Here is a 56,267-nt window from a genome sequence, read left to right on the forward strand (position 1 = left end):
ATGTCCGAGCACGAACTTCCAGATGTCCCCGTCTGGAGCGCTGTGCTCGACGTGCTGGCGAAAGACGACCGCGTCACGCCGCAGTTGCAGGGCTTCGTGAGCCTCGCCGTGGCGCAGGGTGTGATGAGCGGGACTCTCTACCTCGATGTGCCCAACGACCTCACCGCCGGGCAGTTCAACAAGCGGCTCCGCGGCCCCATCATGGAGGCCCTCGCCCAGGTCGACGCCGAGCCGGCGGCGAGCACTTTCCGCGTCGTGGTGAATCCCGAGCTCGGTGACGCCCACCTCACCGCGCCGGTGCCCGTGCAGTCCGCACTGTCCCCGACCTCGTCGGCACCGAGCCGCCCGGGCGCTGACGACTACGCCGAGCAGGCGGCTCCGGCATCCCGCAACGACACCCGACTGAACCCGAAGTACACCTTCGATAGCTTCGTCATCGGTCAGTCCAACCGGTTCGCGCACGCCGCCGCCGTCGCCGTGGCCGAAGCACCGGCAAAGGCCTACAACCCGCTCTTCATCTACGGCGACTCCGGATTGGGCAAGACCCACCTCCTGCACGCCATCGGCGATTATGCGATCAACCTCTACACCGGGATCAAGGTCCGCTACGTCTCGAGTGAGGAGTTCACGAACGACTTCATCAACTCGATCGTGAACAACCGCGCATCTGCATTCCAGGCTCGATACCGCGACGTCGACATCCTCCTCATCGACGACATCCAGTTCCTGCAGGGTCGCGCCGAGACGCAGGAAGCCTTCTTCCATACGTTCAATCAGCTGCACGACCACGACAAGCAGGTCGTGATCACGAGCGATGTGCCGCCTCGTCACCTCACCGGATTCGAAGACCGGATGCGGAGCCGCTTCGAGTGGGGCCTCATCACCGACGTGCAGGCCCCCGACCTCGAGACGCGCATCGCGATCCTCCGCAAGAAGGCGCAGTCCGAGCGTCTGCAGGTTCCCGACGAGGTGCTCGAGTACATCGCCACGAAGGTGTCGAGCAACATCCGCGAGCTGGAGGGCGCGCTCATCCGGGTGTCCGCTTTCGCGAGCCTCAACCGGTCGAACCTCGATATCTCGTTGGCGCAGACGGTTCTTCGCGACATCGTCGACCAGGACGACGCGAACGTGATCTCACCGACGGACATCATCTCGGCGACCGCCCAGTACTTCCGACTGACGATGGACGACCTGTACGGCTCGAGCCGTTCGCAGTCCGTCGCGACCGCCCGACAGATCGCCATGTATCTCTGTCGTGAGCGCACGAGTCTGTCGCTGCCGAAGATCGGTCAGCTGTTCGGCAACCGCGACCACACGACCGTCATGTACGCGTACAAGAAGATCAGCGAGCTCATGAAGGAGCGGCGCTCGATCTACAACCAGGTCTCCGAGATCACTTCGCAGCTGGGCCGTTCCTCGCGCTGACGGTCCCACACGCCCGAGCCGTCGGGCGTACTTGACAGTCCTCCCGGACGACCCTCACAATGCGGTTTCCCACAGTGTGGAAAGCCTGTGGATAACTGTGCGGCGATGGCCGTCGAATGTGAACGAATGACGACAACCTGTGGATGACGCTCTGAACCACACGTCGACGGAATCGAAGTTGTCACCCGTCTTTCCGCAGCCCGTGCACAAGTTACACGGATGTGGTTCCGGCTCCGCGACTGGGATCGCCCGACATATCCACAGTTTCCACAGCTGTTAACAAGAAGACAGAGAACTATCTAATGAGAAGCCGATCCGATCACACCCACGGGGTGCGAGGCGGCAGCGGCTATCGCGGAGGCATGCTTCCGGAGGCGCTCGTCGTGGGCACTAGCATGAGAGAGCCCATCTCGCCGTCAAGGGAGCATCAGTGAAGTTCCACGTCAACCGCGATGTATTCAGCGAAGCCGTGTCGTTCGTCGTGAAACTGCTCCCGCAGCGGAACCCGCAGCCGATCCTCGCCGGCGTGCTCATCGAAGCGAGCGACGAAGGACTGTCCCTCGCCGCGTTCGACTACGAAGCATCCGCTCGTACGCGTATTGAAGCGACGGTCGACGAGCCGGGCACGATCCTCGTCCACGGCCGACTGCTCTCCGAGATCGCCAGCCGCCTGCCGAACGCACCGATCCAGATCACGCAGGATGCCGACGGCGAGATCCTCTTGACGTGCGGCTCTGCGCGCTTCACGCTTGCCGCGATGCCCGTGGCCGAGTACCCGGCGATCCCCGAGGTCTCGGGTGACTCCGGTCTCGTCCCGGGAGACGACTTCTCGACGGCGATCGCACAGGTCGCGTTCGCGGCATCCCGCGACGACGTCACTCCTGTCCTCACCGGTGTTCAGCTCGAGGTCACCGGCAACGAGCTCAGCCTCGTCGCCACCGATCGCTACCGTGTCGCGCTCCGCGAGATCCGCTTCGACAGCGGTGCTGTTGCTCGCGAAGAATCCACCACCGCGCTGGTCCCCGCCCGCACCCTCACCGAGGTCGGCAAGACGTTCGCCCACTCCGGTGACATCCAGGTGTCGTTCTCGGGATCGGGGGACCGCGAGATCATCGCGTTCACCGCGGGCAACAAGACCGTCACGTCGCTGCTGATCAAGGGCAACTTCCCCCCGGTGCGTCGCCTGTTCCCCGCGCAGACCGAGCACTACGCGGTCGTCAATACGGCGGAACTCGCCGAAGCGGTCCGTCGTGTCTCGCTCGTCCTGGACCGCTCCGCTCCGCTGCGGTTTACGTTCTCGGACGAGGGTGTGTCGATGGATGCCGCCGGCACCGAGCAGGCTCGCGCCACCGAGTCGGTCGACGCGACGCTCGCCGGCGACGAAGTCACTCTCGGACTGAATCCGCAGTACCTCCTCGAGGCGCTCGGCGCCGTGAAGAGCGAGTTCACGCGGGTCACGTTCACCTCGAGCGAGAACGCGAACAAGCTCAGCCCGGTTCTCATCACGCCGCAGACCTCCGGCACGCCCGAGACCTTCAAGTACCTGCTGCAGCCGAATCTCCTGCTGCGCTGACCCCGGCGTCCGTCCACATCGAGGCGTGTCGGTGCCTCGAAGGAGGGTGATCTGGTGATCGTGGAGCATCTGAGTCTCGTCGACTTCCGCAACTATGCCGCGGCCGAGGTGAGTCTGGTCTCAGGACCGAACGTGTTCGTCGGTCGCAACGGCCAGGGAAAGACGAACCTCGCGGAAGCGATCGGCTATTTCGCGACGCTCGGGTCGCACCGGGTATCGCAGGATGCCCCGATGGTCCGATATGGAGCGGATGCCGCGTTCGTTCGCGCTCGCCTGGCGTACGGCGATCGCCGCATCCAGCTCGAAGTGCAGCTCAACCGGACCGGATCGAACAAGGCACGGGTCAACGGCTCGCCGGTTCGCACGTCGGAACTTCCGCGCTACGCCCAGGTCGTGCTGTTCGCCCCCGAGGACCTGCAGATCGTCCGCGGCGATCCGTCGTCGCGGCGCCGATTCGCCGATCAGCTGCTGGTCCAGCGCGCGCCGCGCATGACCGGAGTGCTCGGCGACTACGACCGGGTGCTCAAACAGCGCACCGCGCTCTTGAAATCCGCACGAGCTCGCGGACTGAAGGCCGACCAGCTCACGACGCTCGATGTCTGGGACGACAAGCTCATCTCGCTCGGCACCGAGATCATCCTCGCGCGACTTCGCTTGGCCGAGGACCTCGCCCAGCCCATGCGCGACGCCTACGAGGCGATCGCCGGCGCCGATCACGACCCGCAGCTCGAGTGGTTGTTGTCCGTCGACGGCGCCGATCCCGAAGACGAGTCGTCCGCGGTGGCCGAGACCGGCTCGTCCGTCGGAGCGGACGCGATCGCGGCATCCTTCCGTGCCGGACTCACCGCCAAGCGTGCACAGGAACTGGAGCGGGGCGTGACCCTGGTCGGTCCGCACCGCGATGACCTGCTGCTGAGGCTGCGGGGATTGCCGGTGAAGGGCTACGCGTCGCACGGTGAGTCGTGGTCGACCGCGCTGTCGTTGCGGCTGTCATCGGCGCAACTCCTCCGCGACCAGTTGCGCCTCGGCGACCCGATCGTCATCCTCGACGACGTCTTCGCCGAGCTCGATGCCGAGCGCCGAGCTCGTCTCGCCGGCGTCGTCGCCGACTTCGAGCAGGTCATCGTCACGGCAGCGGTCGAGGGCGACGTCCCCGAAGCCCTCCGCGTGCGGACGGTGCGCGTCGAGGCGGGCACGATCGTGACGGATGCCGATGTCTGACGCCACCGGCATCCCCGAAACGGTCGCGACCTACATGCGACTTCGCGGACTCGAGCCGTCCGCCGCGAAGAAGAGACGTAAGAAGCGCCGGAACGACGACGACGAGAACCAGCCGTTCACCGCGGGTCGTGATCCGAAGGGGATGGGCGACCTGCTCGCCGATCTCACCCGTCAGTCGGGCTGGGACGTTCAGCTGGCCAAAGAGGACCTCGTTCTGCAGTGGGCGCAGGTCGCCGGTGAGGAGACCGCGAGGCACGCGGATCCCGTCGCCCTGAGCGACGGCGTGCTGACCGTTCAGTGCGACTCGACGGCGTGGGCGAAGAACCTTCATCTCATGCGGGCGAGCATCGTCACCGAGCTCGTCCGACGGTTCCCCGACGCCGGTGTCGAATCCGTCCGTTTCGTGGGGCCGGACGTCCCCTCGTGGAAATGGGGCCCCAGAGCCGTTCCAGGGCGGGGCCCTCGCGATACCTACGGGTGAGGGACGTCCCGCACCCTCCCGAGAGCTTTCGCGGGCTCACAGCGCCGTTCAGCCGCTATTGACGCGTCCTTTCCGATAGACTGGGAAGAAGGCCTGAACGATGGATGTGGAGCGCACGAAACCGATGACGTCAGAAACCCCCGACACCGTTCCCGAAGAACCCGAAACCCCGGCAGAAGCCCGGATTCCCGCTGAATACGGCGCATCCGAGATCCAGGTGCTCGAGGGCCTCGAGGCGGTTCGCAAGCGTCCCGGCATGTACATCGGTTCGACCGGTGAGCGCGGCCTGCACCACCTCGTCTACGAGATCGTCGACAACTCCGTCGATGAGGCGCTGGCGGGGTACTGCGACACCATCAATGTGACGATCCTCGCCGACGGTGGTCTCCGCGTCGTCGACAACGGTCGCGGCATCCCCGTCGATCCCCACTCCTCCGACCCGAGCAAGTCGACGGTGGAGGTCGTCCTGACGGTTCTGCACGCGGGTGGCAAATTCGGCGGCGGCGGATACGCGGTCTCCGGTGGTCTCCATGGTGTCGGCTCATCCGTCGTCAACGCGCTGTCGACGCGGTTCGAGGTCGAGATCGCGCGACAGGGACACATCTGGCGGCAGACGTTCTCCGGCGGCGGCAAGCCCGAAGCCCCCCTCGCCCAGGGCGAAGAGAGCGACAAGACGGGCACGACGATCACGTTCTGGCCCGATGACACGATCTTCGAGGCGACCGACTTCGACTACAACACGCTGCGGACGCGCTTCCAGCAGACCGCGTTCTTGAACAAGGGCCTGCGGATCACGCTCACCGATGAGCGGGCCGAGGCCGTCGACGTGGTGGATCTGCCCGAGGGTGGCTCTGACACGGTGCAGCGTCACGACGACTTCCTCTACGAGCGCGGCCTCGTCGACTACGTCGAGTACCTCAACAAGGTCCGCAAGGCCGAGGTCATCAACGACGAGATCATCGAGATCGAGTCCGAGGACACCGTCCGTCACATCTCGCTCGAGCTCGCCATGCAGTGGACCTCGGGGTACACCGAGAACGTCTTCACCTTCGCGAACACGATCAACACGCACGAGGGCGGTACCCACGAAGAGGGCTTCCGCGCCGCGATGACGATGTACATCAACCGTTACGCGCGGGAGAAGGGCCTCCTCAAGGAGAAGGACGAGAACCTCGCGGGCGAGGACATCCGTGAGGGCCTCACCGCCGTCATCTCGGTGAAGCTCGCCGAACCGCAGTTCGAGGGCCAGACGAAGACCAAGCTCGGCAACACCGAGGCCAAGGCCTTCGTCCAGAAGGTCGTCGGCGACCAGCTCATCGATTGGCTCGACCGCAACCCGGCGCAGGCGAAGCTCATCATCACGAAGGCCCTCGAGGCCGCCACGGCTCGCATGGCTGCCCGCAAGGCGCGCGAGACCGCTCGGCGCAAGAGCGTCTTCGAATCGGCATCCATGCCCGAGAAGCTCAAGGACTGCACGAGCAAGGACCCGTCGATCAGCGAGATCTTCCTCGTCGAGGGTGACTCCGCCGGCGGTTCGGCGGTGTCGGGTCGCGACCCGGAGCGCCAGGCGATCCTGTCGCTCCGCGGCAAGATCCTCAACGTCGAGAAGGCGCGTCTCGACCGTGCGCTCGGAAACGCCGAGATCCAGGCGATGATCCAGGCCTTCGGCGCGGGAATCGGACCCGATTTCGACGTCTCGAAGGCTCGGTATCACAAGGTCGTCCTGATGGCCGATGCGGATGTCGACGGCCAGCACATCACGACGCTTCTGCTGACGCTGCTGTTCCGCTACATGCGCGGACTCGTCGAAGCGGGCTTCGTGTACCTCGCGCAGCCACCGCTCTACCGCCTCAAGTGGTCGAACGCGCCGCACGAGTACGTCTACAGCGACGCCGAGCGCGACGCGCTCATGCGAGACGGGCTGGCCGCGGGCCGCCGCATCCCGAAGGACAACGGCGTGCAGCGCTACAAGGGTCTCGGCGAGATGAACGCCAAGGAGCTGTGGGAGACGACGATGGACCCCGAGACGCGCACGCTGCGTCAGGTGACCATCGACGACGCCGCGGCGGCCGACGAGATCTTCTCCGTGCTGATGGGCGAGGACGTCGAGGCGCGACGCGGGTTCATCCAGCGCAACGCCAAGGACGTGCGGTTCCTGGACATCTGAGTCCACGCCGCATCCCGCACCCGCATTCCGACGACGAACGAAGACTGAGAGAACATGGCTGACGAAGAGCGTCCCGACCCGAACGCCGGCTACCAGCACGGCAACATCGACCAGGTCGACCTCCAGGTCGAGATGCAGCGGAGCTACCTCGACTACGCGATGAGCGTCATCGTGGGTCGCGCGCTCCCGCGGGTCGAAGACGGCCTGAAGCCCGTGCACCGCCGTGTCATCTACGGCATGTACGACGGCGGTTACCGTCCCGACAAGAGCTACTCGAAGTGCGCCCGCGTCGTCGGCGAGGTCATGGGTCAGTACCACCCGCACGGCGACAGCGCGATCTACGACGCTCTCGTCCGCCTCGTGCAGCCGTGGTCCCTCCGCTACCCCCTCGCCGATGGTCAGGGAAACTTCGGCTCGCCCGGCAACATGGGCGCTGCGGCTCCCCGGTACACCGAGACCAAGATGGCGCAGCTCGCCCTCGAGATGGTCCGCGACATCGACGAGGACACCGTCGACTTCGAGGACAACTACGACGGTCGCACCCGTGAGCCCGTCGTCCTCCCCTCGCGCTTCCCGAACCTCCTCGTCAACGGTTCGGTGGGTATCGCGGTCGGTATGGCCACGAACATCCCGCCGCACAACCTCCGCGAGGTGGCGAACGGCGTGATGTGGGCTCTGGAGCACCCGGATGCCTCCCGTGAGGAGCTGCTCGACGCACTGCTCGAGCGCATTCCCGGTCCCGACTTCCCCACCGGCGCGCAGATTCTCGGCACCAAGGGCATCCGCGAGGCGTACCGCACCGGTCGCGGCTCGATCACGATGCGCGCGGTCGTCAACGTCGAAGAGATCCAGAACCGCACCTGCCTGGTGATCACGGAGCTCCCGTACCAGGTGAACCCCGACAACGTCGCGGCGAAGATCACCGCTCTCGTGCGCGAGGGCAAGCTCAACGGCATCGCCGACATCCGTGATGAGACGAGCGATCGCACCGGGCAGCGCCTGGTCATCGTCCTCAAGCGCGACGCCGTCGCGAAGGTCGTGCTGAACAACCTCTACAAGCACACCCAGCTGCAGGAGAACTTCGGCGCCAACATGCTGGCGATCGTCGACGGCGTGCCCCGCACCCTCCCGATCGACGGGTTCATCAGCTACTGGCTCACGCACCAGTTCGAGGTCATCGTCCGGCGCACGCAGTACCGCCTGCGCGAGGCCGAGAAGCGCATGCACATCCTGCGCGGATACCTGAAGGCGCTCGACGCGCTCGACGAGGTCATCGCGCTCATCCGCCGCTCCCCCACCGTCGACGAGGCCCGTGACGGCCTGAAGACGCTGCTCGAGATCGACGACGCTCAGGCCGACGCGATCCTCTCGATGCAGCTGCGGCGCCTCGCCGCCCTCGAGCGTCAGAAGATCGTCGAGGAGGCGACCGAGCTCGAGCTCAAGATCGAGGACCTCAACGCGATCCTCGCCTCACGCGATCGGCAGAGCACGATCATCGCCACCGAGCTGGGCGACATCGTCTCGAAGTTCGGCGACGAGCGTCGGACGCACATCCTGCACGGGTACGACGGCGACATGTCGATGGAAGACCTGATCCCCGAAGAGGAGATCGTCGTCACCGTCACCCGCAACGGCTACGTCAAGCGCACGCGGAGCGACAACTATCGCTCGCAGCACCGTGGCGGCAAGGGTGTCAAGGGTGCGCAACTGCGCGCCGACGACGTCGTCGAGCACTTCTTCGTCTCGACGACCCACCACTGGCTGCTGTTCTTCACGACGAAGGGCCGCGTCTACCGCGCGAAGGGATACGAACTTCCCGAGGCCGGACGGGATGCCAAGGGTCAGCACGTCGCCAACCTCCTGGCCCTGCAGCCCGGCGAAGACGTGGCGCAGATCCTCGACATCCGCGACTACACGACGGCCGAGTACCTCGTGCTCGCGACGCGCGACGGCAAGATCAAGAAGACCGCGCTCACCGAGTACGACACGAACCGTCAGGGCGGCATCATCGCGATCCGCCTGCGCGGTCAGGACGAGGAGAACGGCGACGAGCTGGTCAGCGCGATGCTGGTCGACTCCACCGACGACCTCCTCCTCGTCTCCCGCCTCGGCATGTCGCTGCGCTTCACGGCGAACGACGACACGCTGCGTCCGATGGGTCGTTCCACCGAGGGCGTGAAGGGCATGTCGTTCCGCGAGGGCGACAGCCTGCTCTCGGCATCCGTCGTCCGGGATGACAGCTTCGTCTTCGTGGTGACCGAGGGAGGCTTCGCGAAGCGCACTTCCGTCGACCAGTACCGCGTTCAGGGTCGTGGTGGTCTGGGCATCAAGGTGGCCAAGTTGCACGACGATCGCGGCGAGCTCGCGGGCGGTCTGATCGTCAGTGCGGACGACGAGGTCCTGGTGGTTCTTGCCAGCGGCAAGGTGGTACGCTCGGCCGTTGCCGAGGTGCCCGCCAAGGGCCGCGACACGATGGGCGTGGTGTTCGCCCGGCCTGACGACGACGACCGGATCCTCGCCATCGCCCGTAACGGCGAACGGGGACTGGCCGAGAGTGCGGAGGCCGAGGAGGCCACCGAGGCTCCCGAGACCACCGAAGAGAGTGACGCATGAGCTCCGTAGCCGACAAACTGGCCAAGAAGTCCTCGAGCCGGACGACCGCGAAGCAGGTCCGCCTCCGTCTTGTCTACGTCGACTTCTGGTCGGCCGTGAAGCTGTCGTTCCTGGCTGCGGTCGCCTTGGCCATCGTCACGGTCGTCTCCACGCTGCTGGTTTACCTCGTGATCAGCTCGACGAACCTCATCGGGCAGATCGACGCGCTCCTCGGCGCCGTCAACGGTCAGACCACCTTCACGCTCGCGTCGGTCATCAACCTTCCGCAGGTGATGGCGTTCGCGGCGGTGGTCGCGATCCTGAACCTGATCGTGGTGACGGTGCTGGGCGCTGTCACGGCCGGTATCTACAACCTGATGGTGAAGGTCACCGGCGGCTTGCTCGTCGGATTCACATCCAACTGAGTCGGATGCCGCGGCATCCGGTCACAAGACCGAGGTGCCGAGCAGCAATCCCAGAGCCCAGGTGACGGCGAGGGCGAGTGCCCCGCCGATCACCAAGCGCATGACGGCGCGGCGCCGGCCTGCACCGCCGAGCCGGGCCGAGATCGTCCCCGTCAGTGCGAGGGCGATCAGGACAGCGACGAAGGTGGTCGGGACGCGCCATTCCGCGGGCGGCAGGATGATCGCGAGGAACGGCAGCAGCGCTCCGAGCGTGAACGCGATCGCGGACGACACGGCTGCTTGCCACGGGCTCGTCAGATCGTCGGGGTCGATGCCGAGTTCGGCGTCGAGGTGGGCGCCGAGGGCATCGTGCGCGGTGAGCTCCGTGGCGACCTTGAGCGCGGTCTCCTCCGAGAGGCCCTTCGCCCGGTAGAGCTCCGCGAGTTCAGCGAGCTCCTCGTCGGGCATCTCCGCGAGCTCGCGCTTCTCCTTCTCGATGAGCGCCCTCTCGGTGTCGCGCTGGCTGCTGACCGACACGTACTCGCCGAGCGCCATCGAGATCGCGCCGCCGACGAGGGCAGCGGACGACGCCGTGAGGATGGGTCCGAGGTCCGCCGTCGCGCCCGCGACACCCACCGCGACAGCAGCGACGGACACGATGCCGTCGTTCGCCCCGAGCACGCCCGCGCGCAGCCAATTCAGCCGCTGCCCGATGTTGGCGGCGTGTGGTTCGGTGTGGGTGGTCGCGCTCATGAGCCAAGTGAACCAGAACGAGCGGATGCCGCGGCTCGCCTCCCGTCTCGATTCGTCAAACGGCGCCATCTTCGGGTAAAGTCTTGGAGGTTGCAGGCGTAAGCCGGCAGCGACGGGGCTATAGCTCAGGCGGTTAGAGCGCTTCACTGATAATGAAGAGGTCCCAGGTTCAAGTCCTGGTAGCCCCACCGTCACCGCATCAGGGGGCCTTAGCTCAGTTGGTAGAGCGCCTGCTTTGCAAGCAGGATGTCAGGAGTTCGAATCTCCTAGGCTCCACAGTCACGAAAAGCCGGATTCCTCAGGGTCCGGCTTTTCTCGTCTTCGGTGTGGCTAGGGTGAACGAGTGGATATCCGCGTCGCTGCGTATGCCGTCGTCACCGACGGAGACCGCATCCTGCTCGCCCATTGGAACAGCCCTACGCGACCCGCGTGGACGATGCCCGGAGGTGGGCTCGACCCCGGCGAGGACCCGATGGATGCCGCTGTCCGCGAGGTCCTCGAAGAGACAGGGTTCCACGTGGAACTCGACGGCATCCTCGGCACGGACTCGCTGGTGATCCCCGAGAAGGACCGGTTCCACGGCACCGGGCCGATCCAGGCGCTCCGGATCGTCTATCGCGCGCACGTCGTCGGCGGTGAACTTCACAACGAAGAGGACGGCTCCACGGACGAGGCTGCGTGGTTTCCTATCGACGAGGTCGCGTCGCTCACCCGGGTGGGGCTCGTGGACACGGCGATGACGATGGCAGGCCTCATCCCGCGGTGACCGGCCGCTCCGGCATCGGCTGCGAGATGTCGGCCACGGTGGCGCCGTAGGACCGGATGAGGTCGTCCGCGTCAACGAAGAGGCTGAAGCCGTGCGCGCCCGCGCCCATGGCGATCCGCTTGCCTGCGATCGACGCATCGGCGTAGACGGGCCAGTCCGTCGTGCTCCCGATCGGCGTGATGGTGCCGCGCTCGAACCCCGTTGCGGCCAACGCGAGCTCGGGCTCGGGAAGCCGCAGCTTGTTGACCCCGACGACGGCGCGCAGCTTGGGCCACGAGATCGCCCGGTCTCCGGGGATCAGCGCAAACAGGTACGTGTCGTCGCTCCGCTTCACGACGAGCGTTTTGACGATGTCGGATGCCGCCAGCCCGAGCAGCGTCGCAGCCTCTTCAAGACTGCCCGCCGCCGGGCGGGCGACGAACTCGACCGACAAAGACCGGGAGCGCGCCGCTTCAGCGACGCGCTCCGATGGTTCAGGCGTGGATTCAGGCATCCGGTGCGCGCAGCGGGTCGTCCGCCACCCACAGTTCGTCGTCTGCCCGCAGCGTCTGCCAGGCGGCGTAGAGAACACCCGCAGTCGCGGCGACACCGAAGATGATGGCGAGGACGCCGCCGGCGCCCAGGCCCTTCTTCTTCTCCGGAACCGACAGCTTCTTGGTGGCCTTCTTGCCAGCCTTGGCAGCGTTCTTGCGGAACGAGTCCGCGTCGAAGCCACCGAGGCCCTTGCCGTGCGACAGGCGGTGACGCTGGTCGTTCGCGACATCCCACACCGACATCGCGGTGCCGACGACGGCGCCGGCGGCGGGAACGACAGCGCCGTTCAGCACCTTGCGACCCGTCTCGACGCCACGGTCGACGTAGGGAGCCGCGTACTTCTCGTACGAGTGCTTCGCCGTAGGCACGATGTGGTCGTGGTTGTACTTGCCGAGCTGGCGACCCGCCTCGCGGGCGACGTCACCGGCCTGACCGACGAGCACCTGCTGTGACTCCCACAGGTTCGCAGCCTGCTTCTGCAGCTTGCGGAGTTCCTTCTTGGTCTTGCGGTTGAGGCTCACGGGGCCCTCCCTTTTCGGGGTTCATCCGGGGACGTAGTGGGTCCATACTGCCAGACGCATTCAGCCGGCGAGGGGGGTTGCAAGTGAGAGGATGATGAGTATGCCGATTCACTCCGCTGTCGCGACCCTGCACACCAACCACGGCGACATCGTCGTCAACCTGTTCGGCGACCAGGCGCCCCGCACCGTCAAGAACTTCGTCGGTCTGGCCGACGGTTCCCAGGCCTGGACGCACCCCGCCACCGGCAAGCCCGGCGAAGGCCCCCTGTACACCGACGTCATCTTCCACCGCATCATCCCCGGCTTCATGATCCAGGGCGGCGACCCGCTCGGTCAGGGCGTCGGCGGACCGGGCTACAACTTCGATGACGAGATCAGCCCTGAGCTGACGTTCGCCAAGCCGTACCTCCTCGCCATGGCGAACGCGGGCCTCCGCCGCAACGCGATCACCGGCAAGGCCGAGGGCACCAACGGCTCGCAGTTCTTCATCACCACCGACCCCACTCCGTGGCTCAACGGCAAGCACTCGATCTTCGGTGAGGTCGCCGACGACGCGTCGCGCGCCGTCGTCGACGCCATCGCGGCCGTTCCCACCGGAGCGCAGGACCGTCCGGTCGAGCCCGTCGTGATCTCGTCGATCGACATCACCGAGGCCTGATCCCTTCGTGACCTCAGCCGACCCCCGCACCAATCCGGACAACTTCTGCTACCGGCATCCTGACCGTCAGAGCTTCGTGCTCTGCCAGCGGTGCCTGCGGACGATCTGTCCCGCCTGCCAGACCCCGCTCCCCGTGGGTGTCATCTGCCCGGAGTGCCTGGCAGAGCAGCAGAAGGGTGCGCGGTCGGCTGAGGTGAAGCGGATGCCGGGGCGGTTCGCGCGGAAGCTCCGCAGCGACCGCCCCGTCGTCACCTACGCGATCGTCATCGTCACGATCGCGGTCTACCTGCTCCAGCTCATCCCCGTCGTGGGAGGCACGATCACGGGTGCCCTCGCGTTCGCTCCCGCCTACGTGGTGCCCGCAACGGGCGTCCCTTTCGAGCCATGGCGGATGCTGACGGTCGCTTTCGTGCACTCGACTCCGCTCCCCTTCCACGTCGCGCTCAACATGCTGGCGCTCTGGGCGCTCGGCCGGAGTCTCGAGCCGTCGCTCGGCAAGGTGCGCTTCCTCGCGCTCTACGTACTGAGTGCGATCGGTGGTTCTGCGCTCGTCGCGCTCATCGCGCCGGGAACCTTCGTCGTAGGCGCCTCGGGTGCGGTGTGGGGACTTCTCACGTCGATGCTCATCATCGGCCGGCACCTCGGCGTGAACATCCTGCCGATCGCGATCCTGCTCGGGATCAACCTGGTGTTCTCGTTCGTCGGCTCGGGAGTCTCGTGGCAGTCCCACATCGGTGGCGGTCTCGTCGGCCTGCTGGTGGGCTACATCTTTTCGAAGACCCGCGCGCAGAAGCGCCAGGGACTGCAGGCGGCACTGCTCGTCGCGGTCGGGATCGGACTCGTCGCAGTCGCCGCGATCATCCCGGGACTGCTCTACCTTTGAGTTATCCACAGATTCATCCCCAGGCTGGGGATGAATCACACCGGTGTAATTCCGGTCAGCGGATGCCGGAGGTCAGCGCCAGCGCGTGGTCATCAAGAACCCGACGAACGCGATGCCGAAACCGATCGCGAGATTCCACGGGCCGATGTCCGGAATCGGGAACGCCTGGCCGCTCAAGTAGAAGACGATGATCCAGACAAGCCCGATGAGCATCAGACCGATCATGATCGGCTTGAACCACACCGGGTTGGGGGCGGCGTCGCCCTCGGGCTGGACCAGACGGTCCTCGTCCTTGTCTCCACGTGCCATGGGGAGAAGTCTACCTGCCAGCCCGGATCCAGCCTTCGCTGGCTAAACTCCGTTCGTGACCGACTCCTCGCTGACGGAGCAGACGACTCGACGTTCGCGTCGATCCCGTCCTCGTCCCCGTGCCACATTCCTGAGCGTCACGGGTGAGATCCTGCTGACTCTCGGCGTCGTGACGCTCCTCTACGTGTCGTGGCACACCTGGATCGGTGATGCGATCGTCCAGAGCGAGCAGCACGCGGCAGCTCAAGCCCTCGCCGAGCAGTGGGCGAACGAGGACGACGCGTCGCCCGAGGCATCCCCGCCGCCGACACCGAGCCCCGACGGCTCGCCGGTCATCCCCGTCCTGGGCGATCAGAAGCATGCCGAGGTCTTCGGGATCATGAAGGTGCCTCGCTTCGGCGCGGACTGGCAGTTCAAGATCGCGTCGGGGATCTCCAGACCCGACATCCTGGATCGCGGCGAGGTCGGGCACTACCCCGACACCGCCATGCCCGGTGCCGTCGGCAACACCGTGTACGCCGCGCATCGGTGGACGTCCGGCGCCCCCTTCGACCCGATCGACCGTCTCGTGATCGGCGATGCCATCGTCATCCAGACCAAGGCCGGCTGGTACACCTACCGCTTCCGCTCGCTGGAGTACGTGCAGGACACCCAGATCCAGGTGCTCCTCCCCGTCCCCAACCAGGAAGGCGTCGCCGCCAACGGGCGCTACCTCACGCTGACGAGCTGCGCGCCGAAGCTGAACTCCTTGGAGCGCATCATCGCCTACGCCGTGTTCGACGAGTTCACGCCGGCCGCCGACGGTCCGCCCGCGTCTCTCACCGGTGGGGTGGGCGTCTGATGTACGCAGCTCTGTGGCGGGTGCTTCCGGGTCCGTGGTGGGTGCGGGTGCTGATCCTGCTCGTCCTGGCCGCCGTCATCCTCTACCTCTTGTACTTCTACGCCTTCCCGTGGGTCTTCCAGACGGTGTGGCCGAGCGAGGAGTCCACTATCGGCGGCGGCGGGTGACCGACGGCATCCGTGTCCTCGTCGTCGACAATCACGACAGCTTCGTCCACACGCTGATCGGCTACCTCGTCGAACTCGGCGCGCAGGTCGACATGATCGAATCGGATGCCGCTGACGCGATAGACCGGGTCGATTCCGTCGACGGCGTGCTGATCTCCCCCGGGCCGGGCACGCCGGAGGACGCCGGTGCGTCGGTGGACATCGTGAAGCGATGCGCGGCACTCGGCGTGCCCCTCCTCGGTGTGTGCCTCGGGCATCAGGCCATCGCGGCGGGCTTCGGCGGCGTCGTGTCGCACGCGGCGGACCTCATGCACGGGCGCACATCGCTCGTCCACCACGACGGCGACGGCGTTTTCGCGGGGCTACCCCGACCGTTCGTGGCCACCCGGTACCACTCGTTGGCCGTCGAGCGGAGCTCCCTGCCCGGCGACCTCGCCGTCACGGCGTGGACGGAATCGGGGACGGTGATGGGTCTCGCCCATCGCTCGCTCCCGATCGAGGGCGTTCAGTTCCACCCCGAGAGCGTGCTCACCGAGGGCGGCTACCTCCTGCTCGGCACCTGGCTCGAACGACTGGGACTCGAGGGCGCGACGGAGCGGGGCGCGCGGCTGTCGCCGCACCGGACCGTCAGCTGACCCTCCGGATCAGCCGCTGCAGGTCGTCAGCGTGATCTCCGACCCCACCGGCACCTCGCCGATGGCCGACTGGACCTTCACCAGGCGAGGATCGGTGGCGGGACACGACGGGTCCTCTTTGACGACCGGAACCAGTCCGTACTCCTCCGACTCGAGGATCTCGGACGCCTTGTCCACGGTGTAGTTGAGCGCGAAGTCCTCGACCGTGACCGTGCCTGTCGCGACGACGAGGTCGATCGACGAGCCCTTCGGAAGCTCCTGGCCGGGGGCGACCGGAGCACCGTCGACCGAGCCGCTGATCACGACGTCGGCGGCGAGTTTCGGGTCGTTTCGTCGCGTGATCGAGCCGGCCGTCAGACCCGCCTGTTCGAGCGAGGTCGTGGCCTCATCGACCGTGAGGTTGGCAATCGTGGGGACGGTGGACTTCTCGACGCCCTGAGAGACGTAGACCGTCACCTGGTCGCCCGGCGCGACCGTCGTCCCGGCGGCCGGAACGGTGCGCACGACGGATCCCTCGGGCACGTCGGCGCTCGTCTCCGTCAGCTGCACGGCCTCGAGCTTCGACGTATCGAGCACCTGCTCCGCACGGTCCCACGTCATGGTGACGACGTCGGGGACGGTCAAGGCGTTCGGGGTGATCGCGCTCGCCTCGGGACGGATGGTGTTGACCCAGATGAACACCGACACCAGCAGGACCGCGAGCATCGCGATGCCCGCCCACACCCAGGCGACAGGGGGCCCGGCCTGTGTCCGGCGCATGGTGTCGTCGCTCGTGAGCTGACGGAGCGAACGAGCGGTCTCGGCGGCCTGCTTGGGGTCGGGGCCGTACAACTCGTTGCTGAGGGATTCGACGCGACGCTTGCTCGGCGCCTTCCGCCCGGTGGTCGCCGCGAGGGCATCGCGGAAGGCGACGGCTGTCTGCGGGCGCTGGAACGGGTCTTTCGCCAGCGCGCGGAGGACCAGCGCGTCGAGTGAGCGAGGAACGGTGTCGATCACTTCGGACGGCGGAACCGGCGCCTCTGACACGTGCTGGTACGCGACGGCGATCGGATTCTCGCCGCGGAAGGGCGGCTGACCGGTGAGCAACTCGTAGAGGACGATGCCGGCGGAGTAGATGTCGGCGCGCGCGTCGACCGGGTCGCCCTTGGCCATCTCCGGGGAGAAGTACGAGGCGGTTCCGATGATGGCGGTGGTCTCGGCGACCGTCGACGACGAATCCGACACCGCGCGCGCGATGCCGAAGTCCATGACCTTCACCTGGCCGGCATCCGTCACCATGACGTTGCCGGGCTTGATGTCGCGGTGCACGACACCGGCGCGGTGCGAGTACTCGAGCGCTTCGAGGATGCCGTCGGTGTAGCGCAGGGCGTCTTCGAGCGAGACGGGTCCGGCGCTGATGATGTCCTTGAGCAGGCGCCCGGTCACGAGCTCCATGACGATGTACGGCTCGGGATGCGGGGTGCCCGCGGAATCCGTCCGGGTCTCTTCGCCGGCGTCGTAGACGCGGACGATGGCGGGGTGCGACATCCGCGATGCGGACTGCGCCTCGAGGCGGAACCGCGTCCGGAACGCGCCGTCGGCGGCGAGGTCGGGCTCGAGGATCTTGATCGCGACAGGCCGCCCGAGGGTCAGGTCCTGTCCGCGGTACACCGAAGCCATGCCACCACGGCCGATGAGGTCATCGACTCGATAGCGGCCCGATAGCACGCGTGACTGAACGGACAATTTACTCCCCGGAGTGGAACCCGGACAGCCTAACCGACCGCGCTCGAAAGCCTGCTGAAAGGAGCCCCGATCAGCCGTCGCTGCCGTTGCCGTTGCCGTTGCCGCCACCGTTGTCGGTGCCGCCATCGGCGGGAGGAGTCTGCTCCGGAGCGGGGACGATGGATGCCGCGGCCTCGGACGAGTCCCCTGAGACGCGTTCGGTGTCGGTGCCGTTGCACGTCACGGTGTAGGTCACCGAGAGCGCCTGGCTGCCGCTCTCGTCGACGACGACCTCCTGCGGACGGTCCGTGATCGCGAAGCTCGCCGTCGATTCGCCGTTCTTGTCGAAGACGCCGCCCGACAGGGTCATCGTGTAGGTGGTGGCTTCGGGCGCACCCGGGGGGCACGTGTAGCTGTCCCACATGACACGAACGGTCGAACCGGCGGTGACGGTGCCGTCGTCGTTTCCACCCTGGATGCTCGGTGCGGCAGGTGAGGTCATCTCCGCCGCCTGCGTGTACAGGAGAAGCGTGATCAGGTCGGTCGCTTCGACCTTTCCGGTCGGGTTGACCCGGTACACCTGACCGACCGCGTCGTCCGTGGGGGCGGGGACGTCGCCGTCCTGACACTTGACGTTGTCGAGCCCGTTGTCACTCAGGATCTGCGTCGCTTCCTCGCAGGACTTGCCCACCAGATCGAGAGAGGCAGGGTTGGGGATGACCGTCGTCGGACTCGGGCTCGGCGAGGGAGCGGCGGATGAGGGGGGCGCACTCGGGCTCGGCGGGGCGCTGTTGGACTGCGCAGGAGCAGGGTTCGTGTCGCCCGTCGGCATGAAGAGCGCGACGAGGGCCCCGATGAGCACGACCGCGAGCAGCGCGATCAGCGCGACGAGCGGCCACGTCCACGGGCTGCGCTTCTTCTTGGCGGGCTGGTCACGAACGGGCTGATCCGTCGCGAGCGCAGCGGTGCCCGTGCCGACACCGGCGGCCGCACCCGCCGCGGCGGCGCCGGACGGGAGGAGGCGGGTCGTGGCATCCGACCCCGTGTTCGAGGTCAGGAGCTGCGTGAAGGCGTCGGGCGAGACGGATCCCGCGATCGCCGGAACGATGGCGGCCGCACCTGCCACGTCACCGCGGCGGAGCGCACCGGCGGCACGCGCGACGGCAGATGTGGAGGCGGGACGCTCGTCGGGCTTCTTCGCGATCATGCTGATCACGAAGCGCTGCACGGGCTCCGAGATCGTGTCGGGAAGGGGCGGCGGGGTGTCGTTGATCTGCGCCATGGCGATGGCGACCTGCGACTCGCCCGTGAAGGGACGCCGTCCCGCGAGCAGCTCGTACGCGACGATGCCCAGCGAGTAGATGTCGGTCGAGGGGGATGCCGCGTGTCCGGATGCCTGCTCGGGCGACAGGTACTGGACCGTCCCCATGACCTGACCGGTTGCGGTGAGCGGCACCTGGTCGGCGATGCGCGCGATACCGAAGTCGGTGATCTTCACGCGACCGTCGGGGGTGATCAGCAGGTTGCCGGGCTTGATGTCACGGTGGACGAGACCGGCAGCGTGGGCCGCCTGCAGGGCCGAGGCCGTCTGGGCGACGATGTCGAGCGTCTTGTCGGTCGACAGGGCGCCTTCGCGCTCCAGGATCGTCGACAACGCTTCACCGGGGACGAGCTCCATCACGAGGAAGGCGGAGCCGTTCTCCTCGCCGTAGTCGAAGACGCTGGCGATGCCCTCGTGGTTGACGAGCGCGGCGTGGCGGGCCTCGGCGCGGAAGCGCTCGAGGAACCCGGGGTCGCCCATGTACTCGTCTTTGAGGATCTTGATCGCGACGGTCCGTCCGATGACGTGATCGGTGGCCTCCCAGACCTCGCCCATACCGCCGATGGCGATCCGCGAGTCCAGTTCGTACCGTCCGCCGAAGCTCACACCCTGCGTCGGTCTCATTCGCTCAGCACCGCCTCAATCACTTTCTTCGCGATCGGGGCCGCGATCCCGTTGCTCGTTCCGTTCTGGCCGAGCCCACCACCGTTCTCCACCATCACCGTGACGACCACCTTCGGGTCCTCAGCGGGCGCAAACCCCGTGAACCACAGCGTGTACGGGTCGCCAGGGTTGTGCTCCGCCGTTCCGGTCTTACCGGCGACGTCGACGCCGTCTATTCTCGCACCCGAAGCAGCGCCGTTTTTGACATTGGCGGTCATCAGCTCCGTCATCGTCTTGGACACCTCGGGACTGATGGCGCGACCGAACTCGGTGTCGGCAGGTTCGTCCTGCACGGTCAGGTCGGGAGCGACGACGCGGTCGACCATGCGCGGGTTCATCACGACGCCGCCGTTGGCGATACCCGCCGCGACCATCGCCATCTGGAGCGGCGTCGCGCGGACGTCGGTCTGGCCGATGCCGCTCAGTGCGGTCTGCGGCGCGTTGAAGCCCTCGGGATAGCTCGAGGCGGCGACGTTGAGGGGGATCTCGAAGCTCGAGTTGAATCCGAACTTCTGCGCTTCTTCGCGGATCGCGTCGGTCCCGAGTTCGAGCGCGAGTTCGGCCATCGGGATGTTGCAGCTCAGTCGCAGTGCGGTCGCGAGGGTCGTCTTCTCGCCGGGGCCGCACGTGCCGCGGTCGAAATTGTGCAGGATGCTGTCGGTCCCGGGGAGCGTGAACGTCGCCGGGTTGTTGAATTCCGAATCGGGCGTGTACTTGCCCGACGACAGCGCCGCCGACGCGACGACGAGCTTGAACGTCGATCCGGGGGGCTCGGTCTCGCGCGTCGCGCGGTTGGTCAGCGGACGCAGCGGGTCAGCCTCCAGCTTCTGATCCGCGGCGTTCACGGCCGAACTGTTGTGCGAGGCGAGCAGGTTCGTATCGAAGCTGGGGCTGGTCGCCATCGCGAGGATCCTGCCCGTGTCGGGCTCCATCGCCACGACAGCGCCTTCCAGGCCGTCGAGTGCGTCGTACGCGACCTTCTGGATCGTGGGGTCGAGCGAGAGGAGGACGTTAGATCCGCGCGGCGGCTGCCCGCTCACGATCTGGTCCAGGCGGGTCAGGAACTGCTGGCTGCCGGTTCCGGCGAGGGCGGCGTTCATCGCGTACTCGAGACCCGTGGAGGAGCGGAGGACGGGGTTGATGAAGCCCGTCACGGGCGCCCACATCTCGGCATCCGGGTACGTGCGGATCCAGCTGTAGACGTCGTCGCTCGGCTTCGACGAGGCGATCGCCGTGCTGCCGGCGTAGACCGTGCCGCGCTGGACCTCGTAGGAGTCGTACAGGGTGCGCCGGTTGTCGGGGTTCTCGTTCAGCTGACCGGCGAGGGCGACCTGGATCACACTCGACGCGGCGAACAGGCTGAGGAACATCAGGAGCACGACGACGCTCAGTCGGCGTAGTTGCTTGGTCATCCGATCACCACCCGGGGCCTGGAGCGAACCGCGTCGGAGATCCGAAGCAGGATCGCGATGATGAGGAAGTTCGCGATGAGCGACGACCCGCCCGCCGCGAGGAACGGCATGGTGAGGCCTGTGAGCGGGATGACGCGGGTCACACCGCCGACCATGATGAACACCTGCAGGGCGAGGGTGAACGACAGGCCCGTCGCGAGGAGCTTGCCGAAGTCGTCCTGGCCCGCGATGCCGATGCGGATGCCGCGGCTCACGAACACCATGTAGAGCGCCAGGATCGCGAACACCCCGACGAGCCCGAGCTCTTCGCCGAGGCTCGGGAGGATGTAGTCGTTGTGCGCGAGGGGGGTCAGGTCGGGGCGGCCGAGGCCCAGCCCGGTTCCGATCAGCCCGCCGTGGGCGAGGCCGAAGATGCCCGAGACCAGTTGGAAGCTGCTGCCGTTGATGTAGTCCGGGTTGAATGCGTCGAGCCAGTTCGAGAAGCGCGACCCGACGTACGGCAGGATCTGCGAGGCGACAAGGGCGCCCCCGACGGCGAGCAGTACTCCGAGGATCGCCCAGCTCGCCTTGCCCGTCGCGACGTAGAGCATCGCGATGAACATCCCGAAGATGAGGATGCCGGTACCCAGGTCGCGCTGCAGCACGATGATGCCGAGCGAGACGCCCCAGATGATGAGGAGTGGGCCGAGCTGGCGCGCCTTCGGCCAGGTGATGCCGAGGAACCGCGTTCCCACGGAGCTGAGGGCTTCGCGGGTGCGGACGAGGTATCCGGCGAAGAAGATCGCGAGGCAGATCTTCGCGAGCTCACCGGGCTGGAACGAGAACAGCCCGCCGATCGACACCCACACGTCCGCGCCCGCCTTGATGCCGAGACCCGGCACGAACGGCAGCAGGAGCAGGAGGATGCCGCTGAGCCCGAACACGTAGGTGTAACGGAAGAGCACGCGGTAGTTGCGGAGGAAGACGACGATGAGGATCGCCCCGGCGATCGCGATCGCCGCCCACACCAGCTGACGGAAGCCGAGGGAGCCCCAGCCGGTGCGTTCCTCCGCGATGTCCAAGCGGTAGATCATCGCGATCCCGAGCCCGGTCAGCAGCGTCGCGATCGGGAGGACGAACGGGTCCGCATCGCGCGCGCAGATGCGGGTCACGATGTGGAGGGCGAGTGCGAGGCCCGCGAGCCCTCCGCAGTACGACAGGAACGTCGGGTCGATCTCGCCGCGCGTGCCGAGCTGCACCAGCACGACCGCGGCTGTCGTGACGACGGTGGCGAACAGGAGCAGTCCGAGTTCGCGGTTGCGCTGCGTCGCCGGCATCCGCAGTTTGCGCAGTGCCTTGATAACCGTGGTGTCGGTCTCGACCGAGGCTGTCATGGGGTCCCCTGGCGGAGGTTGTCGACGATCGCCTGCGCGTCGGCGAGCGATCGGGCGGAGATGGTCTGCTCGACCGACTCCCGCTGGTACTCAGGAAGGTCGGCGAGGAGGATGTTCGTGTCCTCGAAGGGCGTCGAGAGGGAGATCGGACCGATGTCCTGCTGGATGCCGCGGTAGATCACGACGCTGTCGTCGTCGGGCCCGACGAAGTAGCGGGTCTGCGTCCAGGCGTACCCGGCGAAAACGCCGGCGGCGATGACCGCGACGATCGCGATGAAGCCGACGAACCACCAGACACGGCGGCGCCGGGCGCGACGACGATCCTCCTCGATGAGCTCCTCGAGGTATTCCGCTGCGGGCTCGAAGTGGCTCGGCTCGTTCGCTGCCTGGCGTCCGGTCTGGAACCAGCCCGTGCGCGCCGGTCGCGCCAGGGGCACCTCGATGCCCTTGGGCGTAGCGGCCGATCCGACGACGGTCGCGGTGCCGCTGTACATGGGATGCCGGCCGCCCACGTCGACGAGGACGATCGTGACGTTGTCGGGGGCCCCGGCATCCAGTGCCAGTTTCAGCAGCATGTCCGCGGTGCGACCGGGGGCGAGGTCCTGCCGCAGCACCTTGGCGCTCTGCGCGTCGTCGACGACACCGCAGAGGCCGTCGGAGCAGATCAGCCAGCGGTCGCCCGGCTGGGTCTGCATGATGAACGCGTCGACCTCGGGGTCGGTGGCCATATCGCCGAGCACGCGCATGAGGACGGAGCGGCGGGGGTGGTACCGCGCCTCTTCGGGCGTGATTCTGCCCGAGTCGACGAGTCGCTGGACGAAGGTGTGGTCGGTCGTGATCTGCGTGAAGACGCCGTCGCGGAACAGGTACACGCGCGAATCGCCGATGTGGGCGATGACGGCGTAGTCGTCGACCATGAGCACGGCGCTGACCGTCGTCCCCATCCCGGCGAGTTCGGGACGCTCCGCGACCGTGTCGACGAGGACGTGCGCGGCATCCACGATCGCTTCACGCAGCTCCCGCTCCGCCTCGGCGGGGGTGGGGAACGAATGATCGAGGCCCTCGAGGTGGTGGACGGCGATGCTCGAGGCGATGTCGCCGCCGGCGTGACCGCCCATCCCGTCCGCAACGACGAACAGGTTCGAGCCGGAGAAGCCCGAGTCCTGGTTGTTGGAGCGGACTTTCCCGGTATGGGAAATGGCTGCGCTCGAGCCCTCGAAAACCATCGGTGCGGGCCGTTACTTCCGCAGCTCGAAGGTCGTGGCGCCGACCTTGATGGGGGCGCCGACGATGACAGGGACGGGGGATGCGACGCGCTCGCCGTCGTGCCAGGTGCCGTTCGTCGAGTCGAGGTCCTGGACCATCCACTGCTCGCCCCAGAGGACGAGGCGCGCGTGGTGGCTCGAGGTGTAGTCGTCGCGGATGACGAGTCCCGATTCGCTCGATCGGCCGATCGTCAGAGGTTCGTTGCCGAGGGGAAGCTCGAGGCCCGCCTTCGGGCCGCTGGTGATGACGATGCGCGACACCGTCTGGGTGGTCGCCTTCTGCGGGCCCTTGGGTGCGGCGGGCCGCGTGGCGATGGGCGAGACGATCGAGGTCTCTGCGTTCGCGGGCGCCGTTGCGATCGGGCCGGGAGCTGCCGCCGCCGGTTCGGGCATCTTCCGCACCTTGACGCCGAACAGGTCGGCGCGGAGCGAGTAGACCAGGGCGAAGATGAAGAACCACAGCAAGATCAGGAACCCGATCTGCAGCAGCAGGAGAGTCAGTTCACTCATGCCTGGCCTCCGAGGTCGAACATTCGGGTCGCGGGATCCTGCGGTCGCGGGGGGATGCGGGAAGCCTGCGCGACGACGCGGAACGTGATGCGGGTGCGGCCGATGGTGACGACGGAGTCCGGCTCGAGAGCCGCCTCCGACACCTTCATGCCGTTCAGCTGGGTGCCGTTGGTGGAACCGAGGTCACGCACCATCGCACGACGCCCGTCCCACAGGATCTCGACGTGCCGGCGGCTCGTGCCGGCGTCGGAGATCGTGATGTCGGCATCCGTTCCCCGACCGATGACGGTGCGGCTCGCGGTGAGGGGGTGCTGCTGGCCGTCGATCTCGACGACACCGTGCCAGGACACGTCTTCGGTGCCGGCCGAACCGGAGTCGACGCGGACGGTACCGGGCGTGAGCGATTCGTCGGCGTTGATCGAGAGTGACACCGGCCCGGCGAAGCTGTACTGCTGCGCCTTCGCGTGGCCCTCGACCAGCTGGACGAGTTCGTCGTGCAGGGTGCGGCCGAGTGCGCCCATGCGTTCGTGGTCGGCGGGGGCGAGCCGCACGACAAGGGTGTGAGGTACGAGGATGCGGTCGCGCGAGACGACGGCAGCCTTCGCGTCGAGTTCGGATCGCAGCGCGGAGGCAATTTCGACAGGCTGCACACCGCTGCGGAAGGTCTTCGCGAACGCGCCGTTCACGGCGCGTTCGATTCCCTTCTCGAAGCTGTCAAGTAGTCCCACGGGGCTCCTCAGGCAGTCTGGACCGGTGCTCACATGCTAGTTGTCGACCCTGGCAGGGTCTGGGGAACAAGGCTGCGGCCGTTTCTCCGGCGGGCTCGCGCCATGATATCCTCGGAAAGTTGATCCCGTGGCGACACGGGTTCGCGCGAGTGGCGGAATAGGCAGACGCGCTGGCTTCAGGTGCCAGTGCCCGAAAGGGCGTGGGGGTTCAACTCCCCCCTCGCGCACAGACGGGTCTGTGTGCAAATACAGGCAGTAGCTGTGTGGAAATTAAAAGGCAGAGCCGGTCGGTGATGAAAATCCCGGCCGGTTTCGTCGTTGATGAGCGAGCTCAGCCGCTTTTGATCCTGATCCTGTCGTTTTGCCCGTAGTACCCCAACACGAGTAGCCCCTTTCGGGGCTACTCGCTTCTGTTCACTTCGTGTCGGAGTTCAGGACCCCGGTGGCAGGCGCTACTCGGCTCGGTTCCTCGTTCGTTCCCTCAGCGCTTTCTCGCCGAGGGCTGTGACAGCCTGCGCCTGGATGAAGCTGACGATGCGGCGCATGTTGGCGACGGCGAATGCCATAGCCGAGGTGAGCGCGTGATATCCATATTCGCGCGCTCGCCGCTTCTCCGGGTTGCCGAGGTCAGTCTCCGGCGCTGGAGCTACTTTTCCGGCGCGAAGCACCTCTGGACGTCGAGCCCGCTCTCTTCCACCTGGGCGAGGATGGTGTCCGCGTCCTTCCCGGGCGTGATGCCCATGTCGGTGAGGCACTCGCGGTACTGGACGAAGGTCTCGGACTCGTAGGAGTGGGCGATCTGCCACTGGAAGTCCACGGGCGCGAAGGCGACGTAGCACTTGTCGTAGACGGCCTGGCCGGTGTCCATGTAGGAGAATTCCTTCACCTGGCCGACTTCGCGCTCGCCGAACAGCGGCGACCCGCCATCCTTCATGCAGGCGGAGAACTCGGAGAACGCCTTGTCGTAGACCTCCTGGGTGACGACCTTGACACCGTCGGGGAGAGGACCGGCTTCGGGGTTGGTGAACGACCCGCCGAATGCTGCCACCGCGCCAGCTGCGACCAGAGCGGTGGCGCCGAGGGATGCGCTCACGACCATCGTGCGCTTCTTCATGTCGTGCTCCTTACGAGTTGGTCGAGCCGATTTGGACGCCGGTGCCGTTGAACGCCTTGTGGTAACCGTTCCAGATGCCACCCTGCGTCTGAGAAGTCACGGGGCCTTGCTGTACCCGCTGCGACGTCGTCGCCCACGGGCCGCCGGGGTAGACCTGATAGCGCAGCTGCAGCCCTGCGTTCGGGCTGCTGCCTCCGCAGCCAGTGTCGAGGTACGTGTTCCCGCCGGCGTTGGAGAACGAGATCTGGTACGAGCGGCCGGAGAGGATCCCGCCCCCTGAGCAGCTCACGACGGGGCTCCGGAGCGATCGGTTGGTCGACGGTACCGCTCCCACGCCGTCACGTACAGAGGCGTCCCTTGCTCGGAGAGATAAAACTGTTCCGCAAAATCGCAGGTCGCAGGCATAGAACACTACCGAACGCTCCATCGGGATCAGCGTTGATGACGTCGCGTCTGTCGAGTAATACGAGTACCCGTGGTCCGAGGTGCCGGAAACGCTCGAGCAACTCACGATAGAGAAGCCAGAGATACTGCGCGAATGGGTACGCGCGTATACGAAAGGGCCGGTGACTGAGGCGTCGAAGACCGATGAAGAGGAGCTCAAGGGTAAGCAGACGCAGTCCAGCAGATTCCTGCTCAAGGACGGTAGATCGGTCGAGGTCAGCGCGATCTGGGTCGGGCCGAAGGACGTGATCGTCGTGTGGCCCGATGGATCGGTCGGTGAGACGACATGGGGCTCGCCCGACCTCTTCAACTTCTACGAGACCTCCGGATCGGTTCGAGAGGTCGGCGCGGACGAGCGTCCGATCGTGTCTTTGCCCAACTGAGCGAGCCCGAGTTGGTAGCGGCCGACTGACAGGCTGGCGACGTCAGTTCGGGTTGAGGTGATTCAGGACCTGACGGTGCTGACGCACGAAGACGTCGACATCCTGCCTCCTGCACCGGACGACACGGCACGCAGATCGAGCGCTTCCGGAAACAACTCTTGACCTGGGCGTTGGAAAGGATCTGGGCCATCCCTGGAACGCTCCTCGAGGTACCTTCGTCGTTTCCCGGCCCCGCCGCAGGCTCGTAGGCTCTTCAGGTGAGTGCTTCGCGTGGCCGGATCTGGACCGGGGTCATCCGCGTCGCGCCCTACGACCGCGATCACACGGTCGCGGTCCGCGCGGCGATCAGCGTGGGCGTCCCGCTGCTCGTCCTCTGGGCGATGGGCCGGCTCGATCTCAGCATCTACGCGAGTTTCGGAGCCTTCGCCTCGCTCTACGGGCGCACCGACCGGATCGGCGATCGGATCCGGATGCAGGCGTCCGCCGGCGCGGTCCTGGTCACCGCCATGCTCATCGGCACCGCCACGTCGGTCGCCGACCTGGCCGCACCGTGGGCGATCGTCGTGGTGTCGGCCGGCGCCTCGATCGTGACCCTGCTCGCGTACTCGGCGCAGTGGCATCCACCCGGCGCGCTCTTCATCGTGTTCGCCACGGGGGCCACGGCATCCGTTCCCGCTGATACCACCCGACTGATCGACGTCCTCGCCGTCGGCCTCGCCGCGGTGGTCTTCTCCATCCTCATCACACTCGCGTATGAGGCGGTGTCCGCACGGTCGCTGCCGGACCTCTCACGAGGGAAGGAGCGCATCCCGGTCGGCTCGGTCGCGGCCGAGATGTCGCTCACGGTCGCCATCGGCACCCTTCTCGCAGGGATGCTGGGGCTCGTGCTGTTCGACGCGCACTGGTACTGGGCGATGGTCGGGGCGGTCGCCGCGGTGAGCGGTCCGCACGTCAAGGCCCGCGTCATCCGCGGCGTTCAACGGTTCGTGGGCACGGTGATCGGCGTCCTCCTCGCCGCGGCGATCCTCGCTCTCGACCTTCCGCCCCTGGCGGTGATCCTGATCGCGATCGCACTGCAGGCGGTTGCCGAGCTCTTCGTGGGACGCAACTACGGCATCGCGATGGTCTTCATCACGCCGCTGGCACTGCTCATGGTGCAACTCGCGGCGCCGACGACCGCGACCGTCCTGCTCACCGACCGCCTTGGCGAGACCGTCGTGGGAGTCGCGACGGGAACCGTGGTGGCTGTCGTCTCGGCGTTCGCCCGCCGCCGCGCGGCCCGCTGACAGCGGGGAGCTGGTCGGATGAGGGCGGTACGGCGAACGAGTGCTGCCCCGTCAGCGCGCCGCGATAGGTCGGTCGCGATGACGCAGAGGTCGCGTCAGAGCGATCGCCCCGAGCGCGAGCGCGAGCAATCCCACGAGGCCCAGCCAGAAGACGTCGAGTGCGAAGAGGTTGCCTGCCCCTCCTTCGCGGTCGACGCGGTCCATCTGCGCGTATGAGTTGAGGCCCGCGAGGACAAGTAAAGCGAGCCCCAGTGCGACGAGGACTGCTCCGGATACGATGCTGACCGTTTTACTCATCGGGCTCTCCCTGACGGTGGCATGCGGCGAGGACTGTCGCAACGTCACCCACAGTAGGGCGCCACTCCTCGATATTCCACGAAGTCTCACGGACTCGGCGGACACCTCAGCTCAGGGAGAGGAACAGCTTCTCGAGCTCTGCCATGCGCACGCGTCCCTCATCGCCATCGTCCTCCGTGAGGCACTGCTGCATTGCGGCGGCGATCACCGCGAACCCGGCCCGGTCGATCGCACTCGAGACAGCGGAAAGCTGCGTGACCACCTCGCGGCAGTCTCCGCCTCCCTCCACCGCGGTGATCACCGCGGTGAGTTGGCCCTGCGCGCGCTTCAGCCGGTTCGCGATCCGGCGGGCGGCATCTGCGTCGTGCACGGTGGTCGACACGTCACTCACCCCTTCTCTCGCAGCGCGGCCTCGAGGCCGTCGGTCCAGGTGAGCCACCCGCCGTCGAGATTGCGGACGTCGTGACCGAGCTGCTGCAGGATGCGGCTGGCGGTGTGCCCGCGCTGCCCCACCTTGCAATGGACGATCAGCGGAGCGTCCGGCAGTTCGCCGTGCCGTTCGCGCAGCTCGTCGAGCGGCAGGAGGATCGACCCGGGGATCGCGCCCGCCTCGTGCTCGCCCGTCGTCCGCACGTCGACCACGACCGCGCCGGCTGCGCGAGCGGCATCCACTTCATGCCACTGGATCGTGCGATCCGTTCCCGTCGCGAGGTTCTCGGCGACGTACCCCGCCATGTTGATCGGGTCCTTGGCCGACCCGTATTGAGGTGCGTACGCCAGCTCGAGCTGGGAGAGAGCGGATGCCGTGAGCCCGGCCGTCATCGCGACCGCCAGGACGTCGAGCCGCTTGTCCACACCGGCCCGCCCCACGAGCTGCGCGCCGAGGAGAAGGTCGGTCTCGGGGTCGATCAGGAGCTTCATCGCCATCTGTTCGGCACCCGGGTAATAGGTGGCATGCGAGAACGGATGCGTGTGCACGACGCGGTGGGCACGTCCTGCCGCGCGCAGGCGCCGTTCGCTCCACCCGACGAGTCCGACCGTGAGGCCGAGGACCCCGACGATCGTGGTGCCGAGGGCGGGGGTCGCCGGTACGGTCGCGGCTCCGGCGATGTCGTCGGCGACGGCCCGGCCGTGCCGATTCGCGAGCCCCGCCATCGCGACGAGGGTGGCCTCGCCGTCGAGGTGGTCCGACTTCTCGACCGCGTCGCCTGCCGCCCAGATCCCCGGGACGTCGGTGCGGTGCCTGCCGTCCACCGCGATCCCGCCCGTCGGACCGAGCGCGATGCCGGCTGCCTCTGCGATACGCACATCGGGACGCACTCCGCGCGCGTCGACGACGAGATCGGCGGCCACCTCCGTGCCGTCGGACAGCGTGACCCCGTCGGCGTGGATACGCGTGATCGTCGTGCCCGTGCGAAGCTCCACCCCCGCATCCGTCAGCGCGCGGTGCACCGGCGAGGCCATCTCGGGATCGAGAGGGCTCAGCACCTGCGCGCCGCGCTGCGCGAGTGTGACGTGCGCCCCGCGCGCCACGAGGTTCTCCACGGCTTCGATCCCGATGAACCCGGCACCCGCGACGACCGCCCGCGGCGCCGGCAACCCGGACAGAACCTCGGTGATCGCGTCGACGTCCTCGACGCTCCGCAGACTGATGACGGGTACGCCGTCACCAGGGATGCCGCCGGTGACCCGTGCCCCCATGGCCAGCACCAGGTCGTCGAACTCCTCGACCCGCTCCGCGCCGGCGTCGAGGTCGCGAACCGTGACGGTCTTCGCGGCCGTGTCGATCGCGACGACCTCGTGACGGACGTGCACCTGCAGGGCGAACCGAGCGGCGAGGGATGCCGGGGTTTGAAGCAACAGCGCGGATCGATCCTCGATCACGCCGCCGACGTAATAGGGGAGACCGCAGTTCGCGAAGGAGACGTCGGGCCCGCGTTCGAAGACGACGATCTCACGCTGTTCGTCGAGCCGGCGCAGACGCGTGGCCGCCGACATCCCGGCCGCCACACCCCCGATGATGATGGTGCGCATACCTCGGAGGATACCCCTGGGGGTATCACGACGTGTCTTTCGCTTGTCATGTTGACTACCGAGAGGGGTCCGGCAGGCAACGTTTGTGTCACCTTAGGTCACAGGGGGAGACAGCGGGCGCCATGACAGCTAGGTTGGGGAAGGACCGGCGCACGTGTCGTCGGCATCAACGAAGTAAGGCAGTTCATGAGCGTCAGCGGTACCGTCAAGTGGTTCAACTCGGAAAAGGGCTTCGGGTTCATCGCCCCCGATGAAGGCGGCGCCGACGTCTTCGCCCACTACTCAGCCATCGAATCTTCGGGCTACCGCTCGCTGGAAGAGAACCAGCGAGTCGAGTTCGACATCGCCCAGGGCCCCAAGGGCCTGCAGGCGGAGAACATTCGCCCCGTCTGAGGTTTCACACCTCAGTTGTGAGGAGCAGGCGGCGGAGCTCGACCATCGTGTCGACCGCCGCCTGCGCTCCTTCACTCTCGTGGGGCCAACTAAAGCCCCACCGTACGAAAATGACGGGGACGCCGTTCGCGGCGGCCCCGTCTACGTCGTGGTGGCGGTCTCCGATGAGAATCGGACGGCTGATGTCCGCACCTGCTGCCGTCAGGCGGCGGAGCGCCTCCGCCACGATGTCGGCCTTCGAGGCCAGGGTCATCTCGTCGGGCGTCGCGCCGGCCATCGCCTGCATGTGCTCTGAGAGCCCGAAGTGCTCCATGAGCGCGACGACCTGATTCTCGGGCTTCGAACTCGCCGTCGCCTGCGGGATGCCCGCTGCCGCGATGTCTGCGATGAGCTCTCCGACGCCCGGGTAGAGCTCGACGTTCGCAGTGAAGCCGTCTGCTCTGCCGAGAGCGCGGTAGTACGACACTGCCTCGGTGGCCTGCTCCGGCGTCATCCCGACGTTCTTCTGGAACGATTCGTACATGGGCGGCCCGATCCAGTGGACCAGTTCTGCCCGCGTCGGCGGCGCGTACCCGAAGTGGGTCAGGCACCGGTCGAGCCGGCTGAGGATGCCGACGGATGCGTCGACGATGGTGCCGTCCACGTCCCAGAGGATGCAGGACCAGGGGGAGCGTGTCGTCATGCATCCAGCCTAGAGGGACGGATGCCGCGGGTAGGCTCGTCGCCGTGCGTCTCGTCATCGCCCGTTGCTCCGTCGACTACACCGGTCGCCTGAACACGCATCTGCCCCCCGCCACCCGCCTGATCATGGTCAAGGCGGACGGCACCGTCGCGTTCCATCGCGACATCCAGCACCAGCCGTTGAACTGGATGAGCCCGCCCTGCACCCTGACGGTGATCGAGCCGGGGGAGGACGACATCGACGTCGTCGAGAAATGGCGCGTCACGCATGCGAAGACCGGTGACGAGCTCACCATCCGCATCTACGAGGTGCTGCACGACTCTTCGCACGAACTCGGTGTCGACCCGGGACTGGTCAAGGACGGGGTCGAAGCCGATCTGCAGCGGCTGCTGTCCGAACAGGTCGGCGTGATCGGTGAGAACCTCACGCTCGTGCGGCGGGAGTTCCCGACCGCGATCGGTCCGGTCGACCTGCTGCTGCGAAACCCCGAGGGCGGCACGATCGCCGTCGAGGTCAAGCGTCGCGGCGACATCGACGGTGTAGAACAGCTCACCCGCTACCTCGAACTCTTGGGGCGCGATCCGCACCTCGCTCCCGTCACCGGCGTCTTCGCCGCGCAGGAGATCAAGCCGCAGGCGAAGGTCCTCGCGACCGATCGCGGCATCCGTTGCGTCACCCTCGACTACGACGAGATGAAGGGCATCGAGTCGGGAGCCCCCCGCCTGTTCTGATCTCGCTCAGTGGCTCGTGCCGCGGGTTCCTGGCAGGGGCTTGGCGGCGCCGGAGGCGAAACCGGATGCCGCGACCAGCGCCGCGATGATGAACAGCGTCGGCAGCAGGCCGATGTGGGTGCTGATGAGGCCGAGGACCGGCGGGCCGCAGAGGAACGCGACGTAGCCGATCGTCGCCGCTGCGCTCACTCGCGCCGCGGCCCGCGCCGGGTCGTCTGCCGCGGCCGACATCCCGAGGGGGAAGCCGAGCGATGCCCCGATGCCCCACAGCGCAGCGCCGACGAAGACGAGCGGCAGGTTCGGCGCCAGGATGAACAGCAGGATGCCGACCACGGCCGTCGCGGCGAGGACCCGCAGCGTCGCGACCCGGCCGAAGCGGTCGACGAGCGGCCCGCCGAAGACGCGGACGACGGTCATCGCGATCGAGAACACCGTGAGGGCGGCGGCGCCGAGCGCGAAGCCTCCCTTGTGATCTTCGCTGACGCCCAGGGCCAGCCAATCATTCGCGCCGCCCTCGGCGAACGCCATGCCCAACATGACGACGCCGAGAACGTAGGTACGGGGTTCTCGCCACGCCGACAGCGCGGTCGAGAGGCGGTCACGCCAGCCGGTGGGCGCGTCGTCTGCGGAGCCGAACTCGCGGTGTGGAACGTAGCGGTAGGCGATGACGGCGAGTACGACGATCGCGACCGCCACGACGGTGGTGTGGGGGACGACGGCGATCCGCGCGCTCGCCGCGAGTGCTCCGATGCCGGCGCCGATGACGGTGCCCAGGCTGAAGAACGCGTGGAACAGCGGCAGGATCGTCTTCTTCACCTCGACCTCGATCGCCGCACCGTCGACATTCATCAGCACGTCGAGCGTGCCGTTGCCGAAGCCGAACAGCGCGAGGCCGACGAGGACGAGGGGGAGCGAGGGGATGACGTCGGTTCCGATGCCGATGAGGAAGATCCCGCCAGCCAGAACCAGCATCACGAGCAGCATCCCGAGGCGCGTGCCCAGCCGCGCCGCGACGACGGACGCGACGGACAGGCCGATGATCGAGGCGGCACCCATGCCGAGGAGCAGCAGGCCGATCGTGGCGTTGTCGATGTCGAGCGCGGCCTTGATCGACGGCACCCGCGACGCCCACGTGGCGATGCTCAAGCCGCTTGCTGTGAAGATCGCAAACACGGCGAGGCGCCATGTCCACAGGCGGGAGGCGGTCAACTCGAGGGTCATGACGGTCACTCTAGCGGGATCTCCGAATCGATTCGACAATCCGCTTCCGGCGGCTACGATCGAGGCATGAACAGCCGCCGAGCGACGATTTCCGACGTCGCGCGCGAGGCCGGAGTGTCGGCGTCGACGGCATCCGTGGTCTTCAGCGGCAAGGTCGCCGTCTCGGACGCGACCCGCGCGAAGGTGATGAAGGCAGCGGATGCACTGGGGTATTCGGGCCCGGATCCCCGCGCGGCGTCGCTTCGCACCGGGCGGGCCGGCGTCGTCGCCGTCCTCTTCCGCGAGCGCCTCGGCACGGCGTTCCGCGACCCCGTGACGACCGCCATGATGGACGGCTTGAGCGATGCAATCGGTCCGATCGGAGCCGGCATCCTGCTCCTCAACGAAGATGGCCCGGTCGAGACCGGCCCGACGCTGACGACCGCCCCGCTCGACGCGGCGATCCTCCTCGGTTGCAACGAGATCCTGCAGTCGTCGGTCGACATCCTTCGGCGTCGCGGCATCCCCGTCGTCGTGATCGAGGGCGATGCCGGTCCCGACGTCCCGCGCGTGCTCCTCGACAACGTCGAAGCGCAGCGCACCGCGGCCGAGCACCTGCGCTCACTCGGCCACGAAGACGTCGCGCTCGTGACATTGACGAAGGATGCCGCGCGCCCCCGCGGTTTCATCGACGACCCCGCGCAGATCACCGTCGAAGTCACCCGTGACAGGCTGCGCGGTGCGCGAGAGGTCTTCCCCGACGCGCCCGCCTACGCCGTCGGGGCCAGTTCGATCGACGAAGGGCTCGCGGCGGGCCGGGTGCTCCTCGCGGGCCACCGTCCGACGGCGATCATCGCGCAGAGCGATCTGCTCGCCGCGGGCGTCATCCGCGCCGCGGAGGAAGCCGGTCTTCGCGTGCCGGAGGACCTCAGTGTCACAGGCTTCGACGGCGTGACGGTCGACGGGCTCGCCCCGTACGTACTCACGACACTCGTGCAGGACTCGATCGCCAAGGGGCGCGCCGCAGGCGAGGCCGTCGTGGCGATGCTCGAGGGTCGGGAACCGGCATCCCTCACCCTCACCTGCACATTCCGACGAGGGAACACGACGGCGCCGGTATCGGTCTGACCTGGGAGGTGGCCGGGCGCCGCCTTTGTCTCAGCCGGTAGACTGAACATCTCGACCCCCGCGATTGCACAGAGGAGGCCAGGTTGCTGATCCTCCTCGCGGCGTTCGCGCTCGTGCCGCTTCTTCTGCCGGCCCTCGTCGCCCGCCTCGGGTCCCGCACATTCCTCGTGGCCGCGCTCGTTCCGATCGCCGCTTTCGTGCACACCGCCCTTCAGGGTCCGCGCGTTCTGGCGGGAAGTATCCCGTTCGAGACATACGCCTGGATCCCGGACCTCAAGGTCCAGCTGTCGATGCGGATGGACGTTCTCGGGTGGGTGATGGCGCTCATCGTCACGGGCGTCGGCGCGCTCGTGATGCTCTACTGCCGCTGGTACTTTGCCGGCAAGCGCGAGGGCCTCGCGACCTTCTCGGCGGTGCTGCTCGCCTTCGCGGGAGCCATGTACGGACTCGTCCTCACCGACGACATCGTGGTGCTCATCATGCTGTGGGAGGTCACGAGCGTCCTCTCGTACCTGCTCATCGGCTTCTATCACCGACGCGGTGCGAGCCGGCGCGCCGCCCTGCAGGCTCTTCTCGTGACGACGCTCGGCGGACTCGTCATGCTGATCGGCGTCGTGATGCTCGTCGTCCTCTACGACACCACGAGCGTCACCACGATGATCGAGACCGGCCCGATCTTCGAGGGCGGCGAGGCCGTCGCGTTGGATGCCGCGATCGTCATGCTCCTCGTCGGCGCGCTCAGCAAGTCCGCGATCTTCCCCTTCCACTTCTGGCTGCCCGGCGCGATGGCCGCTCCCACCCCGGTGAGCGCATATCTCCACGCCGCCGCCATGGTGAAGGCGGGTATCTATCTCATCGCCCGGTTCGCCCCCGCTTTCGCCGACACCGACCCGTGGCGACCGATCGTCATCGGACTCGGGATCTTCACGATGCTGCTCGGCGGGTTCCAAGCCCTCCGCGAGTCCGACCTCAAGCGCATCCTGGCGTTCGGAACGGTCAGCCAGCTCGGCATGCTGACGGTCGTCCTCGGATACGGCGAACGCAACAGCGCCCTCGCCGGTCTCGCTCTCCTCGTCGGACATGCCCTCTTCAAGTCGGCGCTCTTCCTCATCGTCGGCGTGATCGACCGTCAGCTCAGCACGCGTGACATCGGCGAGCTCTCGGGAGTGGGGCGCCAGGCGCCGACCCTCGCGACGTTCTCGATCATCGCGATCGCCTCGATGGCCGGCGTCGCCCCGACCGTCGGGTTCGTGGCGAAGGAAGCGGCACTCACCTCGTTTCTCGAGGGAGGCGCCTCGCCGGCCGCCCTCATCCCCCTCGTCGGGATCCTGCTGGGATCGGCCCTGACCGCGGCGTACGGCATCCGTTTCGTGTGGGGTGCGTTCTGGACGAAGAAGGATGCCGCCGGTGCCCCCCGCGAGCGAACCGAATGGCCCGACCCGCCGATCGGCTTCCTCGTGGCCCCCGTCGTCCTCAGCGGGTTCTCGATGGTGGCCGGGTTCGCAGCGCCGTTCCTCGACTCCGGCCTCGCGGGGTATGCCGACGGCATCCCGCTCGAAGAGGGCGGCAAGGCGTACCACCTGGCCCTCTGGCACGGGTGGGAGCCGGCGCTCTTCCTCTCGCTCGGCTCGATCGCGCTCGGCGCCGCGCTGTTCTGGATCACCCAGCGGCGCCCCGCGCCGCAGCGGATGCTGCCGTTCACCGCAAACGACGTGTACAACCTCACCCTCCGCGGGATCGCCCGCCTCTCGGTCTGGACGACGTCGCTCACCCAGCGCGGCTCGCTGCCCTTCTATGTCGGGACGATTTTCGTCGTCTTCATCGCCGCTGAAGCGACGGCACTCGCGGCGACCACCGAGTGGCGGATCGCTGTCGACGCGTGGCAGAGCCCCGCGCAACTGCTCGCGGCGCCGGTCATGATCCTCGCCGGGTTCGTCGCGATCCGCGCTCGCAAGCGCTACACCGGCGTCGTGCTGGTCTCGGTCACCGGGCTCGGCATGGTCCTGTTGTTCGCCACGAGCGGCGCCCCCGACCTCGCCCTCACACAGATCCTCGTCGAGACCGTCACCCTCATCGCGTTCGCGCTCGTGCTCCGCCGCATCCCCGCCCGCCTCGGCGACCACAACGCCTCCGTGCTGCCGATCGTCCGGGCCGTCCTCGGCATCGGGGTCGGCGTCACAATGGCGGCCATCGCCCTCATCGCGACCGGCGCCCGTGTCGCCGAGCCCGTCTCCGGACCGTTCCCCGATCTCGCCTACGAGATCGGTCACGGCATGAACGTCGTCAACGTCACTCTCGTCGACCTGCGCGGGTGGGACACGATGGGCGAGCTCTCGGTCCTCATCCTCGCGGCGACCGGCGTGGCATCCCTCGTCTTCGTGACGAACCGCTCTGACAGTCGCGTGCTGCCGTCGCTCCCGACCAGCACGGGTCGCAGCCGTCGCCCGCTCGTCGAGACCGCCGACGGCCCGCGGCCCCGTTCGACGGCACCGGGATCGACGCGCCAGGCGTGGCTCGTCGGCGGGCTGAAGGTGAAGCCCGAGAACCGGTCGCTGCTGCTCGAGGTCATCGTCCGCGTCCTCTTCCACTCGATCATCGTGGTGTCGGTGTACCTGCTGTTCTCCGGTCACAACCTGCCCGGCGGCGGATTCGCCGGCGGTCTCGTCGCGGGGATGGCCCTCGTCATGAGGTACGTCGCCGGTGGTAGATGGGAGCTGGGTGCGGCTGCACCGACGGATGCCGGTCGGCTCCTGGGTGCGGGCATGGTCCTCGCCCTGTCGTGCGCCATCGTGCCGCTCTTCTTCGGCGTCGACCCCCTGACCAGCACCTTCTGGGAAGCGGACATCTGGGGCATCGGTCACGTCGAGTTCGTCACCTCGACCATCTTCGACGTGGGCGTGTACCTCGTCGTCATCGGTCTCGTCCTCGACGTGCTGCGCTCGCTCGGCGCCGAGGTCGACCGGCAGACGCAGGCCCTGCGGGATCGGGTGAGCGCATGACCGTCTCGCTGGTCCTCGTCATCATCATGGGTGCGCTCTTCGCAGCCGGCGTCTACGCGATGCTGGAACGCAGCCTCACCCGGGTGCTCATCGGCTTCCTGCTCCTCGGCAACGCCGCAAACCTCTTCCTCCTCGTCGTGATGGGCGCTCCGGGCATCGCGCCCTTCTACGGCAGCGACACCGACGGCGAATCGTTCAGCGATCCGCTGCCGCAGGCGCTCTCGCTGACAGCGATCGTCATCACCTTCGCGATCTCGTCCTTCCTCCTCGCCCTCATCTACCGGTCCTGGCAGCTCGGGCAGGCCGACACGGTCGCCGACGACGAGGCCGACCGCGAGGTGCGCGAGCGCGGCGCCCGCGACGAAGGGGCGATGGACGACGAGATCACCGACGAGGATGACGATGCCACGACCGACTTCATCGGGACGGAGACCTCGCCCATCGTGATCCTCCACGCGCAGGACATCGCAGAACTGCGCGACGACGCGGGCGTCGACAAGCCGGGAGGTCAGCGATGAGCGCTCTCGTCCCCCTCCTGGTGACCCTGCCCCTGCTGGGCGCGGGCATCGCACTGATCTTCGGCCGTCACCGGCGGGTGCAGGTCGGCGTCTCGATCGTGACCCTGACCGTCGCCGCCGCGATCGCCGCTGTGCTGCTGTACTACGTCGACGTGAGCGGTGCGCCGCTGGCCGTGTCGGTGGGCGGATGGCCGATCCCGTTCGGCATCGTCCTGTACGTCGACCGGCTTGCAGCCCTTCTCGTGCTCGTTTCGAGCATCGTGCTCTTGGCCGTCCTCCTGTTCTCGGTGGGACAGGGCGCGGCCGACGGGGATGAGGAGACGCCGGTCTCGATCTTCCACCCGTCGTACCTGATCCTCGCCGCGGGCATCTTCAATGCCTTCATCGCGGGCGACCTCTTCAACCTCTACGTCGGGTTCGAGATCCTGCTGGTCGCCTCGTACGTCCTCATCACGCTGGGCTCCACCGAGTCCCGCATCCGGACCGGCGTCGTCTACATCGTCGTCTCGCTCGTCTCGTCGATCCTCTTCCTCTCGGCGATCGCGGCCATCTACGGAGCGCTCGGCACCGTCAACATGGCGCAGCTCGCCGACCGCATGGGGGAGCTCCCCGACGAGGTGCAGCTGGTCCTCCACCTCATGCTGCTCCTCGCCTTCAGCATCAAGGCGGCCGTCTTCCCGCTGTCGTTCTGGCTGCCCGACTCCTACCCGACGGCGCCGGCGCCGGTCACGGCGGTGTTCGCGGGACTGCTGACCAAGGTCGGCGTCTACGCCATGATCCGCACCGAGACGCAGATCTTCCGCGAGAACGACGTCAATCAGCTGCTACTGATCGTCGCGCTGGCCACGATGGTCGTCGGCATCCTCGGAGCCGTCGCGCAGGCCGAGCTCAAACGCATCCTGTCGTTCACGCTCGTGAGCCACATCGGGTACATGGTCTTCGGGCTGGCGATCGCGACCCCCGAGTCGCTCGGCGCCACGATCTACTACATGGTCCACCACATCGTGGTGCAGACGACGCTCTTCCTCGCCGTCGGCCTCGTGGAGCGTCGCGCGGGGTCCACGTCGATCCTCAAGGTCAAGGGGCTCATGCGGGCGGCACCGCTGCTGGCCGTGCTGTACTTCATCCCCGCTATCAACCTCGGCGGGCTGCCACCCTTCTCGGGCTTCATCGGCAAGTACGCCCTGTTCGATGCCGCCGCGGCCGTCGGCACCCCGATCATGTATGCGCTGATCGTCGCGGGAATCGTCACGTCGCTCCTCACCCTGTACGCGCTCATGCGCGCCTGGAACCTGTCGTTCTGGCGCGAGGAGGAGGACCACACCGAGGAGTCCGGGGTCGTCGACCGCATCTCGTACCTCGACGACGCTCCCGCCGCCGGCGTGCAGACCGAACGCCGCGTCATCCCGCGCATCATGACCGCCTCGACGACCGGCATGGTCGCCGTCACGATCGCCCTCACCGTCTTCGCTGGCCCGCTCTACCACCTGTGCGCGAGCATCGGTGCGGCGCTGCCCAACCCCGTGAGCCTCACCCAGCTGCAGGACGAGGTGAACGATGGGAACTGAGGTCCACCGCAGCGCCCTGACCGGAATCTGGCGTCAGCTGCCGTTCTTCCTGTGGCTGATCGCGCTCTGGATGCTGCTGTGGGGGCAGTTCACCGTCCTCGCCTTCCTCACCGGCACCGTCGTCGCGGTCTTCGTGACGAGCGTGTTCCGCCTGCCGCCCGTCGAGCTGTCGGGCCGCCTGAACCCCTGGTGGCTGCTCGTCTTCCTCGTCCAGTTCCTCGGCGCCGTCATCAAGGGGTCGCTCATGGTGGCGTGGCAGGTCGTCTCGCCCCGCCGACAGCCCGGAGTCTCGGTGGTCGCCGTGCCGCTCGTGACCGACGACGACCTGATCATGGCGCACGTCGGGGTCACGGCATCCCTCATTCCCGGTTCGCTCGTCCTCGAGACCGACCGGGATCGCCGCATCCTGTATCTGCACGTCCTCGGTGCGGCGACGGATGCCGAGGTCGAGACGCAGCGGCGGATGGTGCAGCGCTGGGAGGCCCGCCTCGTCCGGGCCGTCGGGTCGCGCGCCCAGCTCGAGGCCGTCCGCGCCGCGGGGAAGGAGGAGCGCTCGTGACCACCGTCCTCATCGTCGTGATCAGCGCCGTCTTCGGCGTGGCCGCCCTGCTGACCGTCTGGCGCATCATCATCGGGCCGTCGATCCTCGACCGCGCGGTCGCATCCGACGTGCTGCTCACGCTGCTCATCTGCGCCCTCGGCGCTGAGATGGCGATCAACCACCACACGCGGACGCTTCCGGTGCTGCTCATCGTCGCCGCGGTGGGCGTCTTCGGATCTGTGTCGATCGCGCGTTTCGTCGCTCGTCGAGACGGAGGAGCCGAGCAATGACCGAGATCCTCCACGTCGTGGCGCTCCTCCTGATCCTCGTCGGGGCGCTCCTCTGCCTGACCGCCGCGATCGGGCTGCTGCGTTTCCGCGACGTCCCGACCCGCCTGCACGCGGCGACCAAGCCGCAGGTGCTCGGGCTCCTGCTGATCGCGATCGCGGTCGGCCTCGAGCTGCGCTCGTGGGCCGTCGTGGCCTTCCTCGTCCCCGTCCTGCTGATCCAGTTCGCGACGGCGCCGCTGTCCGCACACATGGTGGGGCGGCAGGCGTACCGCAACGGGACGATCGACCGCCGTCACCTCCACGTCGACGAGCTCGCCGACGCCAAGGAGACGCCTCCCGGCGCAGGCGGCTGAGTCTCAGCCGATGAGGCTCGGCTGCAGGTCGCGCATCGTCCGGCGGAACGTCATGCGCGTGACTCCCGCCATGGCGACCAGCAGCGCGCCGAGCAGCCAGATCGCGAGCACCGCGGCATCCGTCCATGCCCGACCTGCCACACCGCCGTACATGACCTGCCGCATCGCGTCGACGACGTAACCCATCGGCAGCACGTGATGGAGCGCGGCGAGCGGCGCGGGCAGCGTCTGCCACGGGAAGGTGCCACCTGCGGTGACCAGCTGCAGCACCATCAACACGAGACCGACGAACTGGCCCACCGATCCCAGCCACACATTGAGCGCGAGGATGATCGCGGCGAAGGTCGCCGATGCGAGCAGCAGGATGCCGAGGGTCGGCAGCGGATGCGTGAACGAGAAGCCCAGCGCGAGTGAGAGCACGCCGAACAGCGAGACCATCTGTACGGCGCCGAGGGCGGCAGGCGTCAGCCAGCCGGCGATCGTGACACGGATGGGGGAGCGGAGCGCCGTGACGGCACGACGCGAGACCGGCTTCACGATGAGGAACAGCGCGTAGATGCCGATCCAGCCGGCGAGGGCGGCGAAGAACGGGGCGAGACCCGCGCCGTAGTTCTGCGCCTGCGTGACCGAGTCCGCCGTGATCCCCACGGGGCTGGAGAGGGTCGAGGCTTGCGCGGCGCGCGTCTTCGCGCTGTCATCCGGCAGTTTCGCCGCTCCGTCGCGGAGGCCGTCGCGGAGGGTCGCGGCACCGGCGTCGAGCTTGTGGATGCCGGAGGCCAGGGTGTGCGCACCCGAGTCGAGCTTGTGCGCACCCGCATCCGCGCTCGTGATCCCGGCAGCGAGGGTGTGCGCTCCCGTCGCCGCGGTGGCCGCACCCTTCTCGAGCTTCGAGCTGCCGCTCGCGACCTGGGCGGCGCCGTCGTCGAGTCGATCGATCTGCGCGACGGCCTGCTGCACGCGGGACTCGAGCGTTCCGACGCGGTCGCCGATCGGGTCGAGGACGTCGAGGACGTCGGCGATCTGCGCGGCGTCGAGCCCCTGCTTCTTGAGTGCGGCGGTGAGGTCCTTCCGCACCGTCGGGACGGCGGACGACACCCGGCCGGCGGCGGAGCCCACGCGGTCGGCGACGCTCCGGAGCTTCGCCGTTCCGCCCGAGACCTGCTGGGCGCCCGACGTCAGCGAGCGGAGACCGCCCGCCAGGGTGTCGACACCGGAGGCGAGCGAGTTCGCGCCCTTCGTGAGCTTCGTCGTGCCCGTCGCCAGGGTGTCCGCGCCACCGGCGAGGGTGTCGGCGCCGTCGCCCGCGGAGCCGAGCCCATCCGTCAGGGTGCTGGCTCCGTCCGCAGCGTCGATCAGCTTGACGCGGACCGTGTTGAGCGCGTCCAGCATGGTCAGGCCGGCTTCACGGACGACCTTCTCTGTCACCGTCGTCCGGATGCGCTGGACCGCCTGGGTCCCGATGGTCGAGGCGAGGTAGTTGTTGGCGTCGTTCGTCGTCAGGTCGATCTCGGCCTGGCGCGGGTCGGAAGACGAGATTGAGGCGACCGCCGACGTGAAGTCGCCGGGCAGGGTGACGGCGAAGTCGAACGCGCCGTCATCGAGGCCCGCGCGGGCACCGTCGGCATCCACCACATGCCAGTCGAAGCTGCCGTCGTCGAGCAGTGAGTCGGCGACCTCGTCGCCGAGGTTCCGGTCGGTGCCGTTGAGCGACGCGCCCGTGTCCTGCACGACGAGGGCCACGGGAACCTCCGAGAGGTTGCCGTACGGGTCCTGGTTGGCCCACAGGTACAGCCCGCCGTAGAGGACGGGAACCAGGATGAGCGCGATCAGCGCGATGACCCGCATCCGGGTGGAGGTGAGGCGTCGCAGCTCGGCGGCGAACAGGGCGGGGATCTTCACGAGAGGATGCCTCCGGTCGGGGAAGGAGGGGTGTCGAGGGCAGTGGATGCCGCGGTGCCGGCGATCACGAGGACCGCGAACCCTCGGGTGGCGAACTCCTCGGTGATGCGCCACCAGTGGCGCGGGTCGCCCCCGTGGCGGTCGGGGGACACGAGGACGAGAGCCTCGATCCCGCGCCGGAGAGCGGCGAGCTCGAGCAGCATCCGGATGCGGTCGTCGGCATCAAGCTGACCGATTGGCGTCCGTGCGAGGTGGCGCCAGCCGTGTTCGCCGAGCCACGTGCGGGCGGAGAGCGGGTCGGCACGGCGCCCGGCGAACATGAGCTCCTCTTCGACGACGCCGACGACGGTCACGTCGGGCGCCGGGTCGTTGACGTCGGGGGCGTCGACGAGCGCCGCCGCTCGGCGGACCTGGCGGGCGCTCGGCGAGCCGTCGATCATGACGGTTCCGGTGTCGGGGCGCATGCGGCCGGTGGCGATGAGTCCGAGCACCGACGGGCGCTGTTCGGTCTCCGCGGTCGCGAGTGAGACGCGGCCGGATTCGATCGCGAGGTCGGTGGGAGGGAGGATGCTGCCGGCGCGACCCTTGGACACGGCGGCGAGGGCGATCTTCACGCTGCGGCCTCCTTCAGGATCTCGTCGGCCTCACGCCAGCCGAGGCCGGCGACGCTGAGGATCGCCCGGACCGCGACCGAGGCGGCCTCGGGTCGGCTGGTGTCGAGACGGGTGATGACCGTGCGAGCCGCCTCCTCGATGAGGCGAGCGACGGTGACCGCGGGCATGTCGGTGCGGATGGTGCCCTCGTCGCGCCCCCGCGTCACGAGGGCGAGGACCCGGCGGCGGATCGGGGTCAGCACGGCGGCGGTCTCGTCGATGTGAGACTCGTCGAGGGCGACCGCCGCTGCGAACTGCACGCCGGCAGCGCCATCCCAGAGCGTCGCGGCGAGCCGGGCGAGCGCGACGGGGGCGGGGCCGTCGTCTTCGACCCCGTCAGCGAGGGCGTTGAACCGCTCGGCGCCGCTGAGGATCATGGCGCGCAGGAGCGCATCGCGGTCGTCGAAGTGCCCGTACAGCGCGCGGCGGCTGAGGCCGGCGGCGCGCGCGATGGCGTCGATCGGTGCGTGGGGGTCGCGGGCGATGGTGGCCGCCGCCGCCGCGAGGATGTCGACGCGGTTCGACGCGGCATCCTTTCGCGGACGACGCGGCGATGCGGTCGTGGTCACCCCACGAGCATACGAAGTTGCACAGTCGTGTGCAACTTAATTCAGCGAGCTCTCAGTCGGCGCCGAAGTCGAAGGATGCCGAGTCGCCCGACTCGTCGATGGCACCCGCCAGCTCGTCGACCTCACCGGAGTTACCCGTGATGGCCGCAGCGCCGCCCTGCTCGAGTTCGCCGACCAGCTCGGCGGTCGCCCCGCCGATCATGCCGAGCGACACGAAGTGCTCGAGGCGGGCGCGCGAGTCCGCGATGTCGAGGTTGCGCATCGTCAGCTGCCCAATGCGGTCGGTCGGGCCGAAGGCGGCGTCGCCGACGCGCTCCATCGAGAGCTTCTCGGGGGAGTACGACAGGTTGCGGCTCTCGGTGTTCAGGATCGTGTAGTCCTCACCGCGGCGGAGGCGCAGCGTCACGGTGCCGCTGATGGCGGAGCCGACCCAGCGCTGGATCGACTCGCGCAGCATGAACGACTGCGGCTCGAGCCAGCGGCCCTCGTACATGAGGCGCCCGAGGCGTCGGCCCTGCTCGTGGTACGTGGCGAGGGTGTCCTCGTTGAGGATCCCGTTGAGCAGGCGCTCGTAGGCGATGAACAGCAGCGCCATGCCGGGGGCCTCGTAGATGCCGCGGGACTTCGCCTCGATGATGCGGTTCTCGATCTGGTCGCTCATTCCGAGGCCGTGGCGCCCGCCGATCGCGTTCGCTTCCATGACCAGGGCCACGGCATCCGAGTATTCGACGCCGTTGATCGCGACGGGGCGTCCCGCCTCGAAGGTGACCGAGACGTCTTCGGTCTCGATCTCGACGGCGGGGTCCCAGAACCGGACGCCCATGATGGGCTCGACGATCTCGAGCGACACGTCGAGGTGCTCGAGGGTCTTCGCCTCGTGCGTCGCGCCCCAGATGTTCGCGTCGGTGGAATAGGCCTTCTCGACCGAGTCGCGGTACGGGAAGCCGTGCGAGACGAGCCACTCGCTCATCTCGGTGCGACCACCGAGCTCGGTGACGAAGTCGGCATCCAGCCACGGCTTGTAGATCCGCAGCGACGGGTTAGCGAGCAGGCCGTAGCGGTAGAACCGCTCGATGTCGTTGCCCTTGTAGGTGGAACCGTCGCCCCAGATGTCGACGCCGTCCTCCTTCATGGCGCGGACGAGCATCGTGCCGGTGACGGCGCGGCCGATCGGCGTGGTGTTGAAGTAGGTGCGTCCGCCGGAGCGGATGTGGAACGCGCCGCACGAGAGGGCGACGAGGCCCTCTTCGACCATCATCGGCTTGCAGTCGATGAGGCGGGATCCCTCGGCGCCGTACTGCAGCGCGCGGCCGGGGATCGACGCGATGTCGTCCTCGTCGTACTGGCCGAGGTCGCCGGTGTAGGTGAAGGGGACGGCGCCCTTGTCGCGCATCCAGGCGACTGCGACGGAGGTGTCGAGACCCCCCGAGAAGGCGATGCCGACGCGCTCGCCGATGGGCAGGGACTGAAGGACCTTCGACATGGCGCCAATCCTATCGACCGGCGCACGCTCTCCCCCGCGCTATGACAGTGCTCACGGAATGTGAATGCTCACATTGCCGCCGGGATCGGGTCGAGCCATCGGGCACCCGATCTCTTTCTCGTGCCCTGCGTTACGGAAATGTTATCGCTCACAACCTGGCGCTGGGCGAAATGTTAAGGCTAACATTCGAGCTACCGGTCGCCATGGCGGCGACGGTCACCGGCCCTGGGCCGGACCCGAACGAGGAGGTTTAGGGATGAAGAAAAGCATTTTCGCGGCAGCCGCCATGCTGGGAGCGCTGGCTATGGTCGCGACAGGCTGTGCCGGCGGTGGCGCACCCGGCGCCGGTGGCAACGGCGGTGGCGACGATCTGATCACGGTCGGTTTCGCGCAGACGGGCTCCGAGTCCGGATGGCGCGCGGCGAACACCGAGTCGATGAAGAAGGCGTTCTCGGAGGAGAACGGGTTCAAGCTGACCTTCAACGCTGCCGACAACAAGCAGGAGGCGCAGATCTCCGCGGTCCGCAACTTCATCAACCAGGGAGTGGACGCCATCGTCATCGCCCCCATCACGGTCGATGGCTGGGACGACGTCCTCAAGGAAGCGAAGGATGCCGGCATCCCCGTCATCCTCGAAGACCGCACGGTCTCGGCGAGCGACGACCTGTACGCCTCGTGGGTCGGCCTCGACTTCGAGCAGGAGGGTCGCACCGCCGGCGAATGGGTCAAGGAGAACTTCGACGGTAAGGGCGCGAACCTCGTCGTCCTCGAGGGCACGACCGGTTCGTCGGCCGCGCTCGACCGCGCCACCGGCTTCAATGAGGCCATCAAGGGCACGGACGTGAAGGTGATGGACTCGCAGACGGGTGACTTCACCCGCGACGGCGGCAAGAAGGTCATGGAGGGCTACCTCCAGAAGTACGGCAAGGACATCAACGTCCTCTTCGCTCACAACGACGACATGGGCCTGGGCGCTCTCGATGCCATCAAGGCAGCGGGTCTCACCCCCGGCAAGGACATCCAGATCGTCACGATCGACGCGGTCAAGGACGGCATGACCGCTCTGGCCAACGGCGAGTTCAACTTCATCGTGGAGTGCAACCCGCTGCTCGGTGAGAAGGCCGCGGCCCTCGTCAAGGACGTCGTCGACGGCAAGACGGTCGAGAAGCGCACCATCGTCGAGGACCAGTCGTTCACGCAGGAGCAGGCCGCCGAGGTCCTGGACTCCCGTCCGTACTGATCGACAGACCCTCCCGATCCCTCTCCTCTGAGTGAGGGGTCCCCGAACACCGCCGGGGACCGGACTCCGGTCCCCGGCGGTCATCACGGAAAGGCGCGCCTCATGGTCGATGTCGCAGCCACGCCGGGCTCCCCGGCCACCGCCCCGCAGCACGACGAGGTCGTGCGGATGCGGGACGTCACGATCCGCTTCCCCGGCGTCCTCGCGCTGGACCGGGTCGACCTCACGCTCCGCGCCGGCGAGGTCCACACCCTCATGGGTGAGAACGGAGCGGGCAAGTCCACGCTCATCAAAGCGCTGACGGGTGTCTACTCGATCGACGACGGGACGATCGAGGTGGCCGGCGAGCCGCGGGTCTTCCGCTCGACGGCCGATGCCGAGGCATCCGGAATCTCCACCGTGTATCAAGAGGTCAACCTCTGCACGAACCTGTCGGTCGGCGAGAACGTCATGCTCGGCCGCGAGGTGCGGCGGGCCGGCTTCATCGACTGGCGGGCCACCCACCGAGAGGCGACGCGCTACCTCGCGGCCCTCGGACTCGACATCGACCCGCGCTCGGCGCTGTCGTCGCACTCCATCGCTGTGCAGCAGCTCGTTGCGATCAGCCGCGCGACCGTCGCCGACGCCCGCGTGCTCGTCCTCGACGAGCCGACCTCGAGCCTCGACCGCAGTGAGGTCGAGCAGCTGTTCACCGTCGTCCGCGGACTCCGCGACCGCGGTGTCGCCATCCTCTTCGTCACCCACTTCCTCGACCAGGTCTACGAGATCTCCGATCGCCTCACGGTGCTTCGAAACGGTCAGCTGGTGGGGGAGTACCTGCCGGCCGAGCTGCCCCGCGGCGAACTCATCGCGAAGATGATCGGTCGCCAGCTCGACGAGCTCGAGGCGCTCGCCCGGTCGTCCGAGCGCGAGATCGACCGCACCGCGACACCGGTGCTCCGGATCGACGGCCTCGGCCGCAAGAACGTCATCGAACCCGTCGACATGGAGGTCTACGAGGGCGAGATCGTCGGCATCGCGGGCCTCCTGGGCTCGGGACGCAGCGAGCTCGTGCGCCTCGTCTACGGCGCCGACCGTGCCGACACCGGCAGCCATCGAGTGCGAGGGGATGCCGCGCGCATCACGAACCCGCGCCACGCGATCGACAAGCGCATCGCCTTCTCGAGCGAGGACCGCCGCGCCGAGGGCATCATCGCCGACCTCACCGTCGCGGAGAACATCGTCCTCGGCATCCAGGCCAAGCGCGGCGCGATGCGCCCGATCGGCCGCGCCGAACGCGACGCGATCGTGTCGGAGTACATCTCGGCTCTGGGTGTACGCCCGGCCGACCCGAACGCGCTCGTTCGGAACCTCTCGGGCGGCAACCAGCAGAAGGTGCTGCTCGCCCGGTGGCTCGCGACGGCGCCCCAACTGATCATCCTCGACGAGCCGACCCGCGGTATCGACGTCGGCGCCAAGGCCGACATCCAGCGCAAGGTCGCCGAGCTCTCGGCGGAGGGCCTGTCGGTCGTCTTCATCTCCTCGGAACTCGAGGAGGTCGTCCGCATCGCCCAGCGCATCGTGGTGCTGCGCGACCGTTCTAAGATCGGCGAACTGGACGCCACCGACGTGACGGTCGACGACCTGGTCGCCCTCATCGCACAAGAGTCCAGCGAGACGACGTCGTCTCGCCTCAACCCGGAGACAGCGGCATGAACCCGACCCTGAAGCGCTTCCTGGCGCACCGCCTCGTCTGGCCGATCGCCGCACTCCTCGTGCTCGTGATCGTCAACACGATCGCGCGGCCGTCCTTCATCTCGATCACGGTGCAGAACGGCCAGCTGTACGGCCCGTTGATGGACATCCTGCGCAACAGTGCGCCGCTGATGCTCGTCGCCCTGGGCATGACGCTCGTGATCGCGACGCGCGGCATCGATCTCTCGGTCGGCGCCATCATGGCGGTCTCGGGAGCGGTCGCGCTGACCTACATCTCCGCCTCGCCCGCGCCCGAGGACCCCTCGACCGTGCTCATCGCGATCGCGCTCGCCGTCTTCGTGGCGCTGCTGCTCGGCGCCTGGAACGGTTTCCTCGTCGCCGTCGTCGGTGTCCAGCCGATCATCGCGACCCTCGTGCTCATGCTCGCCGGTCGCGGTGTCGCCCTCCTCATCACGGGCGGCTTCATCACCACCATCACGAGCGCCCCCTACCGCTTCATGGCGCAGGGCTACCTCGTCGGGCTGCCTTTCGCCTTCTACGTCTCGGTCATCGCGATCGTCATCGTCGCGGTGCTGCAGCGTCGCACGGCCCTGGGTGTCCTCACCGAGGCCGTCGGCATCAACCCCGAGGCCAGCCGTCTCGCCGGGGTGCGCTCGCGCGGCATCATCTGGGGTGCGTACGCCGCGAGCGGCCTGCTCGCCGGATTCGCCGGCATCCTCTACTCGTCGAACATCATGGCCGCCGATGCCAACGCGGCCGGGCTTTACATCGAGCTCGACGCGATCCTCGCGGTCGTGCTCGGCGGAACGAGCCTGATGGGCGGCAAGTTCACGATCGCCGGAACCGTGGTCGGCGTCTTCACGATCCAGACTCTCAAGTCGACGATCACCTTCCTCGGGGTGCCGCCGGCGGTCAGCCCGCTGTTCCTCGCCATCGTCGTCGTGATCGTCGTGCTCGTGCAGTCGCCACGCTCCCGTTCGCTGTTCGCCAAGGCGGTCGATGCCGTCCGAGGCGGCGGCCGTCGCACCGTGGAGGTCGCCTCGTGAGCGCCGTAACCGCAGACTTCGAACGGACCGGCGGGTTCGCCGAGACCGTCCAGCGCTTCCGCAGCCGGCACGCCTCGTGGGTGCCCGTCTTCGCGGCCGTCGTCATCCTCGTCGCGATGCTGATCGGGGCGCAGGCCTACTTCGGCAACTTCGTCACGCCGCGCGTGCTGTCGGCGCTCCTGCTCGACAACGCGTACCTGCTGATCCTCGCGGTCGGCATGACCTTCGTCATCCTCACCGGTGGCATCGATCTGTCGGTCGGCGCGGTCATGGCGTTCACCGGGATGCTGGGGGCCAGCATGCTGAGCCAGGGCACACCGGTGGCGGTCGTCATCCCGGTCATGCTCGTCCTCGGCGCGCTGATGGGTCTGTTCGTCGGGGTACTCGTGCAGTACTTCGGGGTGCAGCCGTTCATCGCGTCGCTCGCAGCGATGTTCGCGGCCCGCGGGCTCGCGTTCATGGTCAGCCTCTCGTCCATCCGCGTCGAGGAACCCGCGATCCTCTGGCTGCAGTCCACCCGCATGCAGGGAGGACCGGGCAGCTTCTACCTGACGCCGACCGGCATCCTCGCGCTCGTCGTGGTGGTCGTCGGCATCCTGATCCTGCAGTTCACCCGATTCGGACGCACGATCTACGCGATCGGCGGCAACGAGCAGTCGGCGCGGCTCATGGGTCTGCCGGTGGTCCGCACCAAGCTGCTGGCCTACGTCATCAGCGGGGTGTGCGCGGGGCTCGCCGGTGTCGTCTTCACGGCGTACACCGGGGCGTCCTACCCGCTGAACGGCATCGGGACCGAGCTCGACACCATCGCCGCGGTGGTGATCGGCGGCACGCTGCTCACGGGCGGCAGCGGGTTCGTCCTCGGCTCGATGATCGGCGTGTTCGTTTACGGCACCATCAAGACGGCGATCTCGTTCCTCGGCGTCGACCAGTCCTGGACGCGCATCACGATCGGCACGCTGCTGCTCGTCTTCGTGGTCGTGCAGCGCCTGCTGGTCGCGCGGACGGCGCGAACGTCACGGTGAACCTCGGGGAGGCTCACCGCGGGCATGATGGTCCGTATGGATGCGCGCGAAGCAGCGGTCGCGCCGGTCGTGGAAGTGACCGGCGCGACCGTTCGCTTCGGCGCCGAAACGGTGCTCGACGCCGTCGACTTCCGCCTGCTGCCGGGTGAGGTCCACTCGCTCATGGGCGAGAACGGCGCCGGCAAGTCCACGCTCATCAAGGCGATCACCGGTGCGCTGCGACCGGATGCCGGCGCGATCCGCGTCGGCGGCGAACCGGTGCACTTCGCCTCGCCGGCCGATGCGCTCGCCGCGGGGATCAGTGCGGTCTACCAGGAGATCGACCTCCTGCCGAACCTCTCGGTCGGCGAGAACGTCCTGCTCGGACGCGAGAGCCGCCGCCTCGGCGGGATCGACTGGCGCGAGACGCACCGCCGAGCCGCCGTGATCCTCGACTCGCTCGGCCTCGACATCGATCCGCGCACGCGGCTGTCGGGGCATTCGCTCGCGGTGCAGCAGCTCGTCGCGATCGCCCGGGCGATCTCGGTCGACGCGCGCGTCGTCGTGCTCGACGAACCGACCTCCAGCCTCGACCTCGACGAGGTCGCCGAGCTGTTCCGCGTCATCCGCGAGCTGACGGCGCGCGGCGTCGCCGTGCTGTTCGTGTCGCACTTCCTCGATCAGGTCTACGAGATCTGCGACCGCATCACCGTCCTCCGCGGCGGCCGGCTCATCGGCGAGTACGTGCCGGCCGAGCTCCTGCGCATCGACCTCGTCGAGAAGATGCTCGGCCGTGGTGCCGACGAGATGGAGGTCCACCCGCGAGAGGATGCCGCGGCATCCGTTCCGGTCGCACTCGCCGGACGCGATCTCGCCTCGGGTAGGGGGCTCACCGAGGCGAACCTCGAGATCGGCGAAGGCGAGGTCGTCGGCCTTGCGGGGCTCCTCGGCTCGGGTCGGAGCGAGCTGGCGCGTGCGCTCACGGGTGTGGACCGACCGGATGCCGGTGTCGTCGAGATCGGCGGAGCGCCCGTGAACCTTCCGACCCCGCGCCGCGCGATCGGCCGGGGCATCGTGTACTCGTCCGAGAACCGTCGCACCGAGGGCATCATCGGCGACCTCAGCGTGCAGGACAACATCACGCTCGCGCTGCAGGCGGATCGCGGAATCCTGCACCGGCTCACCAACACGCGACGCCGCGAGCTGGCGATGAGCTGGATCGAGGCCCTCGACATCCGTCCCGCCGATCCCGACCGGCCCGCCGGAACGCTCTCGGGCGGCAACCAGCAGAAGGTCCTCCTCGCGCGCCTGCTCGCGATCTCGCCTCGCGTGCTCGTGCTCGACGAGCCGACCCGCGGCATCGACGTGGGGGCGAAGGTCGAGATCCAGCGGCTCGTCGCCGACCTCTCCGACAACGGCCTCTCGGTCCTGTTCATCTCGGCCGAGCTCGAAGAGGTGCTGCGCGTCTCCAACCGCATCGCGGTGATGCGCGCGGGGCGACTCGTCGAGACGATCCCGGCGGATGCGCTCACCGTCGACTCGTTGCTCGCGCTCGTCGCCCGGCCGGAGGACGAGTCGTGAGCGACGAACGCGGCGCGAAGTCCGCGAACATCTTCGACGTCGCACGTCTCGCGGGCGTCTCGCACCAGACGGTGTCGCGCGTGCTCAACGATCTGCCGAACGTCCGGCCTGCGACGCGGGCCCGCGTGCAGCAGGCGATGACGCAGCTGCGGTACAGCCCGTCGCCCGCGGCGCGCGCGCTCGTCACCAAGCGCACGCGGACGATCGGCCTGATCACGCCGGGAACCGCGGATTTCGGACCCACGTCGATCGCAATGCACTTCAACGTCGCGGCGCGTGCCGAGCGGTACTCGGTCGACTCCGTGACAGCGCCCGACACGGATGCCGCCAGCATCCGCTCGGTCGTCGAAGGCCTGCTTCGTCAGCGCGTCGATGCGATCGTGCTCGTCGTGACGGATCTCGGCGTCCTGGAAGCCGTCCGCGGCCTCGACCTGGGCGTGCCGATGGTCGCCGCAGCCGCGACTCAGCGCCGCAACCCCCAGCTCGTGTCGATCGACCAGTACCGGGGCGCGCGGTCGGCGGTGCGGCACCTCGCCGAGCTCGGCCACCGCCGCATCCTGCACATCGCCGGTCCGCCACGGAACCCGGATGCCGTCGAGCGCCTCCGCGGCTGGCGCGACGAGCTCGCGGCCCACCAGCTGGTGGTGATCGAGCCTGACCACGGCGACTGGACGGCGGCCAGCGGTGCGGAGATCGGTCGGACCCTCGACGTCGCACCGGGGGATGCCGTGTTCGCAGGCAACGACCACATGGCAATCGGTCTGCTCTCGGCGCTCCGAGCTCGGGGCCTGGAGGTGCCGCGCGACGTCGCCGTCGTCGGGTTCGACGATGTGCCCGAGGCGGCCTACCTGTCGCCGCCGATCACGACCGTGCGGCAGGACTTCCGCGCGCTCGGCGAACTGATGATGCAGAAGGTGCTGCTCGCCGTCGAAGAGCCGGATGGGCTCACGGAGGACACGCCCCTCCCGACCCACCTCATCGTGCGGGAGTCTTCGCAGCGCTGAGCGATCGGGCGCGCAGTCGTCCGACCCACACGACGACCGTGGCGACGATCGCGAACGTGATCGCGATGCCGACCACGTAGGCGACGACTCCGCCCCACCCGTTCACCCCGTTGGGGTTGAGGAAGGGATACGGGTACCAGAACGGCACTCCGGTCGATGGGTTCGTGATGAGGGGTCCGCGCAGCAGCGTGTAGGCGATCCAGATGATCGGCACGGTGAGGACCGCGAGCACCGATCGCCAGGGCAGGGCGCGTCGAGTGGGCGCGACGAGCAGGTCGATCAGGAGGAACAGCGGCGCCACGACGTGGAGGATCTCGTTCGCCCAGGCGACGTGATCGTCGGCGGTCGGGTACCCACGCAGGAGCAGGTTGTAGACGACTCCGGTGATGACGAGGAAGGTCGTCGCGGAGGCGAGGGCCACCGCGACGCCGGCAGGCTCGCGGTCTTCGTGATGCGGCCGCATCCAGAACCAGATGACCGCCCCCAGCAGCGCGAGCACCCCCACGATGTTCGAGAGGATCGTGAAGAAGCTGAAGAAGTTGGCGATCGTCGTCGGGACGTCGCGGTCGTTCGAGATCGCCGTCCGGATGGTCGTGACGAACTGCCCCACGAGCGCCGTCATGATGACGGCGGCCGCGACCAGCCGGAGTGCCGACCACACTGTCGGCCACGTTCGGGTACGCATGACCGAACCCTAGCGCGCGGTAGCCCGTCAGGCGGCGCCTTCCCGCGGGTGCGTTCCCCGTCCCCACCGGGCTCCGGCGCGGAAGACGCCGATCCCGAGGGCGGCGACGGCGAGGACAGCGGCGAGCCCCAGCATCCCGGTGACGGCGTCCCACATCGTCAGTCGGATCAGCCAGATGATCGTCCACACCGTCGCGGCGCCGCCGACATGGCGGGCGACGGCGCGGGCACGCACGACGGCCGCGAGCAGGGCGAGCACCCACACCGCGCCGGCGACGAGCCAGGTGAACTCCTCCGTGAGGACCCGGAGCCAGATCCCGTCTGACGGGCTCTCGGGAAACACCTCGAAGAAGAGGTGGAAGAACACGAGGATGCCGGTCGTTACCGCCGCGGTCACGGCCGCCGCGATGCGGGACCGGACCGGGGCGAGCATGGCGAGCAGCGCGAAGACCGTCAGCGTCACCGTCGTGATCGCGCGGGGACCGGCGAGCGGGTCGAGCTGCGCGTAGACGAACGCCCCGATGCCGGCCATGGCCGTGGCCGCGAGGGCGATACGGGCCGCCCGTGCGGCGCCGCTCAGGATCAGGACGAAGGCGATGACCCAGAGCCCGGCGGGCACGAGTCCCGGGCTCGGCTGCAGGTCGAGATTCTGCCCCTCGGGGGAGGCGCCAATCCACACGCGCCTCGAACCCGCTGAAGACGGCGAACATCACGGCGAGGGCGAACCCGGTGGCCGCGGACGCGGTGGCGAGGGCCTCGCGGGCGGGGTGCGGCATCCACCCCAGGATGCGGACCGCGAGGCCGCTTCGCATCAGCGCGACGCGCTCGCCGCGGGAGGGTTCGTCTCGTCCCTGCGCCTCGGCTTCGTCGAGCAGCGTGCCGAGCATGGCCTCGCCGTGCCGGTCGCGCCAGGAGGAGGGGTACGCCCGGAGCGCGCGGCGCCAGGGGGTGTCGTCGATCGTGGTCACAGGGCACCTCCGAGAGCCGGGCGCAGCGCGAGGCGGCGGCGGGCTTCGGCCACGGTCACCTCGCGTCGGGCGACCTCCTCGGCGAGCAGGTCGACGCCGCCGGGGGTGAGTTCCACGTACCGGCGGACGCGCCCCTGCACCCGCTCCTCGCGGGCGATCCGGATCGTGCCCTCCTTCTCGAGTCGGTCGAGGGCGGCGTAGAGGGTCGCGACTTTCAGGCGGACGTGGCCGCGAGAGACGCGGTCGACCTCCTCGATGAGGGCATAGCCGTGCTTCGGGCCGTCGGCCAGCGCGGTCAGCATGAGGAACGTGGGCTCCCGCATCTCCTGGGTCATGAGGCGACCATACTCTGACAGGCAGAGTATGCGCCACCCTCCGTCGGCTCCTGTCACCCGGCCCGATAGGATGGGGTGTAACCGTCCGATAAACGGGGGAGAGCCATGCCAGGCATCGTGATCGTCGGCGTTCAATGGGGAGACGAGGGCAAGGGCAAAGCCACCGACCTCCTGGGTGAGCGCACCGACTGGGTCGTCAAGTTCAACGGCGGTAACAACGCCGGCCACACCGTGGTGATCGGCGACGAGAAGTACGCCCTGCACCTGCTGCCCAGCGGCATCCTGTCGCCGGGCGTCAACGCCGTCATCGGCAACGGCGTCGTCATCGACCTCGAGGTGCTCTTCGCCGAGCTCGGCGCCCTCCAGGCTCGCGGCCTCGACGTCTCGCGGCTCAAGGTGAGTGCGAGCGCGCACATCATCACGCAGTACCACCGCACCCTCGACAAGGTGACCGAGCGTTTCCTCGGCAAGAAGATGATCGGCACGACCGGTCGCGGCATCGGCCCGACCTATGCCGACAAGATCAACCGCACCGGCATCCGCGTGCAGGACCTGTTCGACGAGAACATCCTGCGCCAGAAGGTCGAGGGCGCCCTCGACCAGAAGAACCACCTACTCGTGAAGGTCTTCAACCGCCGCGCCATCACCGTCGACGAGGTCGTCGAGGACCTGCTGTCGTACGCCGAGCGACTGCGCCCGATGGTCGCCGACACCGGACTGATGCTCAGCAACGCTCTGGACGCCGGTGACGTCGTCGTCTTCGAGGGCGGCCAGGCCACGATGCTCGACATCGACCACGGCACCTACCCGTTCGTCACGTCGTCCTCCGCCACCGCGGGCGGCGCGTCGACCGGATCGGGAGTCGGTCCCAACCGCCTCGACCGCATCGTCGGCATCGTGAAGGCGTACACGACCCGCGTTGGGTCGGGTCCGTTCCCCACCGAGTTGTTCGACGAGAACGGCGACTTCCTGCGCTCGCGGGGCTTCGAGTTCGGCACCACGACGGGGCGTCCGCGCCGCGTCGGCTGGTACGACGCTCCCATCACCCGGTACGCGACGCGGATCAACGGCATCACCGACCTCGTGCTCACGAAGCTCGACATCCTCACCGGTCTGAAGGAGATCCCCGTCTGCGTCGCCTACGACGTCGACGGCGAGCGGTTCGACGAGGTGCCGGTCAACCAGACCGACTTCCACCACGCGACGCCGATCCTCGAGAACTTCCCCGGTTGGAGCGAG

Annotated in this window: 56 protein-coding genes and 3 tRNA genes (1 of these 59 running past the window's edge); 34 read left to right on the forward strand and 25 right to left on the reverse strand. The window is 67.9% G+C overall.

What is annotated here, in order from left to right; translation table 11 throughout:
• The 7 genes from dnaA (at position 1) to ABQ271_RS00035 (ending at position 9,884) form a co-directional block, all read left to right on the forward strand.
• Complete coding sequence (gene dnaA, locus ABQ271_RS00005) at positions 1–1,425, forward strand: chromosomal replication initiator protein DnaA (protein ID WP_349309522.1); 1,425 nt, start codon at positions 1–3, stop codon at positions 1,423–1,425.
• Positions 1,426–1,855: 430 nt separating this feature from the next.
• Complete coding sequence (gene dnaN, locus ABQ271_RS00010; RefSeq protein ID WP_349309523.1) at positions 1,856–2,998, forward strand: DNA polymerase III subunit beta; 1,143 nt, start codon at positions 1,856–1,858, stop codon at positions 2,996–2,998.
• Between the two features lie 54 nt (positions 2,999–3,052).
• Positions 3,053–4,219: a DNA replication/repair protein RecF gene (gene recF / locus ABQ271_RS00015; protein WP_349309524.1), complete on the forward strand. Its 1,167-nt coding sequence runs from the start codon at positions 3,053–3,055 to the stop codon at positions 4,217–4,219.
• Positions 4,206–4,700 carry a DciA family protein gene (locus ABQ271_RS00020; protein ID WP_349309525.1) on the forward strand — a complete coding sequence of 165 codons (495 nt, stop codon included), beginning with the start codon at positions 4,206–4,208 and terminating at the stop codon, positions 4,698–4,700. Before recF ends, ABQ271_RS00020 begins: the two co-directional genes overlap by 14 nt.
• Before the next feature lie 124 nt (positions 4,701–4,824).
• The gene (gene gyrB, locus ABQ271_RS00025) at positions 4,825–6,867 is read left to right on the forward strand and encodes a DNA topoisomerase (ATP-hydrolyzing) subunit B (RefSeq protein WP_349309526.1); all 2,043 of its coding nucleotides are present in this window, start codon (positions 4,825–4,827) and stop codon (positions 6,865–6,867) included.
• A gap of 54 nt (positions 6,868–6,921) precedes the next feature.
• On the forward strand, positions 6,922–9,480 hold the full coding sequence (gyrA, locus tag ABQ271_RS00030; protein ID WP_349309527.1) for a DNA gyrase subunit A: 2,559 nt from the start codon (positions 6,922–6,924) through the stop codon (positions 9,478–9,480).
• Positions 9,477–9,884 (forward strand): DUF3566 domain-containing protein, encoded by a 408-nt coding sequence (locus tag ABQ271_RS00035; protein ID WP_349309528.1) that lies wholly within the window; start codon positions 9,477–9,479, stop codon positions 9,882–9,884. The genes gyrA and ABQ271_RS00035 overlap by 4 nt, the downstream gene beginning before the upstream one ends.
• Positions 9,885–9,905: 21 nt before the next feature.
• Here ABQ271_RS00035 and ABQ271_RS00040 read toward each other — a convergent pair whose 3' ends face one another.
• Positions 9,906–10,616: a VIT family protein gene (locus ABQ271_RS00040; protein WP_349309529.1), complete on the reverse strand. Its 711-nt coding sequence runs from the start codon at positions 10,614–10,616 to the stop codon at positions 9,906–9,908.
• Positions 10,617–10,730: 114 nt separating this feature from the next.
• Between ABQ271_RS00040 and ABQ271_RS00045 the strand changes: the two genes are divergently transcribed.
• From ABQ271_RS00045 to ABQ271_RS00055, 3 genes are all read left to right on the forward strand, one after another.
• Positions 10,731–10,804 (forward strand) — tRNA-Ile (locus ABQ271_RS00045).
• 15 nt (positions 10,805–10,819) lie between these two features.
• A tRNA-Ala gene (locus ABQ271_RS00050) sits at positions 10,820–10,892 on the forward strand.
• A gap of 67 nt (positions 10,893–10,959) precedes the next feature.
• Entirely contained in the window at positions 10,960–11,382 is a 423-nt protein-coding gene (locus ABQ271_RS00055) for an NUDIX hydrolase (protein ID WP_349309530.1), read from the forward strand.
• On the opposite strand, the gene ABQ271_RS00060 is transcribed toward ABQ271_RS00055, so the two are convergent.
• Together ABQ271_RS00060 and ABQ271_RS00065 are read right to left on the reverse strand one after the other, a co-directional pair.
• Entirely contained in the window at positions 11,369–11,875 is a 507-nt protein-coding gene (locus ABQ271_RS00060) for a YbaK/EbsC family protein (protein ID WP_349309531.1), read from the reverse strand. The two genes, ABQ271_RS00055 and ABQ271_RS00060, sit on opposite strands and share 14 nt — an antisense overlap.
• Positions 11,868–12,437, reverse strand: a complete 570-nt coding sequence (locus ABQ271_RS00065; protein ID WP_349309532.1) for a DNA helicase — start codon at positions 12,435–12,437, stop codon at positions 11,868–11,870. Before ABQ271_RS00065 ends, ABQ271_RS00060 begins: the two co-directional genes overlap by 8 nt.
• A 100-nt stretch (positions 12,438–12,537) precedes the next feature.
• On the opposite strand from ABQ271_RS00065, the gene ABQ271_RS00070 reads away from it, so the two are divergent.
• A complete protein-coding gene (locus ABQ271_RS00070) occupies positions 12,538–13,095 on the forward strand; it encodes a peptidylprolyl isomerase (protein ID WP_349309533.1) in 558 nt (185 codons plus the stop codon).
• Between the two features lie 7 nt (positions 13,096–13,102).
• The gene (locus tag ABQ271_RS00075; RefSeq protein ID WP_349309534.1) at positions 13,103–13,978 is read left to right on the forward strand and encodes a rhomboid family intramembrane serine protease; all 876 of its coding nucleotides are present in this window, start codon (positions 13,103–13,105) and stop codon (positions 13,976–13,978) included.
• Positions 13,979–14,050: 72 nt separating this feature from the next.
• Here the strand turns inward: ABQ271_RS00075 and ABQ271_RS00080 are convergent, their stop codons facing one another.
• On the reverse strand, positions 14,051–14,287 hold the full coding sequence (locus tag ABQ271_RS00080; RefSeq protein WP_018187816.1) for a cell division protein CrgA: 237 nt from the start codon (positions 14,285–14,287) through the stop codon (positions 14,051–14,053).
• A gap of 55 nt (positions 14,288–14,342) precedes the next feature.
• On the opposite strand from ABQ271_RS00080, the gene ABQ271_RS00085 reads away from it, so the two are divergent.
• The 3 genes from ABQ271_RS00085 to ABQ271_RS00095 are packed head-to-tail and all read left to right on the forward strand — an operon-like array spanning position 14,343 to position 15,930.
• Entirely contained in the window at positions 14,343–15,128 is a 786-nt protein-coding gene (locus ABQ271_RS00085; RefSeq protein WP_349309535.1) for a class E sortase, read from the forward strand.
• The gene (locus ABQ271_RS00090; RefSeq protein WP_136362141.1) at positions 15,128–15,295 is read left to right on the forward strand and encodes a DUF4175 domain-containing protein; all 168 of its coding nucleotides are present in this window, start codon (positions 15,128–15,130) and stop codon (positions 15,293–15,295) included. The genes ABQ271_RS00085 and ABQ271_RS00090 overlap by 1 nt, the downstream gene beginning before the upstream one ends.
• Complete coding sequence (locus ABQ271_RS00095; RefSeq protein WP_349309536.1) at positions 15,292–15,930, forward strand: glutamine amidotransferase-related protein; 639 nt, start codon at positions 15,292–15,294, stop codon at positions 15,928–15,930. The genes ABQ271_RS00090 and ABQ271_RS00095 overlap by 4 nt, the downstream gene beginning before the upstream one ends.
• A gap of 9 nt (positions 15,931–15,939) precedes the next feature.
• Here the strand turns inward: ABQ271_RS00095 and pknB are convergent, their stop codons facing one another.
• The 7 genes from pknB to ABQ271_RS00130 all read right to left on the reverse strand — a co-directional run bounded on the left by pknB (position 15,940) and on the right by ABQ271_RS00130 (position 24,906).
• Positions 15,940–17,637, reverse strand: a complete 1,698-nt coding sequence (gene pknB, locus ABQ271_RS00100; RefSeq protein ID WP_349309537.1) for a Stk1 family PASTA domain-containing Ser/Thr kinase — start codon at positions 17,635–17,637, stop codon at positions 15,940–15,942.
• An 88-nt stretch (positions 17,638–17,725) separates the two neighbouring features.
• On the reverse strand, positions 17,726–19,579 hold the full coding sequence (locus ABQ271_RS00105; RefSeq protein WP_349309538.1) for a protein kinase domain-containing protein: 1,854 nt from the start codon (positions 19,577–19,579) through the stop codon (positions 17,726–17,728).
• Positions 19,576–21,030 (reverse strand): penicillin-binding transpeptidase domain-containing protein, encoded by a 1,455-nt coding sequence (locus ABQ271_RS00110; RefSeq protein WP_349309539.1) that lies wholly within the window; start codon positions 21,028–21,030, stop codon positions 19,576–19,578. The genes ABQ271_RS00105 and ABQ271_RS00110 overlap by 4 nt, the downstream gene beginning before the upstream one ends.
• Positions 21,027–22,403, reverse strand: a complete 1,377-nt coding sequence (locus tag ABQ271_RS00115; protein ID WP_349309540.1) for an FtsW/RodA/SpoVE family cell cycle protein — start codon at positions 22,401–22,403, stop codon at positions 21,027–21,029. The genes ABQ271_RS00110 and ABQ271_RS00115 overlap by 4 nt, the downstream gene beginning before the upstream one ends.
• Entirely contained in the window at positions 22,400–23,629 is a 1,230-nt protein-coding gene (locus ABQ271_RS00120; protein ID WP_349309541.1) for a PP2C family serine/threonine-protein phosphatase, read from the reverse strand. Before ABQ271_RS00120 ends, ABQ271_RS00115 begins: the two co-directional genes overlap by 4 nt.
• A gap of 12 nt (positions 23,630–23,641) precedes the next feature.
• Positions 23,642–24,178, reverse strand: a complete 537-nt coding sequence (locus ABQ271_RS00125; protein WP_349309542.1) for an FHA domain-containing protein — start codon at positions 24,176–24,178, stop codon at positions 23,642–23,644.
• Entirely contained in the window at positions 24,175–24,906 is a 732-nt protein-coding gene (locus ABQ271_RS00130; protein WP_349309543.1) for a DUF3662 and FHA domain-containing protein, read from the reverse strand. The genes ABQ271_RS00125 and ABQ271_RS00130 overlap by 4 nt, the downstream gene beginning before the upstream one ends.
• A gap of 143 nt (positions 24,907–25,049) precedes the next feature.
• On the opposite strand from ABQ271_RS00130, the gene ABQ271_RS00135 reads away from it, so the two are divergent.
• Positions 25,050–25,133, forward strand: a tRNA-Leu gene (locus ABQ271_RS00135).
• Positions 25,134–25,552: 419 nt separating this feature from the next.
• On the opposite strand, the gene ABQ271_RS00140 is transcribed toward ABQ271_RS00135, so the two are convergent.
• Complete coding sequence (locus tag ABQ271_RS00140; RefSeq protein WP_349309544.1) at positions 25,553–26,020, reverse strand: hypothetical protein; 468 nt, start codon at positions 26,018–26,020, stop codon at positions 25,553–25,555.
• A gap of 10 nt (positions 26,021–26,030) precedes the next feature.
• On the reverse strand, positions 26,031–26,309 hold the full coding sequence (locus ABQ271_RS00145; RefSeq protein ID WP_349309545.1) for a hypothetical protein: 279 nt from the start codon (positions 26,307–26,309) through the stop codon (positions 26,031–26,033).
• Between the two features lie 277 nt (positions 26,310–26,586).
• On the opposite strand from ABQ271_RS00145, the gene ABQ271_RS00150 reads away from it, so the two are divergent.
• Positions 26,587–26,847 (forward strand): hypothetical protein, encoded by a 261-nt coding sequence (locus ABQ271_RS00150; RefSeq protein WP_349309546.1) that lies wholly within the window; start codon positions 26,587–26,589, stop codon positions 26,845–26,847.
• 257 nt (positions 26,848–27,104) lie between these two features.
• Complete coding sequence (locus tag ABQ271_RS00155; protein WP_349309547.1) at positions 27,105–28,133, forward strand: FUSC family protein; 1,029 nt, start codon at positions 27,105–27,107, stop codon at positions 28,131–28,133.
• Positions 28,134–28,184: 51 nt separating this feature from the next.
• Here ABQ271_RS00155 and ABQ271_RS00160 read toward each other — a convergent pair whose 3' ends face one another.
• The 3 genes from ABQ271_RS00160 to ABQ271_RS00170 all read right to left on the reverse strand — a co-directional run bounded on the left by ABQ271_RS00160 (position 28,185) and on the right by ABQ271_RS00170 (position 30,464).
• A complete protein-coding gene (locus ABQ271_RS00160; RefSeq protein WP_349309548.1) occupies positions 28,185–28,430 on the reverse strand; it encodes a hypothetical protein in 246 nt (81 codons plus the stop codon).
• A 106-nt stretch (positions 28,431–28,536) separates the two neighbouring features.
• A complete protein-coding gene (locus ABQ271_RS00165; protein WP_349309549.1) occupies positions 28,537–28,821 on the reverse strand; it encodes a metal-sensitive transcriptional regulator in 285 nt (94 codons plus the stop codon).
• Positions 28,818–30,464 carry an FAD-dependent oxidoreductase gene (locus ABQ271_RS00170; RefSeq protein WP_349309550.1) on the reverse strand — a complete coding sequence of 549 codons (1,647 nt, stop codon included), beginning with the start codon at positions 30,462–30,464 and terminating at the stop codon, positions 28,818–28,820. Before ABQ271_RS00170 ends, ABQ271_RS00165 begins: the two co-directional genes overlap by 4 nt.
• A 186-nt stretch (positions 30,465–30,650) precedes the next feature.
• On the opposite strand from ABQ271_RS00170, the gene ABQ271_RS00175 reads away from it, so the two are divergent.
• Positions 30,651–30,857, forward strand: coding sequence for a cold-shock protein (locus tag ABQ271_RS00175; RefSeq protein WP_018187833.1), 207 nt, complete (start codon positions 30,651–30,653; stop codon positions 30,855–30,857).
• A 4-nt stretch (positions 30,858–30,861) separates the two neighbouring features.
• Here the strand turns inward: ABQ271_RS00175 and ABQ271_RS00180 are convergent, their stop codons facing one another.
• Complete coding sequence (locus ABQ271_RS00180) at positions 30,862–31,539, reverse strand: HAD hydrolase-like protein (protein WP_349309551.1); 678 nt, start codon at positions 31,537–31,539, stop codon at positions 30,862–30,864.
• A 44-nt stretch (positions 31,540–31,583) separates the two neighbouring features.
• Here ABQ271_RS00180 and nucS point away from each other — a divergent pair, with 44 nt between their 5' ends.
• Positions 31,584–32,270: an endonuclease NucS gene (gene nucS / locus ABQ271_RS00185; protein WP_349309552.1), complete on the forward strand. Its 687-nt coding sequence runs from the start codon at positions 31,584–31,586 to the stop codon at positions 32,268–32,270.
• Positions 32,271–32,276: 6 nt separating this feature from the next.
• Here nucS and ABQ271_RS00190 read toward each other — a convergent pair whose 3' ends face one another.
• Positions 32,277–33,491 (reverse strand): MFS transporter, encoded by a 1,215-nt coding sequence (locus ABQ271_RS00190; protein WP_349309553.1) that lies wholly within the window; start codon positions 33,489–33,491, stop codon positions 32,277–32,279.
• Between the two features lie 66 nt (positions 33,492–33,557).
• Here ABQ271_RS00190 and ABQ271_RS00195 point away from each other — a divergent pair, with 66 nt between their 5' ends.
• The 7 genes from ABQ271_RS00195 (at position 33,558) to mnhG (ending at position 40,867) form a co-directional block, all read left to right on the forward strand.
• Complete coding sequence (locus ABQ271_RS00195) at positions 33,558–34,598, forward strand: LacI family DNA-binding transcriptional regulator (protein WP_349309554.1); 1,041 nt, start codon at positions 33,558–33,560, stop codon at positions 34,596–34,598.
• A gap of 83 nt (positions 34,599–34,681) precedes the next feature.
• Positions 34,682–37,597, forward strand: a complete 2,916-nt coding sequence (locus ABQ271_RS00200) for a Na+/H+ antiporter subunit A (protein ID WP_349309555.1) — start codon at positions 34,682–34,684, stop codon at positions 37,595–37,597.
• Positions 37,594–38,115, forward strand: a complete 522-nt coding sequence (locus tag ABQ271_RS00205; protein WP_349309556.1) for a Na(+)/H(+) antiporter subunit C — start codon at positions 37,594–37,596, stop codon at positions 38,113–38,115. The genes ABQ271_RS00200 and ABQ271_RS00205 overlap by 4 nt, the downstream gene beginning before the upstream one ends.
• Positions 38,112–39,683 carry a Na+/H+ antiporter subunit D gene (locus tag ABQ271_RS00210; protein WP_349309557.1) on the forward strand — a complete coding sequence of 524 codons (1,572 nt, stop codon included), beginning with the start codon at positions 38,112–38,114 and terminating at the stop codon, positions 39,681–39,683. The genes ABQ271_RS00205 and ABQ271_RS00210 overlap by 4 nt, the downstream gene beginning before the upstream one ends.
• Positions 39,673–40,242, forward strand: coding sequence for a Na+/H+ antiporter subunit E (locus ABQ271_RS00215; protein WP_349309558.1), 570 nt, complete (start codon positions 39,673–39,675; stop codon positions 40,240–40,242). Before ABQ271_RS00210 ends, ABQ271_RS00215 begins: the two co-directional genes overlap by 11 nt.
• Positions 40,239–40,514: a monovalent cation/H+ antiporter complex subunit F gene (locus ABQ271_RS00220; protein WP_349309559.1), complete on the forward strand. Its 276-nt coding sequence runs from the start codon at positions 40,239–40,241 to the stop codon at positions 40,512–40,514. Before ABQ271_RS00215 ends, ABQ271_RS00220 begins: the two co-directional genes overlap by 4 nt.
• Positions 40,511–40,867: a monovalent cation/H(+) antiporter subunit G gene (gene mnhG, locus ABQ271_RS00225; RefSeq protein WP_349309560.1), complete on the forward strand. Its 357-nt coding sequence runs from the start codon at positions 40,511–40,513 to the stop codon at positions 40,865–40,867. Before ABQ271_RS00220 ends, mnhG begins: the two co-directional genes overlap by 4 nt.
• A gap of 3 nt (positions 40,868–40,870) precedes the next feature.
• On the opposite strand, the gene ABQ271_RS00230 is transcribed toward mnhG, so the two are convergent.
• Genes ABQ271_RS00230 through argG form a run of 4 tightly spaced genes read right to left on the reverse strand, consistent with a single transcriptional unit; the run spans position 40,871 to position 45,471 of the window.
• Complete coding sequence (locus ABQ271_RS00230; RefSeq protein WP_349309561.1) at positions 40,871–42,766, reverse strand: YhgE/Pip domain-containing protein; 1,896 nt, start codon at positions 42,764–42,766, stop codon at positions 40,871–40,873.
• Entirely contained in the window at positions 42,763–43,380 is a 618-nt protein-coding gene (locus tag ABQ271_RS00235; RefSeq protein WP_349309562.1) for a hypothetical protein, read from the reverse strand. Before ABQ271_RS00235 ends, ABQ271_RS00230 begins: the two co-directional genes overlap by 4 nt.
• Positions 43,377–43,988, reverse strand: a complete 612-nt coding sequence (locus tag ABQ271_RS00240) for a TetR family transcriptional regulator (protein WP_349309563.1) — start codon at positions 43,986–43,988, stop codon at positions 43,377–43,379. Before ABQ271_RS00240 ends, ABQ271_RS00235 begins: the two co-directional genes overlap by 4 nt.
• Positions 43,989–44,040: 52 nt before the next feature.
• The gene (argG, locus tag ABQ271_RS00245; RefSeq protein ID WP_349309564.1) at positions 44,041–45,471 is read right to left on the reverse strand and encodes an argininosuccinate synthase; all 1,431 of its coding nucleotides are present in this window, start codon (positions 45,469–45,471) and stop codon (positions 44,041–44,043) included.
• 256 nt (positions 45,472–45,727) lie between these two features.
• Here argG and ABQ271_RS00250 point away from each other — a divergent pair, with 256 nt between their 5' ends.
• The 6 genes from ABQ271_RS00250 (at position 45,728) to ABQ271_RS00275 (ending at position 53,041) form a co-directional block, all read left to right on the forward strand.
• Positions 45,728–46,711: an ABC transporter substrate-binding protein gene (locus ABQ271_RS00250; protein WP_349309565.1), complete on the forward strand. Its 984-nt coding sequence runs from the start codon at positions 45,728–45,730 to the stop codon at positions 46,709–46,711.
• Positions 46,712–46,813: 102 nt separating this feature from the next.
• The gene (locus tag ABQ271_RS00255) at positions 46,814–48,406 is read left to right on the forward strand and encodes a sugar ABC transporter ATP-binding protein (RefSeq protein WP_349309566.1); all 1,593 of its coding nucleotides are present in this window, start codon (positions 46,814–46,816) and stop codon (positions 48,404–48,406) included.
• On the forward strand, positions 48,403–49,452 hold the full coding sequence (locus ABQ271_RS00260; protein ID WP_349309567.1) for an ABC transporter permease: 1,050 nt from the start codon (positions 48,403–48,405) through the stop codon (positions 49,450–49,452). Before ABQ271_RS00255 ends, ABQ271_RS00260 begins: the two co-directional genes overlap by 4 nt.
• Entirely contained in the window at positions 49,449–50,477 is a 1,029-nt protein-coding gene (locus ABQ271_RS00265) for an ABC transporter permease subunit (RefSeq protein WP_349309568.1), read from the forward strand. Before ABQ271_RS00260 ends, ABQ271_RS00265 begins: the two co-directional genes overlap by 4 nt.
• Before the next feature lie 36 nt (positions 50,478–50,513).
• Positions 50,514–52,037 (forward strand): sugar ABC transporter ATP-binding protein, encoded by a 1,524-nt coding sequence (locus ABQ271_RS00270; RefSeq protein WP_349310920.1) that lies wholly within the window; start codon positions 50,514–50,516, stop codon positions 52,035–52,037.
• Positions 52,034–53,041: a LacI family DNA-binding transcriptional regulator gene (locus tag ABQ271_RS00275; RefSeq protein ID WP_349309569.1), complete on the forward strand. Its 1,008-nt coding sequence runs from the start codon at positions 52,034–52,036 to the stop codon at positions 53,039–53,041. The genes ABQ271_RS00270 and ABQ271_RS00275 overlap by 4 nt, the downstream gene beginning before the upstream one ends.
• Here the strand turns inward: ABQ271_RS00275 and ABQ271_RS00280 are convergent.
• From ABQ271_RS00280 to ABQ271_RS00290, 3 genes are all read right to left on the reverse strand, one after another.
• Positions 53,013–53,726, reverse strand: coding sequence for a Pr6Pr family membrane protein (locus ABQ271_RS00280; RefSeq protein WP_349309570.1), 714 nt, complete (start codon positions 53,724–53,726; stop codon positions 53,013–53,015). The genes ABQ271_RS00275 and ABQ271_RS00280 overlap by 29 nt on opposite strands.
• Before the next feature lie 27 nt (positions 53,727–53,753).
• The gene (locus ABQ271_RS00285; RefSeq protein WP_349309571.1) at positions 53,754–54,404 is read right to left on the reverse strand and encodes a hypothetical protein; all 651 of its coding nucleotides are present in this window, start codon (positions 54,402–54,404) and stop codon (positions 53,754–53,756) included.
• 285 nt (positions 54,405–54,689) lie between these two features.
• On the reverse strand, positions 54,690–55,028 hold the full coding sequence (locus tag ABQ271_RS00290; RefSeq protein ID WP_349309572.1) for a PadR family transcriptional regulator: 339 nt from the start codon (positions 55,026–55,028) through the stop codon (positions 54,690–54,692).
• Positions 55,029–55,133: 105 nt separating this feature from the next.
• On the opposite strand from ABQ271_RS00290, the gene ABQ271_RS00295 reads away from it, so the two are divergent.
• Positions 55,134–56,267: the 5' portion of an adenylosuccinate synthase gene (locus tag ABQ271_RS00295; RefSeq protein ID WP_349309573.1), read on the forward strand. Its footprint extends 153 nt past the window's final position; 1,134 of the gene's 1,287 nt are visible here — the first part of the coding sequence; the start codon lies at positions 55,134–55,136; the stop codon falls past the right edge of the window.

Source organism: Microbacterium sp. MM2322, from assembly GCF_964186585.1.
GTDB lineage: Bacteria > Actinomycetota > Actinomycetes > Actinomycetales > Microbacteriaceae > Microbacterium.

What these genes read in the sequence shown, in the direction of transcription:
- dnaA (WP_349309522.1), top strand. Translation starts at nt 1, where the DNA reads ATGTCCGAGCACGAACTTCCAGATGTCCCCGTCTGGAGCGCTGTGCTC.
- ABQ271_RS00020 (WP_349309525.1), top strand. Translation starts at nt 4,206, where the DNA reads ATGCCGATGTCTGACGCCACCGGCATCCCCGAAACGGTCGCGACCTAC.
- gyrB (WP_349309526.1), top strand. Translation starts at nt 4,825, where the DNA reads ATGACGTCAGAAACCCCCGACACCGTTCCCGAAGAACCCGAAACCCCG.
- gyrA (WP_349309527.1), top strand. Translation starts at nt 6,922, where the DNA reads ATGGCTGACGAAGAGCGTCCCGACCCGAACGCCGGCTACCAGCACGGC.
- ABQ271_RS00035 (WP_349309528.1), top strand. Translation starts at nt 9,477, where the DNA reads ATGAGCTCCGTAGCCGACAAACTGGCCAAGAAGTCCTCGAGCCGGACG.
- ABQ271_RS00040 (WP_349309529.1), bottom strand. Translation starts at nt 10,616, where the DNA reads ATGAGCGCGACCACCCACACCGAACCACACGCCGCCAACATCGGGCAG.
- ABQ271_RS00060 (WP_349309531.1), bottom strand. Translation starts at nt 11,875, where the DNA reads ATGCCTGAATCCACGCCTGAACCATCGGAGCGCGTCGCTGAAGCGGCG.
- ABQ271_RS00070 (WP_349309533.1), top strand. Translation starts at nt 12,538, where the DNA reads ATGCCGATTCACTCCGCTGTCGCGACCCTGCACACCAACCACGGCGAC.
- ABQ271_RS00080 (WP_018187816.1), bottom strand. Translation starts at nt 14,287, where the DNA reads ATGGCACGTGGAGACAAGGACGAGGACCGTCTGGTCCAGCCCGAGGGC.
- ABQ271_RS00090 (WP_136362141.1), top strand. Translation starts at nt 15,128, where the DNA reads ATGTACGCAGCTCTGTGGCGGGTGCTTCCGGGTCCGTGGTGGGTGCGG.
- ABQ271_RS00105 (WP_349309538.1), bottom strand. Translation starts at nt 19,579, where the DNA reads ATGAGACCGACGCAGGGTGTGAGCTTCGGCGGACGGTACGAACTGGAC.
- ABQ271_RS00110 (WP_349309539.1), bottom strand. Translation starts at nt 21,030, where the DNA reads ATGACCAAGCAACTACGCCGACTGAGCGTCGTCGTGCTCCTGATGTTC.
- ABQ271_RS00115 (WP_349309540.1), bottom strand. Translation starts at nt 22,403, where the DNA reads ATGACAGCCTCGGTCGAGACCGACACCACGGTTATCAAGGCACTGCGC.
- ABQ271_RS00120 (WP_349309541.1), bottom strand. Translation starts at nt 23,629, where the DNA reads ATGGTTTTCGAGGGCTCGAGCGCAGCCATTTCCCATACCGGGAAAGTC.
- ABQ271_RS00125 (WP_349309542.1), bottom strand. Translation starts at nt 24,178, where the DNA reads ATGAGTGAACTGACTCTCCTGCTGCTGCAGATCGGGTTCCTGATCTTG.
- ABQ271_RS00140 (WP_349309544.1), bottom strand. Translation starts at nt 26,020, where the DNA reads ATGAAGAAGCGCACGATGGTCGTGAGCGCATCCCTCGGCGCCACCGCT.
- ABQ271_RS00160 (WP_349309548.1), bottom strand. Translation starts at nt 28,430, where the DNA reads ATGAGTAAAACGGTCAGCATCGTATCCGGAGCAGTCCTCGTCGCACTG.
- ABQ271_RS00170 (WP_349309550.1), bottom strand. Translation starts at nt 30,464, where the DNA reads ATGCGCACCATCATCATCGGGGGTGTGGCGGCCGGGATGTCGGCGGCC.
- ABQ271_RS00175 (WP_018187833.1), top strand. Translation starts at nt 30,651, where the DNA reads ATGAGCGTCAGCGGTACCGTCAAGTGGTTCAACTCGGAAAAGGGCTTC.
- ABQ271_RS00180 (WP_349309551.1), bottom strand. Translation starts at nt 31,539, where the DNA reads ATGACGACACGCTCCCCCTGGTCCTGCATCCTCTGGGACGTGGACGGC.
- ABQ271_RS00190 (WP_349309553.1), bottom strand. Translation starts at nt 33,491, where the DNA reads ATGACCCTCGAGTTGACCGCCTCCCGCCTGTGGACATGGCGCCTCGCC.
- ABQ271_RS00195 (WP_349309554.1), top strand. Translation starts at nt 33,558, where the DNA reads ATGAACAGCCGCCGAGCGACGATTTCCGACGTCGCGCGCGAGGCCGGA.
- ABQ271_RS00205 (WP_349309556.1), top strand. Translation starts at nt 37,594, where the DNA reads ATGACCGTCTCGCTGGTCCTCGTCATCATCATGGGTGCGCTCTTCGCA.
- ABQ271_RS00210 (WP_349309557.1), top strand. Translation starts at nt 38,112, where the DNA reads ATGAGCGCTCTCGTCCCCCTCCTGGTGACCCTGCCCCTGCTGGGCGCG.
- ABQ271_RS00215 (WP_349309558.1), top strand. Translation starts at nt 39,673, where the DNA reads ATGGGAACTGAGGTCCACCGCAGCGCCCTGACCGGAATCTGGCGTCAG.
- mnhG (WP_349309560.1), top strand. Translation starts at nt 40,511, where the DNA reads ATGACCGAGATCCTCCACGTCGTGGCGCTCCTCCTGATCCTCGTCGGG.
- argG (WP_349309564.1), bottom strand. Translation starts at nt 45,471, where the DNA reads ATGTCGAAGGTCCTTCAGTCCCTGCCCATCGGCGAGCGCGTCGGCATC.
- ABQ271_RS00250 (WP_349309565.1), top strand. Translation starts at nt 45,728, where the DNA reads ATGAAGAAAAGCATTTTCGCGGCAGCCGCCATGCTGGGAGCGCTGGCT.
- ABQ271_RS00255 (WP_349309566.1), top strand. Translation starts at nt 46,814, where the DNA reads ATGGTCGATGTCGCAGCCACGCCGGGCTCCCCGGCCACCGCCCCGCAG.
- ABQ271_RS00260 (WP_349309567.1), top strand. Translation starts at nt 48,403, where the DNA reads ATGAACCCGACCCTGAAGCGCTTCCTGGCGCACCGCCTCGTCTGGCCG.
- ABQ271_RS00270 (WP_349310920.1), top strand. Translation starts at nt 50,514, where the DNA reads ATGGATGCGCGCGAAGCAGCGGTCGCGCCGGTCGTGGAAGTGACCGGC.
- ABQ271_RS00280 (WP_349309570.1), bottom strand. Translation starts at nt 53,726, where the DNA reads ATGCGTACCCGAACGTGGCCGACAGTGTGGTCGGCACTCCGGCTGGTC.
- ABQ271_RS00290 (WP_349309572.1), bottom strand. Translation starts at nt 55,028, where the DNA reads ATGACCCAGGAGATGCGGGAGCCCACGTTCCTCATGCTGACCGCGCTG.